We start from the raw sequence: 57671 nt of genomic DNA, 5'->3' as shown, positions 1-57671 counted from the left end.
CTCGGATCAAGGAGGTGCCTATACAAATGCGCCATTAAGTGGAGGTAAAAAAGGAGGGAATACCTTAGGTGAAGGAGGAGCAAGGGTTCCTTTTATTGCTTATTACCCAGGAGTTACTAAAGCCAATGCGGTTTGCGAAATTCCAATACAAACCATAGATGTTTACCCTACTTTAGTAGAGATTGCTTCTGGAGAAAAATGTACTGATAAACAAATAAATGGAGTTAGTTTAATGCCTTTGTTACAAGGAAAAACTATTGCTAAAAGAAATCTTTATTTTTTTAGAAGTTATGAGGATCAGTATGCAGCTGTTATAGCAGGAGATTGGAAACTAATAAAATACCATAGCGGAAAATTTCAACTTTTTAATGTAGCTAAAGATATTAGTGAAAAAGACGATTTAATAGGAAAAGGTTTGGCTATTGAAGAGCAACTAAAAACGGATATAGCAGCTTGGGAGAAAGAAGCTGTTCCAGAATACTAATAGAAGACCTTTAAAGAAGTACATAAAATGATACATAAAATAATTGTAGGATTGCTTATTATTTGCTCTTTTCAGCATATAGTTTCCCAAAAAAAGAAAGAGGAGCAACCCAATATAATTTGGCTAATGGCCGAGGATATAAGTTTAGATTTAGAAGTTTATGGTATGCAAGCTGTAAAAACCCCTAACCTAAATAAAATGGCAAAAGATGGGGTTTTGTTTACTAATTGTTTTGTAACAAACCCTATTTGTTCTCCAAGCCGTTCGGCAATGCTAACAGGAACGCATCAAGTAAAAATTAATGCCCATCATCATAGAAGTAATAGAGAAATTCCTTTAGATGAAAACTTTAAACCATTTACCTATTGGCTTCGTGAGGCTGGTTATACTTGTATTTTAGGTAATCATGGTGTTATGAATAAAGGAAGAAAGATTGATGCTAATTTTAAACATGAACCAATAGGGCCCTGGGACGGAAAAACAAAGTTTGGTGTGTTTGATAAATATGATGAATTTAAAAAAGAAGACCAACCATTTTTTGCGCAAATACAATTGCAAGTAACACATAGAGGAGACTGGTGGAATGAGGTTCGTGAAAAATCCAAGCATCCAGTAGATCCAAATAAAGTAGTGCTTCCTGAGTATATGGCAGATCACTCTACTATTCGTTTAGATTGGGCAAAATACCTTGACCAAATGGAATATATGGATAATGAGGTAGGAATGATTTTTAAAGAATTAGAAGAAAAAGGAATAGCAGATAATACTATTGTTATTTTTATAGGGGATAATGGTCGTTGTAATATTAGAGGAAAAGGGTATTTACATGATCCAGGATTGCATATCCCTTTAATAGTTTATGCACCTAAAGGTTTACAAGGAACTAAAGTTAGGGAAGATGTTGTAAGTGCTACAGATATTACAGCAACTGTATTAGATTTTGCAAACATAGAAGTTCCAAAGTACATGACAGGGAAACCAATGTTTAATAAAAATTTTCAAAGAGAGTATGTATACGGAGCTAGAGATTTATGGGATGAAATAGAAGAAAAATCTAGGGCAATTACTTCTGGAGAATGGAAATACATAAGAAATGATAAGCCAGATGTACCTTATGATGCACACCAGGCATATTTAGAATTTTATAGACCAGCTGTACATGTAATGCGAAAATTGAATAAGGAAGGGAAATTAAATGAAAAACAAAAATTCTTTTTTAATCCAGAAAAACCTGCCGAAGAATTATATCATTTAAGTAAGGATCCAATGGAATTAACAAATTTGGCGAGCAATCCTTTATATGCTGATATTTTAAACAAAATGAGAAAACAAACTTTAGAGTTTGATGTGCAAATGAAACCTGTTAGTAAGCTTTATGAACCAACTATAGTAAAAGGGAATGAAGTTATTAAATGGGTTAAGGCAAATGACCCAGAAGTATATAAGCAAATGTTAGACGGAGTAGAAATAGGGTATAAAAAATATACAAAAGCATATAAAGAAAGTATTAAAGAATAGAATCTAGTTTTTATCGAGTATAATTTACCTAAAGAAAAAAGGATAGTACTTAAATTAGGGTGTGAAAATCATAGAACTTAAAGGAACTAGTTTTTTAATAAGAAATAATGTTTAATGTCTTGTAAGTCTATTGTTTAATGAGTTTTGAAATTAATTTTATTTACCGTTAGACACAAAATATGTACTACTATACACATATATGCATAAGTTAATAAAGATATTTATCCTCTAAAATATACACTAAATATGACCTTATTTAAGAAGAACAAAAAAAGTTCTGTAAAGCTAATTTTGGCATCTACATTATTATTCTTAGCCACTATATTAAGTATTAGTTGGTTATCACAAAATGTAAATAAACAAGTAGTAGTATTTAATACTTCTATTTCTGAAGATGCTACCCCTAAAGTTTTAGAGAGAATTTTAAATGCAGATGCAAAACCTATTTCTGAAATTAAATTTGAAAAAGGAACGTATCATTTTTATCCAGATAAGGGATTAGAAAAATTTGTTCATATTTCTAACCATAATGATGTTATTGTAAGAACAGCAATGCCAATTTTTAATTTTAAAAATTTAATTATTGATGGTCAAGGTTCTACTTTTATTTATCATGGAAGAATGATTCCATTTTTAATAGATAATTCTAATAACATAACCGTAAAAAATGTTACTGTAGATTGGGCAGATTCTTTTCATAGTGAAGGTAAAATTGTTGCAAATGATACTACTAAACATACTTTTGATATGGAAATATCAGAGGAATACCCTTATGAAATTAGAAATGGCCAATTAATATTTGTTAAAGAATATTACGAGCACCATTTAGGGCAATCCATTTTGTTTGATCCTAAGCGAAAAGGAATAACCTTTGATACTGAAAAGTATACTCCTTTAAATCAGTTTGGTAAAATTGAAATTAGTAGGAATGTAGATAAGGTTTCTTATAAATACCCTGTAGATAAATTAGAACCAGAATTTAGAATTATAGGTAGGGAAAATGCACTTACAGTAGAGGAGATAAAACCAGGACTTGTTCGCATACATAATACCAAAGGTGATTTGCCACCGGTAGGCAACATATTAGTATGTAAAGGGGAACAACATGAGAATAGGTTGGCTCCTGCGTTTAGAGTAACACATACTTATGGTTTTAATGCTACTAATGTTAATGTACACCATGCAGGCGGTATGGGCTTAATTGCAGAAAATTCTGCAGACTTAATTCTAGATAGTTTCAATGTGACACCTTCCAATGGAAGAATGGTATCTACTACTGCAGATGCAACCCATTTTGTTGGCTGTAGAGGAAAAGTAGAGTTAAAAAATTGTACGTTTAATAATCAGTTAGACGATGCTACAAATGTGCATGGAACCTACCAAATAGTACAAGATATAAAAGATGAATTTACTATTGGGGTAAGAATGGGGCATTTTCAGCAACAAGGATTTGTAATAGGAAAAGCAAACGACACTATAGGGTTGGTAAGACTTTCTAATTCTTTTTTTCCATATAATAAGCTTACTATAAAAAATATCAAAAAAATTAATAGCAGATATCAATTAATTACGTTTAATGAAAAATTACCTGCAGATTTAGAAGAGGGAGATTTATTAGAGAACTTAGATGCGTACCCAGAATTACTTGTAGAAAATTGTACTATAAGCAATAATAGAGCCAGAGGATTACTACTATCTAGCCCTAGAAAAACGGTAATAAAAAACAATTTTTTCAGTACAGAAATGGAAGCAATATTAATTCCTATAGAAAGCGGACATTGGTATGAGTCTGGTAGTGTAGAAAATTTAGAAATAGTAAATAATACATTTCAAGATTGCCAGCATAGTGGTTTTAATAGAGGTGTAATCCGTTTTGATACGGATGATGATAACCAAAATACTGCCTTTAAAAATGTAGCTATAACTAATAATGTTTTTAATCAGTTTGATAATTTAATACTTCAGGTTACTAATATAGATGGTTTGCTATTTGAAAATAATACGATTACTAATTCAGGTACTTTTCCGCAATTACATCCAAAAAATCCTGCAATTAGAATAAGCCATTCCAATAACATTAAATTCAGAAAGAATACTTATAAAGGAAAAGCAAAGACAATTTTAGAAAAAGATGATTCTTTAAAAAGTTTAAAATTTAAATAGATGATGGTAAAAAGAATATTATTTGCTTTACTAGCCATTCAGTTCTTTTCTTGTAAAGAGGCAAAAAAAGAAATTGCAGTAACAGAAAATGGGGAGGTAAAAAAGACACCCAATATTATTTACATATTGGCAGACGATTTAGGCTATGGAGATTTAAGTAGTTATGGACAAAAGAAATTTAATACGCCTAATATAGATAAAATGGCAGCTAATGGTATAAAATTTACTAACCATTATAGTGGTGCTGCAGTTTGTGCTCCTGCTAGGTCTTCATTAATGACAGGGCAGCATACTGGCCATACTCCAATTAGAGGTAATAAAGAAGCTAAAGGTGGTGGGCAAACGCCACTGCCAGTAAATGCTATAACTATTGCAGAAATGCTTAAATCTGCAGGTTATGTAACAGGTGCTTTTGGTAAATGGGGGTTAGGTTATACGGCTACCGAAGGAGACCCAAATGCCCAAGGGTTTGATGAGTTCTATGGGTATAATGACCAAAAGATGGCGCATAGATATTACCCTCCTTTTTTATGGAGAAATCAAGAAAAAGATTCTTTAAAAGGAAACGATTGGACTAATACGGTTACCTATGCACCAGATGTGATACAGGAAGAGACCATGAGTTTTTTAGAGAACAATAAGGATAAACCTTTCTTTGCATATATACCATTAGTATTACCGCATGCAGAGCTTATTTCTCCTAAAGACTCTATTTTAAAAAAGTATGAGGGCAAATTTATAGAAAAGCCACATTTAGTTACTTCAGACAAGTATACTTCAGATTACGGTCCAGATATGGAGTATTTTAAATATTGCCCCCAAATGACACCCAATGCTGTTTATGCATCTATGGTAGATAGGATGGATGTTTATGTTGGACAAATTATTGATAAAGTAAACGATTTGGGTATTGCCGATAATACTATTATAATGTTTGCTAGTGATAACGGGCCCCATGGAGAAGGAGGTGCAGATGTGGAGTTCTTTGAAAGTAGTGGAGGGTTAAGAGGTAAAAAAAGAGATTTATACGAAGGAGGTATCCGTTCTCCGTTTATTGCTTTATGGCCTGGAAAAATAAAGAAAGGCTCTATTTCGGAACATATTTCTGCTTTTTGGGATGTAATGCCGACAGTAGCAGAAATAGCAGGAATAACTTCTAATCTAGAAACAGATGGTATTTCGTTTTTGCCAACATTATTGGATACTAAAAACCAAAAAAAGCATAAATATTTATACTGGGAATTTGGCATTAGAGGAGGTAGGCAAGCAATACGTATAGGTAATTGGAAAGGGGTAGTATATGATGCTTTAAAAGGTGAGAATGGTACTTTAGAGTTGTATAACCTAGAAGAAGATGGTAAAGAGGAAAAAAATATAGCAAAAATACATCCAGAAATAGTAAAAGAAATGAAAGAGCTTTTAGTATCAGTCAGAACAGAATCTAAAATTTTCCCTTTATAGGCGAAGGGAAAATAAAAATACTAAGCTGTTCCGAGTCAGCACTAGTGAGTTTTTTAAGTTAGTTCATAAATCGGTCTTTAACAAGACCGATTTTTTTTTAATCTTCTAGAAGTAAGTTTACAGGTTTAAATACAGTTTCTGAATCTGCTAATTTCTCTTTATTTACCTTAGTATTCCCTTTTATAAACTTAGTACCTATAACATATGCTTTAGCATTGTTAACAGCATCTACAGCTAATAGAGTATCCTCTTTAAAATACCAAACAGAAAAACTATCTCCGTAGGTTCCTTCTCCAGATTCTTTTCTTAAAATTATTTCATTATAACCTTGCGAAAGTCCTACCATTTGTAATTTTACATGGTATTGATCAGACCAAAACCATGGAATAGTGTTATACTTCGTTTCCTTATCGCAAATTGCAGCAGCAGCCACCTTAGCCTGGTCTATTGCATTTTGTACAGATTCTAATCGTAGGTTGGTGTTGTAATGTGGATTATGATGGTAAGAACAATCTCCAATGGCAAAAATGTCATTGTCATTTGTTTTTGTAGTTTCATCTACACAAATACCATTTTTACATAAAATTCCAGATTCTTCGGCAAGTTCTTTATTTACAAATATACCTACGCCAACAATAACAATATCCGCTGTAAAATTAGAACCGTCAGCACAATTAATGTAATTCTTATTGTCTTTATGTTCAATAGAAGTAACATTTTTAGAAGTAAGAACTTCAACGCCATTATCATGATGAAGTTGCTTAAAAAAAGAAGACATTTCTGGAGCTGTTACTCTTGCTAAAATGCGCTCTTCTCTTTCTAATACAGTTACGCTAGCTCCTAATTTCTTTAAAGAAGCGGCAGTTTCTAATCCAATATATCCTCCACCTATAATAACAACTTTCTTGCTGTTACTTTTAGATAGAGCTATACGAATGCTGCTAATATTTGCAGCTGTTCGTATTGGAAATAAATTCTTTGCAGATTCAATTCCTGGTATAGGAGGGATAATTGGTCTGGCTCCAGATGCTATCACCAATTTGTCATAGGATTGTATAGAGCCATCTCCAAGTACTACATTTTTCTCTTCACGATTTATTGCCTGTACAGTAACACCTAATTGTAAAGCAATATTCTCTTTGGTATAACTATCTGCAGAGCGCAATTGATTTTTTTCAATACTATCTCTACTAGTTAAATATGCTTTAGAGAGTGGTGGGCGATGGTATGGTAATTCAGGGTCAGAATCATATAAATGTATGGAACCTTCCCAACCTTCTTTACGTAAGTTAAAAGCAAGATTAACACCAGCATGACTAGCACCAATTATAACACAAGTTTTAGTATTTGTAGACATTATTTAGCAACTTTCAATACAATGCCATCTATTGCATCACTAATTTCTAATTGGCAACAAAGTCTGCTATATTCATCAGTATTGTCATCTAGCTCTAACATATCGGTTTCTATTTCGCTAGCTTCCCCAGTCTTGGCTATATCTTCAGGAGCTACATGAACGTGGCATGTTGCACAAGAGCATACGCCACCACAGTCGCCGTCTATTCCTTTAATATTGTTTTCAACAGCAAGTGCCATTACAGAACCAGAAGTTCCTTCTAATGTTATTTTTTCATCGTCGCTTGTAATAAAAGTTATTTTTGCCATAATTTTTTAAACAGTTTTAGGATTAAATTTTACTTGAATACTATCGTAACCAACCTTACGCTTAAACTCATCTAAGTCTTCAATATTCTCTTTATATTCTAAAATTTCTATAGATTGTACTTTTTCAGATAAAGTCTTTAGTAGTATTCTCATTATTTGGCGTGCATGTGTTGCACCTAAACAATTATGATGACTAAAACCAAAACCAACATGAGGATTAACCTTACGATCTAAAACAATTTCATTTGGGTTTTCAAAAACTTTCTCATCTCTATTTGCAGAAGCCCAACATAAAGAAACACGTGTATTTGCTTTAGCAGCGTGCTCACATACATGAGTGTCTTCTGTAACTACACGTCCCATTTGTGTTAATGGGGAAAAGTAACGTACTAGTTCTTCAACGGCATTATTAATTATTTCTGGTTCTTTATGTAATTTCTCTAAAGATTCAGGGTGTTCGGCTAAATATGCTATAGAGTTTGTAATAGTATTAATCACCGTATCTCTACCTCCTGCAAAAGTTAAAATCATTATACCTTTAACTTCTTCTTTGTTTAGTTTTCTGCCATCATATTCAGAATCTAATAATTTTGAATATAAATTCTCAGAAGGGTTTTTTATAGCTTCCTCTATTTGTTCTTCAATATAATTATATAGAATATTAGCTTTATCGCCATCTAAAGCTTCTCCTTCACTTCTAAAAACATGTGTACCCCAAGAAATCCAAGTTTCAGATTCAGTAAAAGGAGTATTTAATAATAGGGTTAATGCTCTAGATTGTAATGGTAAAGAAAAAGAATTTACCACTTCTAAAGTACCTGTTTTAAGTGCTTCATTAACAGAGTTTGTAATTATTTCTGTTAATTGTTTCTCATATTCTGGTTGTAAAGGTCTCCTAAACCAAGGTTCTACTATAGCTCTGTAATCCTTATGTTCAGGAGGGTCTACTTCAAAAGGTATTTGCCGAGTATCTCTAATATTTACTTCCGAAGGGACTACTATACGCCCTGGTTCTGCACCAGATTGAAAAGTTTTCCAATTATGGGCAGTTTTTCTAACATCTTTATGCCTTAAAAGCATAGTTACAGGATCATCTTGGTCATTCATTTTACCGCATCCGCTCTCTAAACGGGCCTTTTCAAAAGGATCTGGAAGACTACTTTTTTTCATAAGGATAGTATGTTAAATAAAGCAATGTTTATTATTGCTAGTTACGTTCTTACAAAAATTGGTATTCTTTAGTGTTTATTTATATGCTATTTTGATTAATTAGTAGCTTATTTTGCGTATTATGACAATAATTATCTCTATTTAGGTTAGGATAGATTATGTTTTTGGCTTTTTTATTAAACATTTCTTGTTTTATATGGTGTAAATTTTAAAACCTAAAACAAGCTTTATTGCTACGAGAGGTAATTAATTATTTAAATAAAACTAGATGTTTTCTTAATTTTTAATAAAAAGAATAAAATTATAAATTTAATAGTAAATGGGTAGGTAATATAGTGACCTGGCTGGGGCTCGAACCCAGGACCCTCTCCTTAAAAGGGAGATGCTCTACCAACTGAGCTACCAGGTCAAAATTTTGAAGAACTTATGTGGTTTTTATAAAAATAAACAGAGCACATATTTAAATAAAAAAACCTCTTTAAATAAAGAGGTTTTTAAGTATCTGTGACCTGGCTGGGGCTCGAACCCAGGACCCTCTCCTTAAAAGGGAGATGCTCTACCAACTGAGCTACCAGGTCAAAATATAAAGAACTAAAATCCTTATTGCGGGTGCAAATATAGTACGTTTAATTAATTTAGCAAGGAGATTTTAAAGAAATTTTAAAATTCTTTGAATTGATTATTAATTAGCTGAATTTTGTAAAAAAAAATACTGCATGAAAATTGTTTTAGTAGGCTATATGGGTAGTGGTAAAACTACTGTAGGTAAGTTACTTGCAAAAAAAAGGAACCTCACTTTTATAGATTTAGATAATTATATAGAAGATTCTGAGAAAAAAACAATCTCAGAGATTTTTAAAGAAAAAGGGGAGATTTATTTTAGAAAAAAAGAACTTTATTATTTAGAAGAGGTGTTAAATATTAATAAAAATATAGTTCTTTCTACCGGAGGGGGTACTCCTTGTTATGGTGTAAACATGAATACAATACTTTCTGCAACTAAAAATGTGTTTTATATAAAGGTGGGTATTAATGAGTTGGTAAAACGCCTTTCTTTAGAGAAAGAGCATAGACCATTAATTAAAAATATTAAGGATGAAGAAATGCCAGAATTTATTGGAAAGCATATGTTCGAAAGAAGTTTCTTTTACTCCAAAGCCCACCATACGTTAACTACAGATAATACAACTCCAGAAGAAACAGTAGAAACTATTAAGTCATTATTAGTCTAAAAAAACACTATCATTATTAGCTTCTAGAGTAACATTTACATGTTCTTGTAAAGAGGTAGATAAAGAAATTCCTTTATAATCTGCTTTTACAGGATATTTTTTATGATTTCTATTCACCAAAACGGCTGTTTTTAATTGTTTTAAAGGAGTTTTTAAAAAATGGTGAACACCATAAATTAAAGTTGTTCCTGAATTTAAAACATCATCTACTAATACTACAGATTTGTTTTGGTATTTATTCTCTGGTATAGAGGTGGTTACGCCGCTTTTTAAAGGGTCTGTTTTATCCATCATAACTTTGCATAAAGTAATTTCTGCATCTGTTATTTTTCGTAGTATAGTTTGAATTTTTTTTGCAAACTTTAAACCAACACCATCAATACCAGCAATTATTATTTCTTTTTCATCCACATTTGCTTCAAAAATTTGATAAGAAATACGTTTTATTTTATGCTGTATTTGTTTGTGAGATAATATTGTGTTTTTCATAGTCTGCTATAATTTACTCGATAATCGAGATTTAAATGCTCCGGGGCTTGCCTCGAAATCAAAATTAGTTTCCAAATAAATGCCTCGAAGGCTTGCCCCGAGGTAGTTTACTTCTCAAAGATAAAAAAGAGTTCTTTACCTGCTCTAGGTAAAATAGAATTTGATGCTTTTTCAAGTGTTTTTATAGTAAATAAGTCTTGAAATAACGTAATGTATTCTTCTATGTTGCCACCAAATGGAGGGCCTTTTTCTGTTTTTGGAAAGTTAAATAGGAGCCCTGCAAGTTTTCCTTTATTTGCTAATAAACTATGCATTTTAATTGCATAATTTGGGCGAAATTCAGGAGAAAGTGCACAAAAAAAAGTTTGTTCTAAAATTAAATCAAACCCATTTAATTTTAGATTAAAAAAATCTTCTTGTATTAAATGTTCTACTGGAAAAGTAGGAGCTACCTTTTTTATATGATCTAACGGTTGCTCAGCTATATCCACAACAAAAACATTTTTAAAACCTTGTTCATGTAAATATATAGGTTCATACCCTTTACCTGCTCCAGGAATTAAAATTTTTATATTTTTATTTTCTAATTGGTCTATATAGGTTTTTAATGGAGTAGATATGTAACCTATATCCCAACCAGTATCTTTGTTCTCATATCTATTCTCCCAAAATTCTTTATTCAGATTCATCTAAGTAATCTTCAATTTCTCTTCTATCTTTTTTGGTAGGCCTTCCTGCCCCTTTTTTTCTATAATAGTCTTTTGCATGTTGTAAAAGCTCGTCATGAACAAACGCTTCTTTTGGTGTGGTGTCTTTTCTGTAAATGTCTACTAGTTTAGCTCCTACACGACTTTTAGGAGTATCTAGCACGGTAAGTTCGTAGTTAATTTGATTTTTACGAACAATTAATTTATCCATAGGATATACTTCCCTAGAAGGTTTTACTACTTGCTCATTTACTTTAATATGCCCTTTTTTACATGCAGTGGTTGCAATGTTTCTGGTTTTAAAGTATCGTATACTCCATAAGTATTTATCTACCCGCATTCTTGAATTAAAAATCTTTGTTAACGTACTCCACAAAAATAAGGGAAAATTGTATCTTCGGCGTTTAAATTATTTTTTAATGAGAATGAATAAGTTTTTAACACTAGTAGTAATAACTATTATTGCTTGGTCTTGTAATAATGATGATGATGGGGTAGAAGCCATTCCATTAAGACTTCTTAGTGAGGTTGCAATAGAGGATGATGCCGAAATTATAGAATATTTAAAGACACACTTCTATAATTACGAGGAATTTGAAAGTAAACCAGAAGGCTTTGATTACCAAGTAAAGATTGATACAATAGCAGGTGATAATGCAAATAAAATTTCATTATTTGACTCTCCAGAATTAAAAAGTGAAGTGATTGAGGTAGATTCTGATGATTTTGGTTTAACTGAAAAAGAAACAAATATTAAGCATACGCTATATTACATAGTTGCTAATAAAGGGGATGATAACCAAGGAGTACAGCCAACTGCCATGGACTCTACTTTTGTAACCTATGAAGGAAGACGTTTGAGTAACACTATTTTTGATAGTGCAGATGCTCCAGTTTGGTTTGATATGGTTTCAACTGTAAGGGGTTTTGGTAAAGGTGTAGCAGGTTTAAAAGCAGGTGGCGAGGTAGAAGAGAACGGAGATGGTACTTTTACCATTCTAGATCCAGGTGTAGGAGTTATTTTTATGCCATCTGGCTTAGCCTATTTTTCTGGTACGCAGCCAGGACTTTCTTATTCGCCAATAATTTTTAAGGTTAATTTATTTCGTGTAGAAGAATCGGATCATGATAGAGACGGCGTACCAACTTGGAAAGAAGATAGAGATGGAGATTCTAATCCAAGAAATGATGATACCGATGAGGATGGAGGGCCAGATTATTTAGATACCGATGATGATGGAGATTTTACACCAACCAATGAGGAGATAAGAAATGATTCTGGGGAAATAACAAATCCAGATTCTTATCCAGGAACTGAAAATGGAGGTACAGCAGATTATTTAAACCCTGATGTGAATTAAAAAAAACATATCTATTAGAAACTAAAAAAGCCAGAAAGTAATTTACTTTCTGGCTTTTTTAGTTTCTAGAGTTATTTAATTTTCTGTAGTTGTATTAATGGCAATAACATAAAGATGTTGTTAATTAATGTACTAAGGGATACAAGAAAAACACTTGTTATTTTCTTATAGAGACAATTCATAAACGTACACAGACAAAAAAAATAGATGTATTTCTTTTCTTCGTATGGAAGAAAAGTAAATGCAAAGAAAAATGAAAATCAGCAAAATAGTAGGGTTAGTCTTTCTTGCACTAACAAGTTGTGTTAGTAGTCAGCAAAAAACAGCAGAAAAGCCCAATGTTCTATTAATAATGGTAGATGACATGAATGACTGGGTAGGTGCTTTTGGTGGGCATCCACAGGCTATTACACCCAATATGGATAAGTTGGCAAGCAAGAGTGTTGTTTTTAAAAATGCGTATTGTTCAGCTCCATTATGTAATCCTTCTAGAACAAGTTTATTAACTGGGTACTTACCTTCTAGAACTGGAGTTTACGGAAACATAGAAAGGTTTAGGGAAATTAAAGGTTTTGAAAATACAGTAACTCTCCCTCAGTATTTTGAACAAAATGGATATACTACTACAGCGGCTGGTAAAATTTTTCATAGTCCAAGAGGAACAAAAGTAGAACCAAGACCAGGGAGTGATCCTGGGTCTTTTCAAAAAGAACATAAAGGCGGATTAGGGGTTCAATATCCAGAAGACAGGTTTACCCATGGAATTATTTTTAAAAGAGCAGGTGTAAAAGGAAGTAAAACTAGATCGTTTGATTGGGGTGGAGTTGCTATTCCAGATGAAAAAACACACGATTGGAAATCTGCAGACTATATAGCTTCTTTTTTAAAAGAACAGTATGATAAACCATTTTTTGCCGCTTGTGGTGTTTTTAGACCTCATTTACCATTGTATGCACCACAGAAATATTTTGATTTGTTTAAGGAAGAAGATATAATTCTACCAAAAATTTTAGAAAATGATATAGAAGATGTTGGGAAAATTGGAGGTAACTGGGCTGGTTCTAATTTGCATAATGAAATTTTAAGAAATAATAAATGGAAATCTGTAGTAAAGGCGTATTTGGCGAATTTAGCATATGCAGATGCTTGTGTAGGTCATCTTTTAGACAATTTAGAAAAAAGCAATTATAAGGATAATACCATAATCATTTTAATGGGAGACCATGGATGGCATTTAGGGGAAAAAGAACACTGGTCTAAGCAAACGTTATGGGAAGAGTCTGCAAAAACTCCTATGTTACTTTTTGACCCTAGAAATAAGAAAAAAGGAACAAGTGTAAGAACGGTTTCGTTGTTAGATGTATACCCTACTTTAATTGAGTTGTGCGGGCTTCCAGCAAAAAAAGATTTAGATGGTCATAGTTTTAAAAGACTAATAACCAATCCTAAAGGTGAATGGAAGCATGCTGCTTTGACTACGAAACAGGAGGGGAATCATTCTTTACGTAATGAAACATATAGATATACCCAATATTCTGATGGTTTTGAAGAGTTGTATGACCATAGGATAGACCCAATGGAATGGACTAATATAGCATTAGAACCATTAAATAAAGAGGTTATTCTTAGTTTTAGAAAAGAGTTAAAAGAAGTCTTAAAATAATACATTCCATATGAAAAAAATTATACTACTTATTATTCTTGTTGTAACTGCTTGTAAGCCGTCTGTAAGTACAGAAATATATAAACCAGAATATGGGGAAGGAAAATATATTTTAACGCCTAAAGAAGATGTAAATGTAAAAATAAATGGACCAAAAATATTTGGAGTTCGCCCTAGTTCCCCCTTTTTATATACAATTCCTGCAACAGGAAAACGCCCTATAGAGTTTAGTGCAGAAAATCTTCCAGAGGGCTTGTCTGTTAATAAAAGTACAGGAGTTATTAGCGGAGAAATTAAGGATATAAACGAAAAAGAATATCAAGTTTCGCTCATAGCATCCAATGCATTAGGAAACACTAAAAAATCATTTAAAATTGTGGTGGGGCAAACTATATGTTTAACACCTCCTTTAGGATGGAATAGCTGGAACTGCTGGGGGGCAACAGTTACACAAGAAAATGTAATTGCATCTGCCAAGAGTATGGTAAGTAAAGGACTAAAAAATTACGGTTGGTCTTATGTTAATATAGACGATGCTTGGCAGTCTCATAGAGGGGGAGAATTTAATGCCATTCTATCCGATTCTATAAAATTTCCAGATATGGAATCTTTGTGTAACGAAATCCATGAGATGGGACTAAAAGTAGGTATTTACTCTTCTCCGTGGGTCACTACATATGCTGGTTATATAGGTGGGTCTAGTGATTCTGAAAATGGATACTGGGACCAAACGATGAACGATAAAAAACTTAGAAACAAAAGGACATATACAAGAGTGGCAAAATATACTTTTGATGAAGAAGATGCTAAACAATGGGGAGAATGGGGTGTAGATTATTTAAAGTACGATTGGAACCCTAACGAACCCGCGAGTACCATTAGAATGGCGAATGCCTTAAAAAATAGCGGTAGGGATATTGTGTATTCTTTATCTAATACAGCTCCTATAGAAAATGCAACTCTTTTTGGAGAAGAAGTTAATTGCTTTAGAACTTTTGGAGATTTAAAAGATCGTTGGGACGGAAAGGGTTCTCATAAGAGTATACGGGATGAATGGGTAGCACATAGAGATTGGATGGAAAATGGATTTGCAGGAGGCCCAGGTCATTTTCCCGATCCAGATATGTTGGTGGTTGGTGATGTAAATGGAGCCGGAAAATTACAACCTTCTCGTTTAACCGCAGATGAACAATACTCGCATGTTTCTCTTTGGGCTTTATGGGCAGCACCAATGCTTATAGGGTGTCCTATTGAAACCATGGATGATTTTACTTTGAATTTATTAACAAACTCTGAGGTCTTAGATGTTCACCAAGATGAAGTAGCAATTCCGGGTAAAACTATATTTCATGATGAGCACATGGAGATAGTGGTAAAAGAACTTTCTAATGGAGAGAAGGCGGTTGGTTTATTTAACCTGAAAAAGGAAGACCAAGTAATAACCCTAGATTGGGATAAGGCTGGGTTAGTAGGTTCTAGAAGTTTATACGACGTTTGGCGTAAAAAAGAAATAGGATTATATCAAGATAAATTTTCAGCAAATGTTCCGTCTCATGGCGTCGTGTTTGTAAGAATAAAGTAGAAAGTTTATTATTTAAAATTACTCAAATATCACATTAAAATAAATAATATATGAAAATTAATGTCTTGCAAATATTTGCAATGTTAGGTCTGGTTGTTACTTCTGGCTGTATAGCCCAAAAAGGAATAAGTAACAAAAAGCCCAATCTTATCATTATTCATACAGATGAACATAATTTTAGGACGCTCAGCTGTTATCAAAAAATACTATCAGAAGAACAGGCTTTCGTATGGGGAAAAGGAAATAATTCTACCACCCCGAATATAGATAAGTTAGCGAATGAGGGTGCTATTTGTACTAGTTACTACGCATCATCACCCGTATGTACACCATCAAGAGCATCTCTAGTTACAGGCTTATATCCTCAAGCAACGGGAGCGCCAAAAAATGGACTTCATATTAGTGAAGATATTCCAACTTTTGCAACCATTCTAAGAGACCAAGGTTATGCTACTTCTTACGTCGGTAAATGGCATTTAGCAGGACATGCAAAATATACTTTTAATATTAAATATAAAGCGGGGTTTGAAGATAATAGATATATGATGCGTGGTGGTCATGCACCTTACTTTCATATTACTGCTGACGGTATTAAGGGAATAAATGAAAAAATGGCTGCGAAGTTTCCAAAAGAAGAGGTAGAGCATTTAACAGATTATTTTACCGATAAGACTTTAGAGATTTTAGAAAGAGATAAAACAAAGCCATTTGCCATAATGCTTTCTATTCCAGACCCGCATACACCGGATTATGCAAAACCTCCATATAATACAATGTATAAGGACATGGATGTGCAAGCCCCGAAAACAATGGCTACAGAATATACCGCTATAAAACCTTCTTGGGCAAAAGGAGATAAAAAGGATAAAAATGAAGGGAAAGAATTTAATAAAATAGCATTACGCCAATATTTTGGAATGGTTAGTCATATAGATGATAGTGTAGGGCGCATTCTAGATTTTTTAGAAGAAAATAATTTATCAGAGAATACTATTGTTGTTTTTACTTCGGATCATGGCGATATGTTTTTTGAGCATAACAGGCGTAATAAAGGAGTGCCTTATGAGGCTTCTTCCAGAATTCCTTTTGTAATTCGTTACCCAGATAAAATTAAAGCCAAAAAAGTAATAAATACAGCATACACTAATGTAGATTTTGCACCTACAATTCTTAGTATTATGGATATAAAGAGTAATGCTAATTTTCATGGTTTAGATACTTCTGATGATTTTTTAAATAGTAAAAAGAATATAACTTCTGATAGGATTACATATTTCGCTAAGTCTGGCGGTTGGTGGGTTTCTGCAGTCAATAATAGATATAAGTTGGTTTTAGATAAAAAAGAAAAACCTTATTTGTTTGATTTGGAAGTGGATCCAGATGAGTTAGTAAACTTTTATAATCATAAAGATTATGAAGGAATTGCTAAAAAAATGCATACAGAATTATTTAGCCAGATGAAGAAATATGACGAACCTGGTTTAAAAAATAAGCAAGCTTATATAATTAAATAATATGAAAAATAGAATTCTTAATGTCTTGTGTTTGTTTTTGGCCTTTTTGGTTAAGGCACAAGATTTTGTTACAGAAGGTAACGGATTACGAAATGGAGTTAGTGCAATAGTTAATGGAGAAAGTATTCTATATCTATCAGAACTAGATGGATGCCTTTCTGCTTATACAACAGGAGGGAAGAAACTATGGAGCAATAAAACGGAAATTCCTGCAGTAATGTTCGAGATTATAGCTGCAGATATAAATGGAGATGATAATCAGGATGTAATAGCAGCAAGCGGCGATGGCAATATTTATGCCTATGACGCTTCTGGAGAATTATTGTGGAAGTTTAACCCTGAACATAAGGTAAGGTTTAATGAGGTTGCTGTAGTTAAAAATAGAGGTAAGATTCAAATTTTTGCTGGAGGAAATGACTATAAATTGTATGAACTAAACGCAAACGGTAAATTAGTCTCAGAAACAAAAATAAATGGAGTAGTTAGGAAAATAGAATCTGGTAATTTTATAAAAAAAGGAGAGCAATCATTATTTGTAATGACTTACGCCCATGACAAATTTAGATGGGAGTTTATGGGGATTGTGAATCCAGAATCTAAAGAAGTAATTAGAGAAGTTTCTATAAGAGAAAAAAGTTTAAAAGACTTAACCAAGACAATGGTTACAGATATTAGTATTGCAGATGTTAATAAAGATGGGAAAGACGATATTTTGTTTTTTGGAGATATTTCTTGGAAAGGATTTTTTGTGGGGTTAGATGGTGATTTTAATGTTTTAGTAAACTTTAAGGCGGATAATAAAGGAACACAAAGATATGCCCATGCGCAAGGAACAAGCTTATTACCATATAGAGATGAGATTGTTTTTAGAGTAGGTAGTATTTTATATACATGCGATTTACAAGGTAATTTAATTCATAAAATTGGAAAAAGATATAAATCAGCTACCTATAGTGATTTAGTATTAGACTCTAAGAATGACAAATTGTATGCTATTGGAAGTTTAGGTGGTGGAAATGATGTTTATTCTTTCTCTCTTAAAAATACAAATTGGTACACTAATAACCCTGAGAGAATTGGTAGAATGGATGAAGTAAGTTCTAATATTAAGGAATTGTACCAAGATGCTCTTCACTTTAAAATGCCTTCATATCAAAAACAAACGGATAAACCTTGGATGATGATTACTGGGAATAAAATTCCTAAGGAGGTTAAAGAACTCAATGGTAATGCTATTGTTTTTATTGAAAATAAAGGTACTTGGTCAGAGAATACAAGTAGAGATGATTTGGTGAAAATAATGGGAGACGTAGCTCTAAAAAAAGACAAGCGAAAAAAATATAACCTTTCTAGACAAGAAATTATAGATAGGGCCAAACAAAAAGAAATTAAAAAAGAGCCATTTGTTCTTTGGGCAGGTCATGGAAATGACCCTTTTTATACTAGGATAGAAACTTTAGAAGAGGTGTTAAAAGTAGCTCCTAATACTTGCTATGGATTTATCTATGCAGAAATGGATAATGTGGAGGATCCAAGAGTTATTCATTTTATAAAAGATTATATGCCGCGTTTAGCAAAAGCATTACGTAAAAACGGGAAGGCTAAATTATATTTTAGATACAAAAATATGTTTTGGGCATTAACCTCTCATTTATCACCATGGAAAGAAATGTTCTTCTCTGGAGAGTATAAAGACATTTTAGTACCAGCATCGGAAGATACAAGCTCTAGAACACAAGATGTAAATTTAGCAGGGAGAGTAGGTATGCATTCTGCTGGTTATATAAATGATTTTGCTATGCGATTAATAGATGATAACCCAACTAGTTGGAGGCCTTATAGTCCCGGGGGGCAGCGTTCTGTTTCTCCCTACCTAAGACAAGGGGTGCTTATGGCAGCATATGGGGCTAGAATAGGAATAAATTTTAGTGGATTATTTCTGGAAGAGCCAGGTATGAATGTGTTATATGCTTTAATGAAATCGGGAGTATTACCAGTAGTAGAGAAGGATGATATTTTATCTATAGGTTCATGGCATTTAATAAAAGATGTAGATGAAAAATTGGTGCATTCTGTAGATAATCACCATAGTTTAAAACAATATAAAAAGGACGATGATAATGCCGTGTTTTCGGTAGCACAAATGCATTGGGCAGGGACAAATGTTCCCAACCATGATTTTTCTAAAGTGGCATTAGGTGTAGATTATAGATGGACAAATTATTTACCTGTAATGCCAAATGGTATGGTGCCAATTAGCTCTGTAGACTATCAGGCGCAATTAGAAAAAAAGGAAATTCCATTTACAATTAGCGACGGCAAGTATGAATATGTCAATAATAAACAGCATGCTGCTAAAGAGTTTAAGCCATTTTTAGAAGAAGCTGTAAAAGAAGGAGGGAGTACATTACCTGTTTTAGTTTCTGGAGCTTCTTGGAGTGCTATTAAATTAGATGCCACCCATACTAGGGTAATTCTAATAGATCCGGGTTATTTAGATCCCCAGGAAAGAAACGTAACCGTTACTTTTAAGAATAAAGTGCCTACATCTGTTGTAGATATTTTAAGTAAAGAAAATTTAGAAGTAATTAATAATTCGGTTTTACTAAAAGTGCCGGCTGGATCTTTGCGTTTTATTGATCTAGCATATTAGAAAAAAATACAGAAGACAAAAGTGTAAAGTATAAAAAAATGAAAATAAAATTAGCTTTAGTTTTTACTCTAAGTATTTTGTTAAACCACGTATATGGTTTTCAAAAACAAGATTTTAATTCCATAGAACAATTTGAAACAGGTTTAACTATTTCTAAAGTCCGTACAGCACAAAATAAAAAACAAACTTTTATTTTAGGTAGTAGCTATGAAGGAACCATCATTGCTGTTTCTTACGAGGGAAAAAGGTTATGGGAAAATAAGCTGTCGGGTTTTATGAATCATGATGTATGGTGTGCCGATGTTACTAATGATGGTAGAGATGAAATTTTTGCAGCAAATGCCGATGGGAATTTATATTGTTTAAATTATAAAGGGGAGTTACTTTGGAAATTCCGTGAAAACAATGCACCGATGTATGCGGTAACTGTTATAACGAAAGATAAAACACCCTATATAGTTTGTGGTGGTTATGATAAGAATATCTATTATCTATCCTCTTCTGGGGACTTACTAAAAACAATAGCCTCTAAAGATTATTCTGTAGAGAAAGCGAAAGGTGCAAATTCTAAAGAAGTTCCAACGGGTAATGCGCATATATCTAACTTTATAAGAACTATTAAAAAGGCAGATGGTTCAGAGGTTTTGGCAGTTCAAGGAGTAAATCATACCATGTCTATACAGGCAAGAGGTTCCTTGTATTTATTCCATCCTCTAGATGAGAAACCTTTTAAAACCATTGACCTAGAAGGAAAAAGATTGTTGGGAGAGCTTAAAGTTGTAGATGTTGGTTTGGATGGTGACCAGGAAATAATAGCGGGTTCTAGCACAATGATTCATGAATCTAGTTTGTTAAAGGTGGATTTAGAAACGTATGAACAAGAATTATTTGAAATAAGTAAGATTAAAAAAAAGATTGACCGTTTTGGTTACCGCGTTACACAGCCAGAAATAATTACCCAGAATGGAAAACAAAGTTACTTTGTGTTATTTGGTTCTAGAATTTTACTAGTGCCGTTGGATTTTAATTTAGAAAAAACAGAAGTTTTAGTATCTAAATATTCCTTTAATGATATGTGGAAGGATGGTAAAGGGAATATCATTCTGGCAAGTATACAGAGTGGTGGTAGTGAAATTTATGTCCTTAATCCTAACAAACCTAATTGGAAACAGGCATATGAAAACCTTATACCTAAAGGAAAAATAGCAAGTATTATAGCAAATACTAAAGAGGTAAAAGAACAATTAAATGTGTTTACGGCACCAATTGAAGAACGCAAACCATTGCCAGTATATTTAATGTCTGAAGGTGTGCCTCCCTCTATTAAAACGTTAGTAGATGATATTAAGGAGAATTATAAAAGCCCAGTATTTTTAAATAGATCAGGTAGTGATAAAGAAAAATGGGATCGTTCTTCTATCGAAAATGAAAAATATAGAGATCGCAGAGATAGAAGGATGAAATATATTCTTTCTCAGGATCAGGTAATAAAAAAGATAACTTCAAAATACAAGGGGGGTCCTGGTATTGCATATTGGGGAGGGCATGGTAATGATCCTTATATGTATCAATTAAGTACAACTAAAAAAGTTTTAAATGCTGCAAAAGGAAAAAAAACAGTTCTTATTTTCCCAGAGTTAGAAGACCATTCAGATAATTTTAATTATGTAATGGAAGATTATTTCTATCCATTAGCAAAACACGCAAGAGAAACAAATGCCAATATTTATGTGCGTACAAAGCATGCTTTTTGGCAAGCAAATGTATACTTGCCTACTTGGTCTAGATTAGTTTCAGGTGAATTTTCAGATGTTTTTGTTCCAGCGATGGAAGAGACTACAGATAAATCTATGGATTTAAGTATTGCAGGAAGATTGGGAATATGGACAAGTGGCGCAACCGATAGTTGGGGCTCTAGGTGTGCAAGGGATAATCCTAGTTTAGATAGATTAAGACAGCATTCGCATCAAATGTTACCAAATCATTTTTTACGAAATATGATATACCACGTTTCTAGCGGAGCGCAATACTTAGATAATTTTAATGTAGACCAAGAGTACATGAGTTTGTTGTGGGAGTTAATAGCAAAAGGAGCTTTGTATGTGCCTAAGCGCTCTGAAATTCTTAGTTTTTCCCCAGTAAATTTAGGTATGCTATCACCAGATAAGCATTATTTAGAAGAAAGTAGTAATGCCAAATGGACTACATTTTATGATGAAGAAAAAGAAAAAAACAACCCTTTAGTTTTTAGCCACTTAAATGGTTCTTGGCCAGGAGCTCCAGTAACGGAATGGGATTTCTCTAAATATGCTGGGGGTGTACAAGACCGTAGGTTAAACTTTTTACCAACCTATACCAATGGACTAGTATTATTAACACCTCCTCAAAATGGTATATATGCAGATAAAAAAGCTAAAAGAGGAACCTTAACATCGCATTTGCATCCTATGTATAAAAATATAATGAAAGAGTATTATACAGATGGTAGAAATTACTATTCTGCAGATGGTACACAAACATATAAGGCCAATGAATATTACAAGGTAATTGCAAAGGATATTAAAGACAATGCTAAAAAACTTCCTTTAACTGTTTCTGGAGATGTTGCTTGGGTTGTGGCGCAATCATCACCCAAACATTTAAGATTAACGCTTATAGATGGAGGATATTTAAATCCTGACGATAGAGAGGTAACCATTCAATTTAATACTGTAGTTCCTATAAAAGTTACGGACTTACTGAGCGGAGAAGAGTTTACTCCTAATGCTAACGGAGAGTTACAAATAAAGGTTTCTTGTGGGCTTTTCCGCTTTATAGATATTGAGTTTACAGGATTTAAATAGCCAATAACTGAAAAATGTAAAACGAAAATTTAGTTAAAAAGTTATTCGTTTTAGTTTTTAAGAGATTTGTGATATAAAGTATCAAGATACTCTATAAACTTTGTAAAGTATATCTCCTAAAAAAAATAATTACTGTTATGTATAAAATAAAACATTTTATAATATTATTAGTTTTTACAACTTTTGTATATGCACAATCTAAGGTAATTACCCCTTTAGATTGTAAAAAAGGAGAACTTCTTTTTTCAGATGATTTTGAAAGAGAAAATATAGATGACAAATGGCAGATTAAAGAAAAGTTTACAAATGCTTTCTATATAGATAAGGGTACACTTGTAGCTAAAGAATTAAAAAACGCAGGGCACGGCTCTGTTGCTAGAGCTTTATTTAGTTTTTCGGATGTTATTATTGAATTCGATTTAATGTTTAATGGAGCAAACCGTTTAAATATTGTAATGGATGATAGTCTATGTAAATCTGTTTGGGCAGGACATATTTCTAGAATTTCATTTAATAAAAAAGGTTTTAAAGTTCAGGATGATAAAACAGGAACTATGAATTTAGAAATTAGAGATAAAATAAAAGACAACCCTAAAAAGAAATTAGAACTTAAAGAGTTTTTAAACTCTAAGCTTTCGGAAGCTAAAATGGTTTTTGAAGAAGGGAAATTTTATCATGTTGTAATAACTAAAAAGGAAGATATTTTAGAGTGTAAAATAGGAGATGTAATTGCACAAATAAAATCTGAAGGAATTATGCACCCTACCTTAAATAAATTTGGACCTACAGTAATAGGCGATACTATAGCTTTTGATAATTTTAAAATTTGGGAAATAAAAGAATAGTTAACTGTTCTTAGTAGTTTAGACTAAGCGGTGTTTTCATGTGAGTCTAGAAAATAACATAATAAAACTTAAAATGCAAAACAGAATAATTTTATCCTCTATTTTAATGTTAGGATTTACAATTCTATTAAATGGACAAATAAGTAAAAAGAAAAATATTTTACTTATTTGTGTGGATGATTTAAGACCAGAGTTGGGTTCTTTTGGAGCTTCCTATATAAAATCTCCGAATATAGATAAATTAGTTAATGAAGGAAGAGCTTTTCAAAATCACTATGTTAACGCTCCAAGTTGTGGCCCATCTAGATACACTTTATTAACAGGTATTTATGGACCTCCAAAAAATGATGCTTTATTTCTTCGATCAAAAAAGATTAAAAAAGAACCTAATGTAATGCATCCAAGTATGCCCGAATGGTTTAGACAAAATGGATATACCACAGTTTCCGTAGGGAAGGTATCACACCACCCGGGAGGTAGAGGAGGAAAAGATTGGAATGATAACAATGTAATTGAAATGCCAAATGCTTGGGATAAGCACATAATGCCAGTAACGGAATGGCAACATCCTAGAGGAACAATGCATGGTTTAGCAAATGGAGAAATTAGAATTAAAGCTGGGGATATGGATGTATTTCAAACCGTTGAAGGTCCTGATACTATATATCCTGATGGACATATTACAAATGAAGCCATTAAGCAGTTAGAAAGTTTAACTTCTAATAATGAAAAACCATTCTTTCTTGCAGTTGGTATTATAAAGCCGCACTTGCCATTTGGAGCGCCAAAAAAATATTTTAATTTATATGCAGATGTTAAATTGCCAGATATTTCTAGCCAAGAAAAGCCTAAAGGAATTTCTACATGGCATGAATCTGGTGAATTTATGAAATATAATCGTTGGGGTAAAAACCCTAATGAAGATAAAGAGTTTGCTATAGAAGTAAGAAAACATTATGCTGCATGTGTAAGTTATGCAGATGCACAAGTAGGACGAATTTTATCTAAATTAAAAGAAACAGGAGCAGATAAGAATACTATAATTGTTTTATGGGGAGATCATGGTTGGAATTTAGGAGAGCATGCCATTTGGGGGAAACATAATTTGTTTGAAGAAGGATTACATTCTCCATTAATAATTTCATATCCAGGTATAAAAAATAAAGGAAAAAGTAATTTTGGAATTGTAGAAACTGTAGATGTGTTTCCTACTTTATGCGATTTAACAACTATAGAAACTCCATCTTTTGTAAAAGGGAAATCTTTAAAGCCCCAACTTAAAAAATATAATAAAAAAGGACATATAGCTGTTAGTTATAATACGAAGGCAAATACTATAAGAACAGGTAAATATAGACTTATAGCACATAAAAATCGAAATTTTGAATTGTATAATCACTACAAGGACCCTTATGAAATAAATAATCTTGCTAAAACACAACCAAAGACAGTAATGAAGCTTAAAAAAATATTAGACAATAGACTTTAAGTTTTGTGAAAAAATGGGCCAATAGTTAATCATATATGCTAAATGTATTTTTCATTTAGTAGAACTAAAACCTAACAAAAAAATAATTCGTCTTTTATGAAAATTAGCTGGACAATAGATTAAATTAAAATTCTTATTATAGAATACATTTAATATACTGTTAGAAACATTTTTGTTTTGAAAGTATTTTACCTTTAAAGGATAAGAAATTTATATGAAAAGTAAAATAGCAGTAGCCGTATTTATTATAATATTTTCCTTTTCATGTAAAGAAAGAGCCAAAAGTATAGAAGTTAAAAAGCAAAAACCAAATGTAGTTTTCTTTTTAGTAGATGATTTGGGATATTCAGATCTTTCTTGCTATGGTAGTGACTTTTACCAAACACCCAATATAGATAAGCTAGCAGCATCAGGAATAAAATTTATAAATGGTTATGCTGCTTGTACTGTATGTTCTCCTACTAGAGCAAGTATAATGACTGGGAAATATCCTGCAACAATAAAATGTACAGATTGGATAGAAGGGCATAAAGTTCCAAATGCTAAATTAAAAATTCCAGAATGGACCATGTATATGGATACTACAGAGTATACAATGGCCGAATCTTTTAAAGATGCTGGTTATATTACGGGACATTTCGGAAAATGGCACTTGGGAGAAAAAAATGCGTATTGGCCAGAGAATAATGGATTTACTGTAAACAAAGGTGGGTGGGCAAAAGGAGCACCCAATAAGAACAAAAAAATGCTCTCTAATGGTTATTTTTCTCCTTATGGAAACCCAAGATTAAAAGACGGTATAGAAGGAGAGTATTTAACCGAAAGATTAACGAAAGAGGCTTGCTCGTTTATTGAAAAAAATAAAAAAACTCCGTTTTTTCTTAATTTTTGGTTTTATAATGTGCATAAACCTATACAAGCGAAAAAGGAAAAGATTGAAAAGTATAAAGTTTTAGTCGATGATAATAAGCATCAAAAGAATCCTGTTTATGCAGCTATGGTAGAACATATGGATGATGCTGTTGGTAAAGTAATGCAACAATTAAAAGAAAATGGTTTATTAGATAATACAATTATAATTTTTACTTCGGATAATGGAGGTTTAGTTGGCCAAGGCGAAAATAAGATAACAAATAACTATCCTTTAAAAGGAGGAAAAGGACAGATTTATGAAGGCGGTGTTCGCGTACCAAATATTATAATATCGCCTGGGGTTACAAAAGCAAATACAGTTAATGAAACACCAATAATCTCTTTAGATTACTACCCTACTTTGCTAGAGTTGGCAGAGGTTGATGTTCCTGTTAAGGTTAAAAAGAAGCTAGAGGGAGAAAGTCTTGTAGATCTTATGACAACTAATAAGGAATTAGAAAGAAAGGCTATATATTGGCATTACCCGCATTATCATAAGCAAGGGGCTACTCCTTATAGTGCTATTCGTAAAGGGGATTGGAAACTTATACACACTTATGAAAATGATATTTTTGAGTTATATAACCTAAAAAAAGATATTGGCGAAAAAAATAATTTAGTAATATCATTTCTAGATAAAAAAGAAGAACTACAGCTAGATCTAGATAATTGGTTGGTTAAAGTAAATGCACAAATGCCAATTTTAAACCCTAATCATCAAAAATAGGAACTAGACTATTACCATAATTATTAAAACAAATATCAGAGAACTGTTTGTTATTAAATTCCTCTATTAAATGTTAATTTTTGTTAATTTTTTTCCTATAAGTACTTTCGAGTGCTCTTTTTCACTCTTTTTTAAATATTACAATATTTTTTTTAAAGTACTGTTAATCAGTATTATGTGTTAGGTTTAAAGCTTTTATTTACTACTAAATACATTTTATTTACTAGTGTATACAATTTTATTTTATAAAAATTCAAATTTTATAAAGTGAAATTTATGTTAAAAAATTGTCGGTAGATAAATACATTTTGTTTCAAAAAAGAGGCAAAATATGATGGCATATTTTCTTTAAAAAAATAAACTAAACTTAAACTAATGAAAAACATTGTAATGAAAGAAAGGAGCAATAATAAATTACATTAATAAATAGTACTACTTCCTTATAAATGATAATAAAAGAAGTAAAGTAGCCTACTGTTATATTTAAAAAAAAACAATAAAAACTAACTAAATGAAAATAAAAAAGAATATGAATAGCTTGGTAACAAGGCCTAAAGGAGCATTGTTACTTATGTTACTTCTTTTATTAGGAGTAAATAATTTGAAAGCTCAAGAAACTACTATTAATGGTACTGTTTTAAGTGCCGAAGATGGGTTGCCACTTCCGGGGGCTAATGTTGTTGAAAAAGGAACCAATAATGGAGTGGTAACAGATTTTGATGGGAATTATAGTATAAAAGTGTCTAATACTTCAGGTAGCCTAAACTTTTCTTATATAGGATATAAGAGAAAAACGGTTGCAATAAACGGTAAGACAACTATAAATGTAAACATAGAGGTTGATGCTTCAGAATTAGAAGAGGTAGTTGTAATTGGATATGGTACTGTAAAGAAAAAAGAATTAACAGGAGCTGTTGCTCAAGTAAAAGCAGAAGCTATTGAGAATTTTGTGAGTTCAGATTTAGCATCTACATTACAAGGACAAATTGCTGGTGTAAGTGTTGTTTCTGGTAGTGGTGCTCCTGGAGAATCTTCAAGTATACAAATTAGGGGTGTTACTTCTTTAAGTGGAACAAATACACCATTATTTGTTGTAGATGGTATTCCACAAAATGGAGATCCTAGATTAAGCCCAAATGAAATTGAAACAATAGATGTTTTAAAAGATGCTGCTTCTACAGCTGTATACGGTACTCGTGGTGCGGCAGGTGTAATATTAATTACAACTAAAAAAGGAAAAGAAGGTAAAGTCTCTGTTACTTTTGATACCTCTTATGGAATACAAAGATTAGGAGAAGGAGTTCCTTTAATGAATACTCAGGATCAATTATCTTTTAATTTAAATGTATTTGACTATACAGTTAATAATTTTGATCCAGGACCTGTGAACAATCCAGAGTGGTTAAATAATGATAATAAATTTGATGATTATGTATTAGTAGATAATGCTGCTACTACGCAACATAATTTAAACATAACAGGAGGCTCAAAAGATTTTTCTTATAATGCTGTTGTTGGTTATTTTAACCAAGAAGGTACTTTAATTAATTCTGGATTTAAGAGGTATAATGCTCGTGCTAGTACAAGTTATTCGTCTGATCATTGGAGAATTAATGGGAGTATAGCATTCTCTTTAGAAGATCGTAGCGTAACAAGCGAAGGTTTAATTGTAAACGCGCAAAGGTATGCTCCGTATTTTCCAGAAGTAGATCCAGATTCAGATGTAGTTTTTACTGACGGTAGTGGAGGAGTTACAACGCCTCTAAATATATTAGCATCAGCACTTAAGAAAAAAGATAATAGAAATAGTGATCGTATTAATGGTAGCTTGAGTGTTAGTAGAGATTTAACAAAATCCTTAAGTTTTACGTCAAGAGTTGGTACAGCTATTGTTCATAATATTAGAAATGAGTTTGTTCCTAGGTATGAAGTAATAGATATTACAGATAATTCTAGTGAAGTAGACCCTACAAAAAGTTGGGTGCTAAATAATACAACAAGAACTACTAAGTTTTCATGGGATGGTAGTCTTAACTACAGTAAAAAGTTTGGTAATCATAATGTAAATGCACTTACAACTTTGTCTTTAGATGAAGATAGTTTTGAAAATTTTACAGCATATAAACAAGGAGTTGCTAATAACAATATAGAAATCTTAAATGGCACCACTGTAAATCCAGATGCATATAACCAATTAGATAATTATAAAAGATCGTTAATTGGTATGCTTGGAAGGGTAAGGTATGATTATAAGGGAAAGTATCTTTTACAAGGTGTAATACGTAGAGATGGTTCATCAAAATTTGCACCGGGTAATAGATGGGGAGTTTTTCCATCAGTTTCTGCAGGTTGGAATATTTCTGATGAAAATTTTTGGGAATCTTTAGACCCTATTTTTAATGCTTTTAAAATTAGAGCTAGTTATGGAGAAATTGGAAATGATAGTTTTCCAGACTATGAGTACGCAAGTACTATAGAACAAAGTAGGGATTATATTTTTGATGAAAACGATGGAGATGTAAATTTTGGAACAGCGGTTTTATCTTATGCAAACTCAAACGTAAAATGGGAAACATCTGTATCCAAAAATGTTGGAGTTGATTTAGGTTTCTTTAATAACAAATTAACCCTAACAGCAGATTATTATGATACTCAGAAAGAGGATATGTTATTCCCAGTTACTTTACCTGGTTCTGCAGGAGCATATTATGATAATAGCTTAACTCTTAATGTTGGAGATATGCAAAACACAGGATTTGAGCTTGCAGCAACGTATAGAACAGATATTGGGAAAAGTAAATTAAGTGTAAACGCTACATTTTCTAAAAATGAAAATGAAATAACCAAAATGGCTGGAGCAGATTTAATATATAACTCTAATTCTACCCTAATTTCTGGAGATGGAGCATCTGCAGTGAGTGTTTTGGCAGAAGGATATGAAGTAGGTTCTTTCTTTTTATATGAAACAAATGGGGTTATACAGGATCAAGAAACCTTGGATGAATATAGACAGTTTAATTCAAGATCTAATGCCCAATTAGGAGATCTAATATATGTAGATACTAGTGGAGACGGGGATATTTCTGTGGCAGATAGAACTTATAAAGGAAGTGCTTTACCGGATTTTGAAATTGGTTTTAATTTAAACTGGATGTATAAAAACTTTGATATGTCTATGAATTGGTTTGGTACTGTTGGTTCAGAAATTTTAAATGGAACAAGAGCTGCAACATATAGTAACGGTAGACATCAAGATTTAGTTAATATGTGGACACCAAATAACCCAACTTCAAATATACCATTATATCAAGGTAATTCTAAAAGTGGTTCTGCTAATTATGTAGGTACTACAGATTACTGGTTAGAAAAAGGCGATTATTTACGCCTTAAATTAATCACTTTAGGGTATACACTTCCGCAAGATGTTTCTGATAAAATTGGTATTTCTAAGTTGCGTGTATATGTAACAGGACAAAACCCAATTACTATTACTAATTATAAAGGATATGACCCAGAAGTTGGAGGGAGCAATGTGGCAAGAAGAGGCCTAGATGTGTCTAGATATCCAGTATCTGCACTTTACACTTTTGGAGTTAAACTTACATTTTAATAAAAAACGTAAACATGAAAAAAAATATATTACAAATTATTAGTATGATTGTTTTGCTTGTTTCTATTCAATCATGTTCTGATTCTTTAGAGGAAACTAACCCTAATAGCGTTTCTACAGATGTTTATTGGTCTACCCTAACAGAATCTAATGATAACCTTACTTCTGTGTACGGGGCAATGTTAAATCATTTTATTTGGTTTTTTGATGTAGATGCTTTTACTAGCGATATGGCATTCCCATCAGATAGAAGAAACCCAAGAGGAAGTTATACCCCTTTTTACCAACAAAGGTTTTCTAATACCAATAAAGAACTTACACAAAGATGGGATGCTTTATATCAAGTAGTATTTAGAGCAAACCAAGTTATAGATGGTTTAAATGGTATGAATGCCGATTTAAAAAGTCAACCAGAATGGACAGAACAAATGGCGCAAGCACGTTACTTTAGAGGACTAGCACATTTTTATCTTCATTCTACATATAACGAGGGAAAAATAATTATTAGAGATTTTATTCCAGCAAGTTCAGAAGAATTTTCTATAGCAACTTCTAGTTCAGAAGATGTTATGGTATTCTTTAGAGAAGATTTAAAATATGCTTATGATAATTTACCAGCTTCTTGGGAACAAAAAACAAGAGTTTCTGCTGGTAATGCAGCGTTTAATCTTGGAAAAAGCTATTTGTACTCTAGTGAATATGATAAGGCTATTCCATATTTAAAAGATGTTATAGAAAATTCTGAGTATGGTTATAGATTATTAGATGGGGAAGATGTTAATCTCTTATTTACGCAAGCAGGAGATTATAATGACGAATCTATTTTTGAGCTAAACTATTCTGACAAGCAACAAACAGAAGAAAGCCAGTGGGATGAAGAAAGTTTTAATAATAGATGGGGAAGATATTTTGGTCCACAATCTGGAAAAATTGGAGGAGGAAACTCTTGGGTAATACCTTCTGCATGGCTTACGAACGAATATTTAAATGAAACTTTAGATGCTACGGATGCCAGAAATTTTGTAAACGATGGTTCTGGAGGGTTAAAATTACGTAGTGTATCCTTAAGATGTTCTCAGTTAATAGCTGTGGTAAATGATGAAGATAAAGAATATTATTTACAGCCTAAAGCAAATTCTTTTTATGGTTTTGGAAATACTAAATTTTCGAACTTCAAAAAATATTCTAACCATGACATTAGTACTTCAGAGGCATTAGTATTAGGTATTAACTGGAAATCTGGTAAAAATGTGATTGTAGATAGAATTGCGGATGCGTATTTAATGCTAGCAGAGTGTATTCTTCAAGATAGCGGAGATGTTAGTGCTGCTTTAAATTATATAAACCCAATACGTAAGAGATGGGGAATAGTACAATTAGAAGCAACAGATTATAATGCAACTACTCTAATGGAACATATTATGCATAAGGAAAGACCATTAGAATTGGCGGTAGAGGGTTACAGTACACGTAATATAGATTTAAGAAGATGGGGGATAACTAAATCTCGTTTAGAAGAGTTAGCTGCTCAAGATTGGAACTTAATAGAGTATGTGTCTCTTGATGGCAAAAAATTTCCTAAAAGTTTAATTCAGCCAGGAATAAGCCCTGATACTTCGGATAATACAATTACAATTAAGGAATACGTAGATGCTGCGAATAATTATCAAGATAATTTGCATGCTTATTGGGAATTACCGTTAAGTGAGGTTCTTAATAACCAACAATCGTCTAATTAATATAAAAATGATAAAATGAAAAAAATAATAACCATTTCAATAGTCTTGTTGAGTTTAGTATTCGCAACAAGTTGTGAGGAAGAAGATTACGAAGCTCCTTATGGAGATTTCTCTAGCTTTTCATGGTACTCTAGTAATGAATTTGATGAAAGCGAAAAAGTGCTAAATATTAATGATTACATTTCTTATGTAGATTTATCTAGAAATGCCGTAAGTCATAAATGGACAATACCGGCCTCTGCAAAATTTTTAAATAAAGAATTTACACCTAACGATTCTATTTATGAATCATTTATTCTTAACAACGCAAATACTTCAGAGGAAAATGGAATAAATGTTCTTTTTCAAAAGTCAGGGCTACAAGAGGTTAAATTGTATAATACCTATAAAGATTCTGTTGCAGAATCTGTGAAAAGTGGAGATGTATGGGTTGTAGATAAAACTTTTGTGGTAGATGTTTATGCCGATTTAAATCCAGAATGTAAAATTCTTCATAATGGTGTAGAAGTATTACGTTTAAATGCATCAGATATGCCAACTAAAGATAATCAATCTTCTTGGCCGGTATACGCTATAGAAGCGGGAGATGAATTGCAGTATATAGATTTATCTACTATTGGAAGACCAACTGGTGTTCAGTTTTATGTAAAAGGTGGTGCTCCAGAAAAAGGAGGTGCAGATACTCTTGCTGTAAAGTATAATAAATTAGGAGATTTTACAGCTTGGATGGAGTCTTTACGTTCTGGTGATACTGTTCCTAAAAAAACAATTTCTAAATTAATTCCTTTAAACATAAAAGTAATTCCTTCTACTAAACCTTTTGTATTTAATGGAGACTTTATTAATCGTGTTAGTGAAACAGTGTTATCTTTTCCTGTAACTGGAGAAGTAGCATCTGTTTTAGGGCAAGCAGATAATTTTACGGTTCATGTAACTAATGCAGATGCCGGATATGATCAAGATATTGCTGTGCAATCTGTAGTAATAAATGCTGATGATGCCACAATAATAGAGCTTACTTTAGCGGAACGAGTATATAATTCAGATGAAGTTGAGGTTTCTTTTACAGGAGGAAACATAACGTCTGTAGATGAGAGAATTTTAGAAAATTTTGGGCCAGTAGAATTAAAATCTGATTTTGTTGGAGTTATGGATGCAGAGTTTTCAGGATATGAAAAACCTTATGTGTCTGGAAACTTATATAAACTAGCAAATACTTCTGGTCATTTTGCACAACATAATGGAAATTCAGTAGCAGGACCATTATATTATTGGAGAGATGAAACTTTTATGAAAGATGGAAATAGTTCTATGAAATTTGAAACTCCAGCAACAGGTATTCCAAATTTAGCTAGATTACAAGGAGCAGGTTTTGGAGCGTTACCAGCTATTCCAGTAGGATCTTATAAACCATCTGTTTGGGTGTATTTAGAGCCTGGAAATACGATGACTTCAATAGAATATAATTTTACAACTATTCCAGAAACCTTTATTTTTGATTTATCAGGAATAACAAGAGGTACCTGGGTTAAAATAACTCTTCCTACTGTTGTAGTTGCTGATGAAATAAGTGGTGGTAGATTAGATGTTAATGTTAAAAATACAGGCCAAGAAGATGCTATAGTGCAAAAACTTTGGTTAGATAATTTTGATATGTTAGAAGTAGAAGTAAGGCAACCATAATCTTATTATAGAACTCTTACTAACTAATAAAACGCCTGTTATAATATTATAACAGGCGTTTTATTTATATTTTAATAAGGTATAATTATAATTTAATAGATAGATTTAAAATAATTTGATCTGGCCTAACATCTATTCTGCTAGCTTCTAAACTAGTAATATTTGTATTAATAAAACTAGCTTCGTTATTACTTAAGCCTCTTTCATAGCGTACATCTATGCCTAGTTTTCCTAAATTTACTCCAGCTCCAATATGTAAACCTACAGAAAAATCATTTTCTACATCATTTATGGTAACACCATCAAAATCAGTATCTAATATATATTGAAAAGCTGGCCCTGCAAAAACATGTAATGGGCCAATTATTTTAGCACCAACAAGAACAGGAGCATCTAACTTACTCATGTTAAACTTATCCCCATCATAATCAGACTTTGTCCTAGTATATAATAATTCTGGTCTTAGATAAAAGCGTTCACCAACTTTACCATAAATACCAATATGGTATCCTATATTTCTATCCGGATTTTCTGCAGCATTAGAGGCAGATTCAAAATAATCGCCATTAGCACTATAATTAAGTCCGCCAGTTATACCAAAACCGGCTTCTTTTTGAGAAAATGCAGAAATGCTAAACAAAACACATACTGCTACTAAAAGAATTCTTTTCATAATTTCATTTTTTATAATTCAACAGCAGCAATAATGATACCATTGTTATTTTTCGTCTCTACTAGCAGAACGTAGGGCATTGTTCTTTATTGTCAAAATAAAAAGGAGCTAAACTATTTAACATTTTAAAATAACAGATTAACTGCCCTAGATTTAATCTTTATCCTTTTCTTAAGTTTTTTATGCGTTTTAGTTGATTATATTTGTGTTCTTAAATAAAGATTTGAAATTTACATTACATCATACCGATCCTCTAAGTAAAGCTAGAGCAGGAACAATGGTTACCGATCACGGTACTATAGAAACTCCAATATTTATGCCTGTAGGTACAGTAGCATCTGTAAAAGGAGTGCATCAGAAAGAATTAAGAGAAGAAATTAAACCAGACATAATTCTAGGGAATACCTATCATTTATTCCTAAGACCTAAAACGCCAATTTTGCATAAGGCAGGAGGCTTACACAAGTTTATGGGCTGGGATGGTAATATCTTAACCGATAGTGGTGGTTACCAAGTATACTCTCTTTCATCTAACAGAAAAATAAAAGAAGAAGGGGTTAAATTTAAATCGCATATAGACGGTTCTTACCATATGTTTACTCCAGAAAATGTAATGGAAATACAAAGGACCATTGGTGCAGATATTATTATGGCTTTTGATGAGTGCACACCGTATCCATGTGATTATAAATATGCTAAGAGATCTATGCATATGACACATAGATGGCTAGATCGCTGTATAACACATTTAGATAAAACACCTTTTGTGTATGATTATTCACAAACTTTTTTCCCAATTGTTCAAGGGTCTACTTATAAAGATTTACGTAGACAATCAGCAGAATATATAGCTAATGCCGGAGCAGAAGGTAATGCCATTGGAGGTCTTTCTGTAGGAGAACCGGCAGAAGAAATGTATGGTATGACCGAGGTAGTTTGTGAAGTACTTCCAGAAGACAAACCAAGATATTTAATGGGTGTAGGAACCCCTATAAATATTTTAGAAAATATTGCATTAGGTATAGATATGTTCGATTGTGTTATGCCAACACGTAATGCAAGAAACGGAATGTTATTTACTTCTCATGGTACCATTAACATTAAAAATAAAAAATGGGAAGACGATTTTTCTATGCTAGATCCAGAAGGAACTACGTTTGTAGATAAAGAGTACACCAAAGCATATTTAAGACATTTATTTGCTGCTAATGAGTATTTAGGAAAACAAATAGCAACCATACACAATTTAGGTTTTTATATGTGGCTTGTTAGAGAAGCTAGAAAACATATTTTAGCGGGAGATTTTAGAGTCTGGAAAGACGCTATGGTGAAACAAATGGATAAAAGATTATAAATGCTTACCATACTAGATAGATATATTTTAAAAAGATATTTAGCAACTTTCTCTGTAATGTTGCTACTTTTTATTCCTATTGGTATCATGGTTAATTTTGCAGAGCAGAATGGCAAAATGTCTGCTAATAATGCTCCTGTAAATGAAATACTTATATATTATATGCATTTTACAGTATATATAGGTAGTTTATTGTTTCCTATATTTTTATTTCTATCTGTTATTTATTTTACCTCTAAACTTGCTAATGATACAGAAATTGTAGCAATTCTTAGTTCTGGTGTTTCCTATAATAGGTTCTTAAGACCTTATATTATTGGAGCAACTTTAGTTGCTATTCTTATGTTTGTTATGGGAATGTTTTTAGTGCCTAAAGCAAGTGTGGGTTTTAATGAATTTAAGTATAAATACTTAAAAAAAGGAAAGCAAGATCGTGTAACAAATAATATATATAATCAGCTTAATGAAACCGACTTTATTTATATAAGTAGCTTTGAACCCGCAAGGCAAAATGGAAAGAATTTTACTTTTGAGCGTTTTGATGAAGAGAATAATTTAAAATTTAAAATAGCAGCAAGTAATATTAGGTGGGTAGAAAAAGATAGCTTGTATAGACTTACATCTTATAGGAAAAGAACTATTGTAGGAGATTCTGCAATCTTAGAAAGTAAAAGAAGGTTAGATACTTTGTTTACTTTTAAAATAGATGATTTAACCCCAGTTTCCTATGTAGCAGAAACAAAAAATTTATTCCAGCTTAATAAATTTATAGACGAGCAAAAAAGAAAAGGTGCTTCTAATATTAACACCTATATTTTAGTAAAATATAAACGTTGGGCACTGCCTTTAACAGCATTTATATTAACCATAATTGCAGTTGCAGTATCTTCTGTGAAGAGAAGAGGTGGTATGGGAGTAAATCTTGCTTTTGGTATTCTCGTAGCTTTTGTATTTGTGTTTTTTGATAAAGTATTTGGTACCCTAGCAGAACAATCTGGTTTTTCGCCATTGCTAGCAGTAATTATACCTAACGTACTCTTTAGTGCGCTTGCATTTTATTTATTGCAAAATGCAAAACGATAAATTAAAAAATTTAGTCCATCTACACTTTATAGTTTTTGTATGGGGTTTTACCGCAATTTTAGGGAAACTAATAACTATAGATGCATTACCACTTGTTTGGTATAGAATGGGAATAGCATTTGTCTTAATTATCTTATATGTATTAGTAAAGAAAATTAAGATTAAAATATCTAAAAAGACTCTCATAACAATGGTTCTAGGGGGAATAGTAGTAGCGCTTCATTGGGTAACTTTCTTTATGGCTATAAAAGTTTCTAATGTTTCCATTGCATTAGCTACACTGTCTATTGGTGCTTTTTTTACAGCTATATTAGAACCAATATGTTTTAAAAGAAAAATAGTAGTGTATGAACTACTTTTTGGGCTCCTAGTAATTTTTGGTCTTTATTTTATTTTTAGAGTAGATACCTCTTATTTATATGGAATGATTTTGGCAGCCATTTCCGCTTTTTTAGCAGCAACTTTTTCCATAATTAATGGAAAACTCGTTCAAAAAGAAAAGCCATCTATAATAGCAATGGTAGAACTTGGTACTGGTGTTGTATTTTTATCTATATATTTTCTTTGTACAAATACGTTTACGGCAGATTTTTTTAAAATAACAGTAAAAGACTGGTTTTTCTTATTTATATTATCCTCTATATGTACTGCCTATGCATTTATTGCAGCAGTAAAAGTGATGCGTTTTTTAACACCATATACTGTTATGCTTACCACAAATTTAGAACCAGTGTATGGTATATTAATGGCATTGTTATTATTAGGAGAAAGTAAAGAGATAAATTCTATGTTTTATGTAGGCGCGCTGATTATACTTACTACTGTAGTTGCTAACGGAATTCTTAAAAATAGAAGTAAATTAAAGAAGTAGTAAAGCAATCGTTACCATTAAAGCTTTATATTTGTTCTCTAAACTAACAAAAATTACTTTTTTATGGAGTATTTGGATTTTGAACTTCCAATTAAAGAACTAGAAGAGCAGTTAACCAAGTGTGTTATTATTGGAGAAGAGAGTGATGTTGATGTAACACAAACTTGTAAAAAAATTGAAAAAAAGCTTTTAGAGACTCGTAAAGAAATTTACAAAAACCTAACTTCTTGGCAACGAGTACAGTTATCAAGACACCCTAATAGACCGTATACACTAGATTATATTAACGCTTTATGCGGAGATACTTTCTTAGAACTACATGGAGATAGAAATGTTGCAGACGATAAAGCCATGATTGGTGGTTTAGGAAAAATAAATGACCAAAGTTTTATGTTCATTGGCCAACAAAAAGGATACAATACCAAGACAAGACAGTATCGTAACTTTGGGATGGCAAACCCTGAGGGGTATCGTAAAGCATTACGTTTAATGAAATCTGCAGAGAAATTTAATGTACCAGTTGTATGTTTTATAGATACTCCAGGAGCTTATGCAGGAATAGAAGCAGAAGAACGTGGACAAGGAGAAGCAATAGCACGTAATATCTTAGAAATGACAAGACTTAAAGTCCCAATCATTGTAGTTATTATTGGAGAAGGAGCTTCAGGTGGTGCATTAGGAATAGGAGTAGGAGACTCTGTTTTAATGTTAGAGAATACTTGGTATTCTGTAATTTCACCAGAATCTTGTTCTTCTATTTTATGGAGAAGCTGGGAGTTTAAAGAACAAGCTGCTGATGCTTTAAAGCTTACCGCTCCAGATATGAAGAAAATGAAGATTGTAGACGAAATAGTTAAAGAACCTATTGGTGGAGCACATTCCGATAGAGAAAATACTTTTGAAGCTGTAAAGTCTAAAATATTTGAACATTTTCAAGAATTAGAAAAGTTATCACCAAAAGATTTAGTAAATAAACGTATGGACAAATATGCAAATATGGGTGTTTTTAATGGCTAGCCGCATATTTTAAATACTTTCTTATAATCCGGAAAAATAAAATTCCGGATTTTTTTTGTTATCAACATAAATTTGTAACTTATTAACAGTTAATTGTTAGTGAAATGTGAATATCGTAAGCGTAGAAATTCATGTTAACTAAAGGTTAATTGCATACTTTCGTACTCATGGAAAAACCGAACCCAGTTATTGGTCGTAAGATAGATAAATCTACCCTTATTAGTTTAGAAAAAGGGAAGATACCGCCTCAAGCAGTTGATTTAGAGGAGGTTGTGATTGGTGCGATGATGATTGATAAAAAAGGGGTGGATGAGGTTATAGATATTTTACATCCAGATGTTTTTTATAAAGATGCGCATAAGTACATTTTTGAAGCAATTTTTAAATTGTTTGAAACATCAGAACCAATAGATTTATTAACGGTTTCTACACAATTAAAAAAAGATGGTAAGTTAGAGAGTGTTGGAGGCGATTTTTACCTTATAAAACTTACGCAAAAAATAGCTTCTTCTGCGCATATAGAGTTTCATGCACGTATAATTCTACAAAAATTTATACAACGTAGTTTAATAAAAATATCAGGAGAAATTATAGAATCTGCTTATGACGAATCTACCGATGTGTTTGATTTATTAGACACGGCAGAATCTAAATTATACGATGTTACACAAGGAAACCTTAAGCGTTCTGCAGAAACCGCACAGAATTTAGTTATTCAAGCTAAAAAGCGTATTGAAGAAATTGCAGGAAAAGAGGGGATGAGTGGTGTTGCATCTGGTTTTGATAAGCTAGATAAGTTAACTTCTGGTTGGCAACCAAGTGATTTAATTATTGTTGCGGCTCGTCCTGGTATGGGAAAAACGGCACTAACATTATCTATGGCAAGGAATATTGCTGTAGAATCCAAAACTGCAGTAGCATTCTTTTCCTTGGAGATGTCTTCGGTACAACTTATTACCAGATTAATTTCTTCGGAAACAGGATTATCTTCAGAAAAATTAAGAACCGGTAAATTAGAAAAACACGAGTGGGAACAGTTAAATGTAAAGGTTAAGTCTTTAGAAGCCGCCCCTTTGTTTATTGATGATACACCTTCATTATCTATTTTTGACCTTAGAGCAAAATGTCGTAGACTTGCTTCCCAACATGATATTAAAATGATTATGATAGATTATCTGCAGTTAATGACAGCTGGTGGTAGTCAAAAAGGAGGAAACAGGGAACAAGAAATATCTACAATTTCTAGAAACTTAAAAGCATTAGCAAAGGAACTTAATGTTCCTGTTATAGCATTATCACAGTTATCTCGAGCTGTAGAAACCCGTGGTGGTAGTAAACGTCCAGTACTTTCAGATTTAAGGGAATCTGGTGCCATTGAACAAGATGCCGATATTGTATCTTTTATTTATAGACCAGAATATTATAAGATTGATGAGTGGGATGATGAAGAACAAAGCCCTACCGCTGGCCAAGCTGAGTTTATTGTTGCCAAACACAGAAACGGTGGTTTAGAAAATATACGACTTAAATTTATTGGTAACCAAGGTAAGTTTGATAATTTAGATGATTTTGATTCTCCGTTTGAGTTTCAATCCAAAATGAATGAAGATGATGATAATCCTTTTATTACCAAAAACCTTCCTAATGCCAATGAAGCATTTGGTAGTTCTATGAATGATGGGACTCCAGAAGATAATGATGTTCCTTTTTAAAATCTCTAAATTTTAATATAAGGTTAGTTTCTATCCTTGTTTATACATTCCTTTTTAAGTTATCTTTGGGTATAGACTATATAAAGTGTATATGAAAAAGGTAGTATTGTTTTTGCTATTTGCAGCTTTTGTTTCCAAAGTAACAGCTTCTGTTATTTTAATTCCTATGGATGCAGAATTTCAAAAAAATCATCTTAAGGCATACGGAATTACGTATTGGGTTTTATCCAAACAGCAAAAAGTACAATGGTTGTTAAACTACAGAGGAGGCTCTTTTTTATTGCCAGATGGAGAAACAATACGTAAAGAATGTCAAATAAGAGGCGTGTCTTTTGAGATTTTATCTGATAGTGAAGCAAACGGAATTTTAGATGATATAAGTAGCCCTTCTAAAAATCAAGAATCTGTAATTCTAGAAAAAGCTCCCAAAATAGCAGTATACTCTCCTAAAGGAAAACAACCTTGGGATGATGCCGTAACCATGGTATTAACCTATGCAGAAATACCGTATGTTACTATTTATGATGAAGAGGTGCTAGAAGATAAATTGGCTCTTTACGATTGGTTACACTTACATCATGAAGATTTTACGGGGCAATATGGTAAATTTTATGGGTCTTACCGAGCAGCACCTTGGTATATACAACAAAAAAAAGATGCAGAAACCTTAGCCACTAAACTTGGTTATAGTAAAGTGTCTGAAGCAAAAAGAGCGGTAGCTTTAAAAATAAGAAACTATGTAATTGGAGGAGGATTTATGTTTGCAATGTGCTCTGCAACGGATAGTTTTGATATTGCATTAGCAGCACACGGATTAGATATTTGTGAGCCAATGTTTGATGGAGACCCTTCGGAAGCTAATTACCAGAGTAAATTAGATTATACTAAATCTTTTGCTTTTACAGATTATGTTTTAGAAAGAAACCCATTACAGTATGAGTTTTCTTCGATAGATATGACTAGTAAAAGAAGAAAAATTCAAAAAGAAACCGATTATTTTTCTTTAATGGATTTTTCGGCTAAATGGGATCCAATACCAACCATGCTTTGTCAAAATCATACTTCTTTGGTTAAAGGTTTTATGGGGCAAACAACTGCATTTAATAGAGAGCAAATTAAACCAACAGTACTAGTTTTGGGAGAAAATAAAATTAATAACGAAGCTCGTTATATTCATGGTATAAAAGGAAAAGGCTTTTTTACTTTTTATGGAGGTCATGACCCGGAGGATTATCAACATAGGGTAGGAGACCCTAAAACAGAATTAGAATTACACCCAACTTCTCCTGGATATAGACTAATTCTAAATAATATATTATTTCCTGCCGCAAGAAAAAAAAAGCAAAAAACTTAATAGCAGTCCATTTTAATTTGCTTTCTATTTTGGTAGTAACTAAGGTCTTTTTCAAGATGATCTATACAAAGTTGTTGTAGCTCTTTTATAACTTCTTTTTGCATGGCAATAGAACCACAAATCATAATACAACCTTTATCATTTAAGGTTTCTAAAAATAACTTTTCATCCTTTTTAATTAAGTGTTGTACATAATTTTTTTTGGTTTGATTACGAGAATAAGCTGTTTTAAAGTTAGTTAGTTTTCCAAATTCTAAAGCTCTGTTAATATGTTCTTTATAGAGATTAAAAGAATTTGTTGTTCTTGCTCCCCAATATAGATGTATTTCTTTCTTTTTAGTGTTCTCATCTATCATACCCAGGAAAGGCCCAATACCAGTTCCTGTAGCTATTAGAATGGTTTTTTTTGCATTTTTTGGGAAGTGAAAGTTTCTATTTTGTACTACAGTAGCGGTTAGTTCTTCTTTCTCTTTAAGTTGATGCAAATAGTTAGAGCAAAGCCCGTATTCATGTCTTCGGATGCTAATAACCAAGGTGTCTGAATTTAATTTTCCAATTGAATATAAACGTTCATGAGCACCTTTTGCAGGAATAATAGATAGTAAATCTCCGGAAACAGGTTTGGCTCCGTTTAAGTCTTTTAAGCTTAAAAGAAAAGTGTCATCCTCAGAAATTTCTACTTTTTTTAAAATTTTAAAAGTAGAGGCAGGCTGTGATTTTGTAGGTAGTGTTGGCTTTTCTAGATGTAATGTTAATCCAGCCTGTTTTGACCAAGCGTTGGTCCAATTGGCAAAAGATTCAAAAGATTGGTCATTTACCGTAAATACTTTTTGGTATTCGGTACTTTTTTCTAAGGTGTTTAGTGCCTTTTGCGTTTCATATGCAAACTGACAAAAATTAGGGTAAGCGGTAGAGCCAAAACCTATAACACTAAATTTAAAAGCTTTTTGTTGTGGGTGTTTTTTAAGCAAATGCATAAATTTTTCTGCCGAAGCAGGAGCTTCTCCTTGTCCGTAAGTAGCCGTAATAACTATCAAATGTTCCATTTTTTGAAAATAAGAATATTGATTCATCAATCCCAAATAGCTTTTCTTACCAACAGCTATTAATTGTTTATGTAACTCCTGGGCAAATTGTAGTGTAGTGCCGCCTTCTGTACCAACTAAAATTAGATGGTCGCTATCTTTCTTTTTGTATTTGTTTTTTATTTTTGTTTTTGGTCTTTTAAAATAAATGATAAATCCAGTTACGGTTAAAAAAGGAATAGCTAAACTTCCAAGGCCAAGTATTATAGACCAAATAATGCTTCCATCACCAGTGTGGAGAACGGTTGCCCAAGAAGACATCACTTGTATAATAGGATAGTTTTCTTCCGCAAGAATTTCACCAGTTACTTGATTTAAATAAATTTCTTTGTCTTTTAGTCGGATGATATAATAATCTTCTACAAACTCAGAAAAAGGATATTCTAAGGTGCGAAGTTCAGATAAGGCTGTCTTTTTAAAAATAGGAAATGCTGTAAATTCTTGTTGTGGTTCATCATGAATAGTATTAAAATCTACTTGTAAAGAAACCTGAGTATCAGGAATAATATTAAAACGAAGTAAAGAAAGATACACGCCAGTAAGAGCTATAATCAACAATGGAATTAGAGATAGTCTAGCATAAATAACATGATGGTATTGCGAAAAGTTCTCCCGAACCACAGAGGCAAAAAAATGTTTATAGCCACCTTGTCTTTTTGCAATTAGTATAATTCCTGAAATACTAATTAGAATAAGTAAAAAGGACGCCATCCCAATAAGAAAGCGTCCTGTAGATTTCAAAAATAGAGACCGATGCAGGTTTGTAGCAAACTGAAAAAGAGGTTTTTTCTGAATTAAATTCCCCAGTTTTTCACCAGTAAAAGGGTCAACATAAAATGTTTCATTCTTCCCACCTACAATAGCCGTTATACTTACAAAACCATTACGGTCTCGAGATATAGCTAATACCTCTTCATATGTTTTGTTTAATGTTTTAATAGTCTCTGCCAGTGAAAGCTCATCTGCTCCAGAAACACTGTAAGGTGCAACCTTTTTTGTTATAGGCTCTACAGATAAAATTATACCTGTTATGGAGGCAATTAAAAGAAAAATAGATGAGATAATTGCAAATAGTAAATGACTATACCTCCAAACCGAAATGACCATAAAACTATCTATTTGGTACCATTCTTATGTAACGAATGTATCCTGTACCACCTACTTTATTTTTAATGGTAGCAGTGTTTAATTCAATTTCTGCATCTTGGGGGTAATATTCTTGGTTCTCAACAGCAGACTCAAAACGGATTTTATACCCCGCATTAATCTGTTCTGAATTAAAACCTAAAGAAATGATATTTCGTTCTCCGTTACCAATAGTTGCTCCAGAAATGGCATCTAGATTCTCTTTAGCATTATCACTAAATATCCACCATTTTTTTAAATCTGGAAACCACTCTTTGTCATCTCCTTGCACGTACAATGTTTTTTCATACATTCCTTCTGGATTTATTAAGGATACCACTACATATGCTTTTTCCCCTGTATAATTCATCATTTGAATCATACATTTATAACTTACCTCTGCTTTTTCTTCGAATGCCGAAAAAACAAAAAGGGCTGCAATTAAAATAATTGCGCTTGCTGTTTTTAGTACTATATTTTTCATGCTAGTAATTTAAAAATTGAAGATTTACTTTGTTTTTAACCAATAATTCGTTCTCATTAGCTAAATCTAAAGCCGTTTCACCAAATTCTGTAGTAGACTTTATATCGGCACCGTTGGCGATGAGAAACTTTAAAATATCTGTATTTTCGGTTTTCATAGCAGCGTAATGCAAAGGCGAATTTCCATTTTTGTCCTTAGCGTTAATGTCTGCCCCAAAAGCACTTATCTTTTTTAGTAAACCAATATTGTTTTTAGAAACCGCTAAATGCCAGATAGAACGATCATCACCTTGTAATTTTTTAAAGTCGAAGCCTTTTTTAGTTAATGCTGCTACTTTAGCATCAAAATCACGTGGTTTTCCGCGTCCGTTAAAAAGGTAAGCAGCTACATTATTTCCTTTAGCGTCCAGGGCTTCAATATTAGCTCCTTTTGCTATTAAATAAGAAACAACTCCTGCACTATTACTTTGTATTGCTGCTGTTAATGCTGTTTTACCATTTTTGTCTGCAAGGTTAATGTTTTGAGTCTTCTCCGTGAAATACGTTACAATAGGTAGTTTATTTCTTGCTGCAGCCTTTAATAAAGCTGTTTCTCCTTCCTTATTTGTAGCATTCGGGTTTACTCCTTTTGCAACGAAATAATCTAAAATTTCTTGGTCTTTTGTAGAGCCAGCCAAGTTATGTAATGGAGTAACCCCTTCCGTTGTTGTTATGTTTGCACTAAGGCCTAACCCTTCTAAATACTCAAATAAGGCTAAGGTGCTTGCTTTACCTTTACTTGCAAAGAAAATAGCATTCTCTTTAGTTATTTTGTTCTTTTTTATAGATACTCCTCTATCTACCAATTGTTTAAGAATATCAATATTACCACCTTGAGCTGCATAATTAAAAATGCCATTACCATGGTCGTCGGTACTATTAATGTCTAGCCCTTTGCTAATAAAATAATCTACTAATTTTAAATCTTTTGCTCTAGAGGCAGCAACCAATAATGAATTATTACCATGATGGTCTTTTTCTTTTTTTACGTCCCCACCACTAGCAATTAAATAATCGTAAACCTCCGTATTGGTTTGTCCAGCTGCAGCTGTAAAAGAGATTATCCCATAACCGTGAGAATCAACCAAGTCTAACTTAGAACCTTTGTTTACTAAAAATTTAACCACATCTAGATAACCACGAGAGGCTGTCCAAAAAATGTACGTACGAGAATCATGAGTTCTTTTGTTTACGTCATTTCCTTGTGATAGTAAATAATCAATAGTTTTTACGGAGTTACCACCAAAAATAGCAAATGTTGTTGCATCAAAACCACCTGCGTTTGCTTCTGTAAGAGAGTGTCCTTCTTTTTGTGAAGCCTTAATTTTGGTAATACTTGGTTGTTTTTTCCAGTAGTCTGCATTTAAAAAAATATTGCTAGATTTAGGCTTAGTTCTTTGTGCTGAGACGTTAAAAGATAGTAGCCCAATAACTAGTGCTAAAAGGAATGTTTTAAAATTTGTTTTCATTTTATATAATTTTCTGTTTTTGAACCTTTAAAACCATTATCGAAACTATATCTCCGATAATGGCTTGTGGAATTAATAGTATTAATTTTGGTTTTACCATGCACCAATAAAATGGCTACCTGTTGCATTTACCAATTCTGCACCTTTAGTAACTATACCAGTTTCAGTATCTATAATATATATATTACCGTTTTTACCTACTGGTGCTTGTGTTAAGAAAATTTCGGTTCCATTAACTGCATAACTTTGGTATTGGAATAATTCAAAATCTACATCATAGGGAATATCGTTTATTAATGTTGCTGTTTTTGCATTTAAATCTACTAATGCAAAATAGCTTTCTCCTCTACCAGAAATTCCTTCTACAGAACCATCGTGACGGTAAGCTAATACTGCTTTGCCATTTGTTGCTGGTCTCCAAGCTAGGACATAGGCCCCAGTTACACCTAAAGCATTATCTAGGTTAAAATCATAAATGTCATCATATTCATTATCTGCACCAATTTTTAAGATATGAGAACCCTCTGGGTCACTTTGATTGGCTTGGTAAACACTGCCATCATATTCAAAAGAATTGATACTACGGTAACCGTTTGTATTTCCATGTCCTACAGCAGAAGTAATAATAGTAGGGTTTAATAAAGAAGGATAGTCTAATACAATAGTTTTAGAACCTAAAATTTCATAATTGCTGTCGCTTTCAAGTGTTGTTGGGTCTATTTTACTTACACGTGCACCAATATATAATTTATCTCCTGCTTTATTTAATGTTGGCATATCTATTCTTGAAATATAATAACCAGCAGCAGCATTTTCCTCATTTAATGTAATTACATGTTCTTGAAAGTTGTTAATCTTTGAATCTACCAAATCTAGTGTTACAATACCAATACTAGAATTGGTGTATAAATAAGTATCGTCAGTTACATTGTCAGGAGTACCATTATCATCTACTTGATGTTCTGTAGATACATAAACAGCAGCACCTGTGTTGTCTCCGTCAAACAATTTAATCCACCTTGGAGCTGTACCAACATAAGGGGCAATACTAATTTCTGAACCTGTCTGCTCAAAATTGTTAGCACCGTTAGCAAGATATTTTGTGTAGTTACCACCAGTATCACCTGCATAACTAATGTTGAAAATAGTATTCCCATCTTCTGAGGCTTGTAACCTTGCTGTTCTATTAGACGGAGCTACAAAACCATTGTTAAAAGGTTCTATTTGTACTGTTGGGTCTTTAGCATCTTCACTTGATACGGAATATATTAAGGTTCCACCGTTTCCGTCTCCAGGATTATCACCCATTTTAGCACCGGCAATAGTTATCCATCTTGATTCTGTCTCTTCCTCTTTCTCTTTTTCAGGGTTTGGTGTATTGTCATCGCTACTACAAGATGCCATGAAACTTGCTACAAGTATTATTAGGGAAAATGATTTTAAAGTTAATAATGGTCGTTTCATATTAGTTTCTATTTATATAATTAAAAATTGTTTATTATGTAATTCATTTTTAGATAAAAAGCTCTTCCTGGTTTTTGTACCGATAGATTGTCATATACGTCTTGATCAAATATATTTTTAACATCAAAACTGAAAACAAAATTTCTTTTTGGAAACGTATAGCTTACCCCAAAATCATGAGAGATTTGTTTTGGAATTAGAAATTCATCTTCCCCTGTAGTATTTGTTCCTGCTGCGAATTTGAAAGAAAATTCATCGGTATAATAGGCGTTATAGAATAAGTTTAGTATTGATTCTGATTGTATAAAGTCCTTAACTGTGTACCTTAAACCCGCATTCATGGTGGTTAAGGGGACGTTGGGAACATTGCTTTCTACACCAGAATTTACTGTGGTTAAACTCATATGTGTTGCGTTAAAGTTAAACCCGAGGTTATTGTTGTATGTGTAATAAAATTCGGCTTCAACTCCTTTAGACTCGGCTGTATTTTTTAAATTGGTGTATTGTACAAATTCATCACTTTCTCTTAACCCATCTGCATTGGCAGGTAATCCTATTCTGTTTTCAATATTTCTTGCAAAGAAGTTGGCAGCTATAGTAAAACCGTTCTTCTTTATATCGAACTCTCCAAGTCTAAAACCAATATTTAGATTGTTACTAGTCTCTGGCTTAATAGTTAAGTTAGCGAGTAAATTGTCTCCGGCATCTCCAAAAACTTCATTTTCACTGGGTAAACGAATTGCTTTTTCTGCAGATGTTAATAAGGTAATTGTTGGAGTTAAGATATATGAAGTAGCAAAACCAAACCCAGTATAATCTACTTTACTTTCGTAAACTTCATCTATTACTTGGGTATTATCGTTATTAAATACAGGTTGTGTATTTTTAACTGTTTGCAGGTAGTATTTTCCAAAAGCATTTAATTTAAACTTTTCTTCAAAAGCTTTAAGTTCATAGCTTAGAGAATATATATGTTTATACAAATCACTTGTTTGTAGAAAAGTGTTTTCTAATAAAGAAATTAATTCGTCACTATCTTCTCTATCTACACCACTATATACATGGTTAAATAATATTTTATGATTGTTACTTAATGCATATGATAAACCGGAACGTATAGAGGACACCTTTCTTTCAATTTTTGCTAAAGTTGGCCCATTTTCATTTTGAGAACCCCATATATAATCAATGTATTCTCCATCAAAACCTACTAATCTTTTACCTGTCCAACTATAAGCTTGGGCAACGGTATCATTAATAATTCGGTTTCGTTTCCCATATACAGCGTTACTATTAATATCTAGTCCTTTTATGAAAAGATTTTTTTTCTGATATTTTAGATTACCAAGTAGTGCATCAGATTCTAAAAAACGGGCTTTATATGGTAATTTGGTAACAAAAGTTCCGTGTTGTACCTCATTATATTCATCGGAAGCAGTAATGCCAATTAAAAATTGTTCTGCCCATTTAACATTAGTAAAGCCAATTTGTGCCATAGCTCCATTAGAACGATACGCGTCATTAAACCTTCTTGCAACAATAGGAGTTTCTACACCGTTTGGAGCAATGTCTACAATAGTTCTTCCAGATATTTTATAATCGTTATCTGAATAATTGTAAAATGCAGATGCTTTAACAGTAAAACCAGAACTATCAAGTCTATAAGCGCCATTTAGATTGGCTTGGAAAGTATTGAAAGAGCCGTAGGAAACGGAAGCATTTAAGTTGTTTTGAGACCCTTTTTGTAAAATAATATTAATAGCTCCACCTACTGCATCACTAGATAAATGCCCTGGAACTACCCCTTTATATACTTCTATATTCTTAATCATGGATGGAGGAATACTGTTTAAGCTAAAAGAAGAACCATATACAGAAATTGGAATACCATCTATAAAAATGCTAACAGATCTCCCAGATAGACCATTTAAACTATATTGAACATTAGAACCCAACCCTCCGTTTTGACGTATTTTAACTCCAACCGTTGTATTTAATAATTCATTGGTTTGGATACTTCTAAGACTTGTTTCTTTTGTGTTAATAGCACTTACAGCAAAACCTTTGGTTTCTAGCGTTGTCTTTTTACTTTTAGCTTTAACAATAACTTCATTTAATTTTTTTGCATCTTCTTGTAGTGTAAAATCAATTTTATAATTAACCCTATTTTTATTTATAGATATGGTTTTAGAAATAGATTGGTATCCTAAGTATGAAACAACCACTATATAATTGCCTTTAGGTATTTTCTTTATGGAGTAGGTACCATTTAAGTTGGATTGTGTGCCAAGATGAGTATTCTTAAGTACTATAGATGCGCCAAATAATGGTTCCCCTGAGGTAGTAATAGTTCCTGAAATTGAATTTTCTTGAGCTATCATAGCCATTGAAGGTATAATCAGAAGTAGAGTAAAAAATAAAAAAGTACGAATCAATTTTAATTATATTTATTTAGATTAATTATAAATAGTTATTTTTGACAAATATATAGTAAGGCAAAATCATACTGCTAACGCAAAAGGAATTTTAAATGCCGTAAAAGGATCTTATGGAAATTAGATTGAAAAGTGAAATATTTGGTGAAAAAGAAGTAGTTAAAAAGTACTCTAAGAATCTGATGAGTAATACTATAGTGGAAGTTCCATGGGTATTAAATAATGAGTTTGTTAATGCTAATACTAAAGATATTCAGTTAAATGGAATTTTACTTTCTATTAGACATATTAATGTAAAGAAGAAGTATAGTATAAATGTTTGTCATGATTCCCCTTTATTTAAATTACATTTTGAGTTAGAAGGGGGTATTAAATATATTCCAAAAACGACAAAAGAAACCCTTATTTCTATCCCTAACGGGCATTATAATTTATTTTATTTACCAACGGTAGATGGTGTACTGGGGTTTAATAAAAAATCTAGACGTACATTAGAAATACAGTTTACTGAAGCTTATATTAAAAAAAATATAGGCGCCACTTTTAAAGATGTTTTTGTAAACCTTGGAGAAGCAATTAATAAAAAAGAATTATTTCTCCTTTCAAATAAAAGTAGACCTATTGAGCAGAATTTAAAAGAAAAAGTAGCTGAGATAATTGAATGTAAGTATAAGGGTATTACTAAGAAGGCATATTTAGAAGCTAAAATTTTGGAGCTTTTGGTTGTTGTTTTAGCTCAATCTCAAGAAGACTATTACTCTTTAGTAAGTAATGAAATTTCTCAAGGAAATTACAAAGACATTTTAAAAATTGACCAATATATACAGCAAAACCTTCATACAACACTTACTATAGAAGAATTGTCAAAAGTAATAGGATTTAATACTTCAAAATTAAAAAAATATTTTAAAATTGTTTTTAAAACTACCATTTTTAAGCGTGTAACTATGCATAGAATGCAAAGGGCAAAAGAATTAATTGAAAAAAAAGAGTGTACAATTTCTGAAATATCTTATGAGGTGGGTTATAAAAATCCGCAACACTTTACGGTAGCATTTAAAAAGTTTTATGGATTTTTGCCTAGTTCTGTTATTTAGTTTAGAAGTTTTTCTAATATTCTTTCTACACCATAATCATCATTACTAGTAGTGCTAAAATTAGCTACTTCTTTTACGTTTTTATGTGCATTTTCCATAGCAAAGCTATACTTAGACATGGCTAACATTTCTAAATCATTGTTGTAGTCGCCAAATACCATTGTTTCTTCTGGTAGCACATTAATTAATTCTTGAACTTTTTGTAGAGCATACCCTTTGTGTGCATTAAAGTCCGAAAGGTCTAACCAATTTTGTCCTGATACTTTTACTTTTAATTTTTTTTCTAAATGCTTTACAGCTGGATAAATAAATTCCTCTGAACTTTCAAAATGATAAATAGCAATTTTTAAAACTTCTCCAGAATAATCTTCTAGATTGTTCAACATTTCATATTGAGAATAAAATTCTTTTAATTTATTTGCAAATTTGGTAGAAGAATTTAATAAGTAAGCTTTTTCTTTTGTGCAAAGAACTGGGTGTACATCTTTTATTTTGGTAATAATTTTTAGAATTTCATCTTTTATTCCAGGATTTAACGGGGTAGATAATAGCTCTTTATTTTGTTGTTTTATAAAACCACCATTTTCTGCAATTACAATGATATCATCTTTAATAGGGGAGAGTTTATCAATAATACTATGGTATTGTCTTCCGCTTGCTGCAACAAATTGAATGTTTTTACCTTTTAGTTGTTGGTGTAATTTAAAAAAACGGTCACTAACTTGATGGTTAGAGTTTAGTAACGTACCATCCATATCGGTAACCACCATTTTAATTCTAGATAAATCCATTGCAATATTTTTTGCAAAGGTATTTCATTATATCTTAGTTCTTGTAAATTCATTTTTTAAAATATGAAATCTTATCAAAGAGAAATACTGTTGCCTAAATTTAAAAGAGGTTTTCATTTAATTACGGATAGTATTCTTGACTCTATTCCAGAAATTAAAAACATCTCTATAGGAAACCTTCAAGTTTTTATTAAGCATACATCTGCAAGTTTAACCATCAATGAAAATGCAGACAGCACAGTTAGAGATGATTTTGAAAGTCATATCAATGTAATGGTTCCTGAAAATACATCCTATTATAAACATACATATGAAGGTCCTGATGATATGCCAGCACACATAAAGGCTTCTTTAATGGGAAGCTCTGTACAAATACCAATAACTAAAGGAAATTTAAACCTAGGAATTTGGCAAGGTATTTACCTTTGTGAACATAGAAATTATGCTTCTGGAAGAAGTATTGTAATTACTGTACTTGGGAATTAAACAAAAGAATATAGTATTAATACGGTTATAAAGCCTGTAAGAGCAAGGATAGTTGTCATTACAGTCCAAGATTTAAATGTTTGTTTTTCTGTTAAATGTAAATATTGACTTACTAGCCAAAACCCACTATCATTAACATGAGATAAAATAGAAGCTCCAGAAGCAATAGCAATAACTAAACACGCTAATTGAGGACTAGAAAAAGTATGCATAGATAGTAAAGGAGATACTAAGCCTGCAGCAGTTATCATTGCAACTGTAGACGATCCCTGTATAATTCTAACAATTGCTGCAGCAAAGAAAGAAAAAATTATAACAGGTAACCCTAAATTGGTCATTAGCTCTGCTATTACTTTACCAGCTCCAGTATCTATTAAAATTTGTTTAAATACTCCTCCAGCACCTGTTAATAAAATAATTATCCCAGCTGGAGCTAATGATTTTGAAGAAATGTCTAACATTTTTTTTTTGGTATATCCCATTTTAATACCTAAAAAGTACCAGGCTAATAGGTTTGCAATTATTAGAGCAATAAATGGGTGTCCAATAAAATTAAATACAGATGCAACAGTTCCATAAACAGTAATTATAGTATCATTAGCCTGTATAGTTGTATTCGCTAATATTAAAATTATAGGAATTAGAATAATAGAAAATACGATTCCTATATTGGGTAGGTTGTTTTCTTCTATATTTTCTTCTTGTAATTCTGGAGCATCTATATGTATTTTCTTTGCAATATATTTTCCAAAAACTAAACCGCAAACAAGAACAGTTGGTATTCCTGTAATTGCACCTATAAGAATTACCCATCCTAATTGAGCTCCTATAATATCTGCAACAGCAACTGGGCCAGGAGTAGGAGGTATAAAAGCGTGCGTTGCTGCTAATCCTGCTAATAGAGGAATGGCGTATAATAAAAGAGATTTTTTTGTTTTCCTTTGTAGTGCGTAAATTACAGGTATTAAAATAATAAAAGCAACATCAAAGAAAACAGGGATAGCTATAATAAAGCCAGAAATAGCAAGTGCTGTAGGGGCTCTTTTTATACCAAATTTAGTGATCATAAAAGAAACGATGACTTTTGTTCCACCAGAATGTTCTAATATGGCACCGAGTATAGAACCTAAACCAACAACAGTAGCAACAAAACCTAGTGTACTAGCCATTCCATTTTGTATTACTTGTATAATTTGCATACCATCTAACCCAGCTATGAGTCCAACGCTTATACTAGCAATAAGAAGCGAAATAAATGCTTGAATTTTAAAATATAAAACTAAAACTAATAAAATTGCAATACCTATAAATACGGAGAATAGTAAAGTTGTAGTCATTAATTTATGCTAAGTATTAATTTAATCTTATGTGTAAAAGTGTAATGCTAATTATTAGACAGTGTTAAATAGACAGGTATTAAATTTGTAATTTCTTTTTTATATTATTTATAATAATATCAGGAGAAGTGCTAATAGAATAATGTAGTCCATATTCGGGAACTTCTAAAGTGTTAAATTGTGATTTTAGTAGGGTAGAAGGCATAAAATGACCTTCTCTTGCTTGCATGCGTTTTGTAATTAATTCTATAGATCCTTCTAAGAATACCCAAGTAGTTTTGTCTGAAATGTTTTTACTTAATAGTAAGCGGTAAGATTCTTTTAAAGCAGAGCAGGCAATAATAGCTCCTTTTTCATTTGTTTTTTTTGATGCTAATTTATTTAAAGTCTGTAGCCATCCTAAACGGTCATTATCATTTAAAGGAGTGCCAGATTTCATTTTAATAACGTTTGCTTCAGGATGAAAATCATCTGCATCAAAATATGGAATATTTGTAGTTTCGGATAACAATTTGGCAATAGTAGACTTACCAGAGCCAGAAACGCCAATTACGTATATTATAGGATTGATATAGCTATATTTTAAAGTTAGGACCTAAATATACTAATATTAAATAAAAAAAATCCGATTCGTTAGAATCGGATTTTCCTTATAGTGAGATAATATTCTTAATTTATTTAACTTGCTCTACAATTGCTTTAAAAGCATCTGGGTTGTTCATTGCTAAGTCTGCTAAAACTTTTCTATTAAGTTCTATATTGTTAGCTTTTACTTTTCCCATGAACTGAGAGTAAGACATTCCATGTAATCTAGCACCAGCGTTAATTCTGGTAATCCACAAGGCGCGGAATGTTCTCTTTTTATTTCGACGGTCTCTATAAGCATATAACATTGCTTTTTCAACCGCATTTTTAGCTACTGTCCAAACGTTTTTACGTCTTCCAAAGTAACCTTTAGCTTGCTTCATTACCTTTTTTCTTCGGGCTCTAGAAGCTACTGCATTTACTGATCTTGGCATAATTTAAATTGTTTTTGTAGAAGGCGATCAATTTTAATTTTTGATTCTTTTAATGGCCTAACTCCAGGGTTAATAATTGTTTACCGAAAAGAATATTACTTTAAACGTAATTGTTCTTTTATACTGTTAACATCAGCTTGGTGTACCAACGCTGAGTGTGTTAACGCAAGCTTACGCTTTTTAGATTTTTTAGTCAAAATGTGACTCTTAAAAGCGTGTTTTCTCTTGATTTTACCAGAGCCTGTAAGCTTAAAACGCTTTTTAGCACTGGATTTTGTTTTCTGTTTAGGCATTTTCTCCTATGTATTAAATTATCTCACTTTTTTATGCTGAAACTGCCTATAAAACTATAGGCAGATATTCAGTATTCTATATAAATATTTTAAACTCTAATGAATTTAAAATTTATTTTTTTGTTTTAGGAGCAATAAACATTGTCATCCTTTTTCCTTCTAGTTTAGGCATTTGTTCTACCTTTCCTAATTCTTCTAACTCAGAAGCTAATCTAAGTAAAAGAATTTCTCCTTGATCTTTATAAACAATAGATCTTCCTTTAAAAAACACATAGGCTTTTAATTTAGCTCCTTCTTTTAGAAACTTTTCAGCATGCTTCTTTTTAAATTCATAATCATGATCATCTGTATTAGGACCAAAACGTATTTCCTTAACCACAACTTTGGAGGCTTTCGCCTTCATAACCTTTTCTCGCTTTTTTTGCTCGTAAAGGAATTTTTTATAGTCAATAATTTTACAAACCGGTGGGTCAGCTTTGGGAGAAATTTCTACCAAATCTAAACCAAGTTCTTCTGATTTTGCCATTGCTTGTTGCAATGTATAAACACCAACCTCCACATTATCACCAACTAACCTAACGTTAGGGGAAATAACGTTCTCGTTAATTTTGTGTGGGTTTTTATTTTCCCTTCTAGGTTGCGGCCTAAATCTCTTTCTAATTGCTATGACTAATATATTTTAATTAAACTTAATATTTTTTCTCTAAAACGACTTTAAGGTACTATTTATTTCATTATTTACCAAGTCTGTAAACTTTTCAATACTTATTGCTCCTAAATCCTCTCCACCATGTCTACGAACCGAAATTGTATTTCCTTCAATGTCATTATCTCCAACAATCAGCATAAATGGTGTTTTACTCATTTCTGCTTCTCGTATTTTCTTTCCAATAGTTTCATTTCTATTGTCTACAAGGGCGCGAATTTCGTTATTTTCTAATGAATTTAAAACTTTTTTAGCATAAATTTCATGTTTTTCGCTAACTGGTAAAATTATGGCTTGTTCAGGAATAAGCCAAAGTGGGAAATTACCGCCGGTATGTTCTAGTAATAAGGCTATAAAACGTTCCATACTTCCAAAAGGAGCGCGGTGTATCATTATAGGTCTGTGTAGCTCATTATCACTTCCTTTATAGGTGAGTTCAAACCTTTCTGGAAGGTTGTAATCTACCTGAATTGTACCTAATTGCCAACTTCTGCCCAAAGCATCTTTAATCATAAAGTCTAACTTTGGACCATAAAAAGCAGCTTCTCCACTTTCTATAATAAAATCTAATCCTTTTTCTTTAGCTGCATTTATAATCGCATTTTCAGCTTTTTCCCAATTTTCTACTTCACCAATGTATTTTTCAGGTTTAGTTAAATCACGGACAGATACTTGTGCAGTAAAATTATCAAAACCTAAAGAATTTAATACATATAAGGATAGATCGATAACATTTTTAAATTCTTGGTCCAATTGTTCTGGAGTACAAAATATATGTGCATCATCTTGAGTAAAACCTCTAACTCTCGTTAATCCATGTAGTTCCCCACTTTGTTCGTATCTATACACAGTTCCAAATTCAGCAAACCTTTTTGGAAGTTCTTTGTAGCTATAAGGTTTATGATTATATATTTCACAGTGATGAGGGCAATTCATCGGTTTTAGCAAAAACTCTTCATCTTCTTTTGGAGTATTTATTGGTTGAAAGCTGTCTTCGCCATATTTTGCGTAATGACCAGAAGTAACATAAAGTTCTTTTTGTCCAATATGAGGTGTAATCACCATTTCGTAGCCGGCCTTTTTTTGAGCTTTCTTAAGAAAATCTTCTAGGCGCTCTCTAAGTGCAGCACCTTTAGGTAGCCATAATGGAAGTCCTTGACCAACTTTTTGTGAGAAAGTAAAAAGTTCTAATTCTTTCCCTAGTTTTCTGTGATCTCTCTTTTTTGCCTCTTCTAGTAAATGAAGGTATTCTGTAAGTTCTTTCTGTTTAGGAAAAGAAATACCATAAATTCTAGTTAATTGTGTGTTGTTTTCATCACCTCTCCAATAAGCCCCTGCAACACTTAAAATTTTAATAGCTTTTACAATGCCGGTATTAGGTATGTGTCCACCTCTACATAAATCTGTAAAAGTATCGTGGTCACAAAAAGTAATAGTGCCATCGTCTAGATTTTCTATTAACTCTACTTTATATTCATTGCCTTGTTCCTTATATAAGGTAAGCGCTTCGTTTTTAGAAACAGAACGCATTTTAAATGCATGTTTTCCTCTAGCAATTTCAATAGCTCTTTTTTCAATAGTGCTAAAATCTTTTTCAGAAAGAGTTTTTTTGCCAAAATCTACATCATAATAAAAACCATTATCTATAGCAGGACCAATAGTTAATTTTGCTCCAGGGTAAAGTTCTTCAATTGCTTGGGCAACTATATGCGAACTAGAATGCCAGAAAGCTTTTTTTCCTTCCGCATCATTCCAGGTATAAAGTATTAATGTTCCATCTTCGTTTAAAGGAGAAACAGTTTCTAATATAGTATCATTAAATTTTGCAGAAATTATATTTCTTGCAAGACCCTCGCTTATGCTTTTTGCAACATCGTAAGGAGTTGTTCCTTCAGAGAACTCCTTAATTGAACCGTCTGGTAAAGTAATTTTAATCATTCCTAGTTTTTAGCTAATAAGGCAACAAATATAATATGTAGTATTCAGGCAGACAATTTAGTTTGATTCTTTTTGGTAACTATCTATAATATTATTGTATGTGTGTATGTATGTATGTATGTATGTATGTATGTATGTATGTATGTATGTATGTATGTATGTATGTATGTATGTATGTATGTATGTATGTATGTATGTATGTATGTATGTATGTATAGGAATTAATAAATTTTAGTTTTCTCAATTTTTTTGATGTTGTAAGTGATTGGTTTTAAGGGGTGTTGGTTTTGGTTTAAAAAAAATTTAAAATAAAGTTTAAAAAAGAGTTGT

At 32.1% G+C, this 57671-nt stretch carries 44 protein-coding genes and 2 tRNA genes (1 of these 46 running past the window's edge); 25 read left to right on the top strand and 21 right to left on the bottom strand.

Features of this window, described 5'->3' with window-relative positions; genetic code table 11:
• The 4 genes from CLV91_RS11215 to CLV91_RS11200 form a co-directional block, all read left to right on the top strand.
• Positions 1 to 484, top strand: the final stretch of a protein-coding gene (locus tag CLV91_RS11215) for a sulfatase (RefSeq protein ID WP_121067975.1). It extends 887 nt beyond the left edge of the window; 484 of the gene's 1371 nt are visible here — the last part of the coding sequence; its start codon lies off the left edge, out of view; its stop codon occupies positions 482 to 484.
• A gap of 27 nt (positions 485 to 511) precedes the next feature.
• The gene (locus CLV91_RS11210; RefSeq protein ID WP_121067973.1) at positions 512 to 2002 is read left to right on the top strand and encodes a sulfatase family protein; all 1491 of its coding nucleotides are present in this window, start codon (positions 512 to 514) and stop codon (positions 2000 to 2002) included.
• Between the two features lie 246 nt (positions 2003 to 2248).
• Positions 2249 to 4165, top strand: coding sequence for an alpha-1,3-galactosidase-related protein (locus CLV91_RS11205; RefSeq protein ID WP_121067971.1), 1917 nt, complete (start codon positions 2249 to 2251; stop codon positions 4163 to 4165).
• Positions 4166 to 5626: an arylsulfatase gene (locus tag CLV91_RS11200; protein WP_317124775.1), complete on the top strand. Its 1461-nt coding sequence runs from the start codon at positions 4166 to 4168 to the stop codon at positions 5624 to 5626.
• Between the two features lie 97 nt (positions 5627 to 5723).
• Here CLV91_RS11200 and CLV91_RS11195 read toward each other — a convergent pair whose 3' ends face one another.
• The 5 genes from CLV91_RS11195 to CLV91_RS11175 form a co-directional block, all read right to left on the bottom strand.
• Positions 5724 to 6983 carry an NAD(P)/FAD-dependent oxidoreductase gene (locus CLV91_RS11195; protein ID WP_121067969.1) on the bottom strand — a complete coding sequence of 420 codons (1260 nt, stop codon included), beginning with the start codon at positions 6981 to 6983 and terminating at the stop codon, positions 5724 to 5726.
• Entirely contained in the window at positions 6983 to 7291 is a 309-nt protein-coding gene (locus CLV91_RS11190) for a 2Fe-2S iron-sulfur cluster-binding protein (RefSeq protein ID WP_121067968.1), read from the bottom strand. The genes CLV91_RS11195 and CLV91_RS11190 overlap by 1 nt, the downstream gene beginning before the upstream one ends.
• Positions 7292 to 7297: 6 nt before the next feature.
• Complete coding sequence (locus tag CLV91_RS11185) at positions 7298 to 8461, bottom strand: cytochrome P450 (protein ID WP_121067966.1); 1164 nt, start codon at positions 8459 to 8461, stop codon at positions 7298 to 7300.
• A gap of 336 nt (positions 8462 to 8797) precedes the next feature.
• A tRNA-Lys gene (locus tag CLV91_RS11180) sits at positions 8798 to 8870 on the bottom strand.
• Positions 8871 to 8966: 96 nt separating this feature from the next.
• Positions 8967 to 9039, bottom strand: a tRNA-Lys gene (locus tag CLV91_RS11175).
• Positions 9040 to 9177: 138 nt separating this feature from the next.
• On the opposite strand from CLV91_RS11175, the gene CLV91_RS11170 reads away from it, so the two are divergent.
• A complete protein-coding gene (locus CLV91_RS11170; RefSeq protein WP_121067964.1) occupies positions 9178 to 9693 on the top strand; it encodes a shikimate kinase in 516 nt (171 codons plus the stop codon).
• On the opposite strand, the gene CLV91_RS11165 is transcribed toward CLV91_RS11170, so the two are convergent.
• From CLV91_RS11165 to CLV91_RS11155, 3 genes are all read right to left on the bottom strand, one after another.
• A complete protein-coding gene (locus tag CLV91_RS11165; RefSeq protein ID WP_121067962.1) occupies positions 9685 to 10182 on the bottom strand; it encodes a phosphoribosyltransferase family protein in 498 nt (165 codons plus the stop codon). The two genes, CLV91_RS11170 and CLV91_RS11165, sit on opposite strands and share 9 nt — an antisense overlap.
• Before the next feature lie 107 nt (positions 10183 to 10289).
• Complete coding sequence (locus tag CLV91_RS11160) at positions 10290 to 10871, bottom strand: methyltransferase domain-containing protein (RefSeq protein ID WP_121067960.1); 582 nt, start codon at positions 10869 to 10871, stop codon at positions 10290 to 10292.
• Positions 10858 to 11229: an RNA-binding S4 domain-containing protein gene (locus CLV91_RS11155; RefSeq protein ID WP_121067958.1), complete on the bottom strand. Its 372-nt coding sequence runs from the start codon at positions 11227 to 11229 to the stop codon at positions 10858 to 10860. The genes CLV91_RS11160 and CLV91_RS11155 overlap by 14 nt, the downstream gene beginning before the upstream one ends.
• Positions 11230 to 11308: 79 nt before the next feature.
• Between CLV91_RS11155 and CLV91_RS11150 the strand changes: the two genes are divergently transcribed.
• The 12 genes from CLV91_RS11150 (at position 11309) to CLV91_RS11095 (ending at position 33510) form a co-directional block, all read left to right on the top strand.
• Entirely contained in the window at positions 11309 to 12250 is a 942-nt protein-coding gene (locus CLV91_RS11150) for an FKBP-type peptidyl-prolyl cis-trans isomerase (protein ID WP_147406417.1), read from the top strand.
• Between the two features lie 253 nt (positions 12251 to 12503).
• Positions 12504 to 13913, top strand: coding sequence for a sulfatase (locus CLV91_RS11145; RefSeq protein ID WP_170146743.1), 1410 nt, complete (start codon positions 12504 to 12506; stop codon positions 13911 to 13913).
• Positions 13914 to 13923: 10 nt separating this feature from the next.
• The gene (locus CLV91_RS11140; protein ID WP_121067953.1) at positions 13924 to 15495 is read left to right on the top strand and encodes a putative Ig domain-containing protein; all 1572 of its coding nucleotides are present in this window, start codon (positions 13924 to 13926) and stop codon (positions 15493 to 15495) included.
• Between the two features lie 50 nt (positions 15496 to 15545).
• Complete coding sequence (locus tag CLV91_RS11135; RefSeq protein WP_121067951.1) at positions 15546 to 17009, top strand: sulfatase family protein; 1464 nt, start codon at positions 15546 to 15548, stop codon at positions 17007 to 17009.
• A 1-nt stretch (position 17010) separates the two neighbouring features.
• On the top strand, positions 17011 to 19662 hold the full coding sequence (locus CLV91_RS11130) for a PQQ-binding-like beta-propeller repeat protein (protein ID WP_121067949.1): 2652 nt from the start codon (positions 17011 to 17013) through the stop codon (positions 19660 to 19662).
• A 38-nt stretch (positions 19663 to 19700) separates the two neighbouring features.
• Positions 19701 to 22505, top strand: coding sequence for a PQQ-binding-like beta-propeller repeat protein (locus CLV91_RS11125; RefSeq protein ID WP_121067947.1), 2805 nt, complete (start codon positions 19701 to 19703; stop codon positions 22503 to 22505).
• A gap of 137 nt (positions 22506 to 22642) precedes the next feature.
• Positions 22643 to 23350, top strand: coding sequence for a hypothetical protein (locus CLV91_RS11120; protein WP_121067945.1), 708 nt, complete (start codon positions 22643 to 22645; stop codon positions 23348 to 23350).
• 73 nt (positions 23351 to 23423) lie between these two features.
• Complete coding sequence (locus CLV91_RS11115) at positions 23424 to 24839, top strand: sulfatase (RefSeq protein WP_121067943.1); 1416 nt, start codon at positions 23424 to 23426, stop codon at positions 24837 to 24839.
• Positions 24840 to 25053: 214 nt separating this feature from the next.
• A complete protein-coding gene (locus tag CLV91_RS11110) occupies positions 25054 to 26478 on the top strand; it encodes a sulfatase (protein WP_121067941.1) in 1425 nt (474 codons plus the stop codon).
• A 511-nt stretch (positions 26479 to 26989) separates the two neighbouring features.
• The gene (locus tag CLV91_RS11105) at positions 26990 to 30088 is read left to right on the top strand and encodes a SusC/RagA family TonB-linked outer membrane protein (RefSeq protein WP_245987182.1); all 3099 of its coding nucleotides are present in this window, start codon (positions 26990 to 26992) and stop codon (positions 30086 to 30088) included.
• Between the two features lie 14 nt (positions 30089 to 30102).
• Positions 30103 to 31827: a RagB/SusD family nutrient uptake outer membrane protein gene (locus CLV91_RS11100; RefSeq protein WP_121067939.1), complete on the top strand. Its 1725-nt coding sequence runs from the start codon at positions 30103 to 30105 to the stop codon at positions 31825 to 31827.
• A 15-nt stretch (positions 31828 to 31842) separates the two neighbouring features.
• A complete protein-coding gene (locus tag CLV91_RS11095; protein ID WP_147406416.1) occupies positions 31843 to 33510 on the top strand; it encodes a SwmB domain-containing protein in 1668 nt (555 codons plus the stop codon).
• Positions 33511 to 33595: 85 nt separating this feature from the next.
• Here the strand turns inward: CLV91_RS11095 and CLV91_RS11090 are convergent, their stop codons facing one another.
• Positions 33596 to 34183, bottom strand: a complete 588-nt coding sequence (locus CLV91_RS11090; RefSeq protein WP_121067935.1) for a porin family protein — start codon at positions 34181 to 34183, stop codon at positions 33596 to 33598.
• A gap of 223 nt (positions 34184 to 34406) precedes the next feature.
• Between CLV91_RS11090 and tgt the strand changes: the two genes are divergently transcribed.
• From tgt to CLV91_RS11060, 6 genes are all read left to right on the top strand, one after another.
• The gene (gene tgt / locus CLV91_RS11085; protein ID WP_121068605.1) at positions 34407 to 35537 is read left to right on the top strand and encodes a tRNA guanosine(34) transglycosylase Tgt; all 1131 of its coding nucleotides are present in this window, start codon (positions 34407 to 34409) and stop codon (positions 35535 to 35537) included.
• A complete protein-coding gene (locus CLV91_RS11080; protein ID WP_121067933.1) occupies positions 35538 to 36620 on the top strand; it encodes an LptF/LptG family permease in 1083 nt (360 codons plus the stop codon).
• The gene (locus CLV91_RS11075; protein WP_121067931.1) at positions 36607 to 37491 is read left to right on the top strand and encodes a DMT family transporter; all 885 of its coding nucleotides are present in this window, start codon (positions 36607 to 36609) and stop codon (positions 37489 to 37491) included. The genes CLV91_RS11080 and CLV91_RS11075 overlap by 14 nt, the downstream gene beginning before the upstream one ends.
• Positions 37492 to 37554: 63 nt before the next feature.
• Entirely contained in the window at positions 37555 to 38508 is a 954-nt protein-coding gene (locus CLV91_RS11070) for an acetyl-CoA carboxylase carboxyltransferase subunit alpha (RefSeq protein WP_121067929.1), read from the top strand.
• A gap of 167 nt (positions 38509 to 38675) precedes the next feature.
• The gene (gene dnaB / locus CLV91_RS11065) at positions 38676 to 40220 is read left to right on the top strand and encodes a replicative DNA helicase (RefSeq protein WP_121067927.1); all 1545 of its coding nucleotides are present in this window, start codon (positions 38676 to 38678) and stop codon (positions 40218 to 40220) included.
• Between the two features lie 91 nt (positions 40221 to 40311).
• Complete coding sequence (locus CLV91_RS11060; protein WP_121067925.1) at positions 40312 to 41574, top strand: asparagine synthetase B; 1263 nt, start codon at positions 40312 to 40314, stop codon at positions 41572 to 41574.
• On the opposite strand, the gene CLV91_RS11055 is transcribed toward CLV91_RS11060, so the two are convergent.
• From CLV91_RS11055 to CLV91_RS11035, 5 genes are all read right to left on the bottom strand, one after another.
• Positions 41571 to 43766, bottom strand: coding sequence for a PepSY domain-containing protein (locus tag CLV91_RS11055; RefSeq protein WP_121067923.1), 2196 nt, complete (start codon positions 43764 to 43766; stop codon positions 41571 to 41573). The genes CLV91_RS11060 and CLV91_RS11055 overlap by 4 nt on opposite strands.
• 4 nt (positions 43767 to 43770) lie before the next feature.
• Positions 43771 to 44268, bottom strand: a complete 498-nt coding sequence (locus tag CLV91_RS11050) for a DUF2271 domain-containing protein (RefSeq protein WP_121067921.1) — start codon at positions 44266 to 44268, stop codon at positions 43771 to 43773.
• A 1-nt stretch (position 44269) separates the two neighbouring features.
• On the bottom strand, positions 44270 to 45775 hold the full coding sequence (locus CLV91_RS11045) for an ankyrin repeat domain-containing protein (protein WP_121067919.1): 1506 nt from the start codon (positions 45773 to 45775) through the stop codon (positions 44270 to 44272).
• A 93-nt stretch (positions 45776 to 45868) separates the two neighbouring features.
• The gene (locus tag CLV91_RS11040) at positions 45869 to 47239 is read right to left on the bottom strand and encodes a hypothetical protein (protein WP_121067917.1); all 1371 of its coding nucleotides are present in this window, start codon (positions 47237 to 47239) and stop codon (positions 45869 to 45871) included.
• Positions 47240 to 47259: 20 nt separating this feature from the next.
• Positions 47260 to 49620, bottom strand: coding sequence for a TonB-dependent receptor (locus CLV91_RS11035; RefSeq protein ID WP_121068603.1), 2361 nt, complete (start codon positions 49618 to 49620; stop codon positions 47260 to 47262).
• A gap of 167 nt (positions 49621 to 49787) precedes the next feature.
• Between CLV91_RS11035 and CLV91_RS11030 the strand changes: the two genes are divergently transcribed.
• Positions 49788 to 50771 (top strand): helix-turn-helix domain-containing protein, encoded by a 984-nt coding sequence (locus CLV91_RS11030; RefSeq protein ID WP_121067915.1) that lies wholly within the window; start codon positions 49788 to 49790, stop codon positions 50769 to 50771.
• Here the strand turns inward: CLV91_RS11030 and CLV91_RS11025 are convergent.
• Positions 50768 to 51562, bottom strand: coding sequence for an HAD family hydrolase (locus tag CLV91_RS11025; protein WP_121067913.1), 795 nt, complete (start codon positions 51560 to 51562; stop codon positions 50768 to 50770). The genes CLV91_RS11030 and CLV91_RS11025 overlap by 4 nt on opposite strands.
• A 63-nt stretch (positions 51563 to 51625) precedes the next feature.
• Between CLV91_RS11025 and CLV91_RS11020 the strand changes: the two genes are divergently transcribed.
• The gene (locus CLV91_RS11020) at positions 51626 to 52048 is read left to right on the top strand and encodes a secondary thiamine-phosphate synthase enzyme YjbQ (RefSeq protein WP_121067911.1); all 423 of its coding nucleotides are present in this window, start codon (positions 51626 to 51628) and stop codon (positions 52046 to 52048) included.
• Here CLV91_RS11020 and CLV91_RS11015 read toward each other — a convergent pair.
• The 6 genes from CLV91_RS11015 to thrS all read right to left on the bottom strand — a co-directional run bounded on the left by CLV91_RS11015 (position 52045) and on the right by thrS (position 57341).
• Positions 52045 to 53385 (bottom strand): GntP family permease, encoded by a 1341-nt coding sequence (locus CLV91_RS11015; protein WP_121067909.1) that lies wholly within the window; start codon positions 53383 to 53385, stop codon positions 52045 to 52047. The two genes, CLV91_RS11020 and CLV91_RS11015, sit on opposite strands and share 4 nt — an antisense overlap.
• A gap of 79 nt (positions 53386 to 53464) precedes the next feature.
• Complete coding sequence (locus CLV91_RS11010) at positions 53465 to 53935, bottom strand: gluconokinase (protein WP_121067907.1); 471 nt, start codon at positions 53933 to 53935, stop codon at positions 53465 to 53467.
• A gap of 124 nt (positions 53936 to 54059) precedes the next feature.
• The gene (gene rplT, locus CLV91_RS11005) at positions 54060 to 54404 is read right to left on the bottom strand and encodes a 50S ribosomal protein L20 (protein ID WP_121067905.1); all 345 of its coding nucleotides are present in this window, start codon (positions 54402 to 54404) and stop codon (positions 54060 to 54062) included.
• Positions 54405 to 54499: 95 nt separating this feature from the next.
• Positions 54500 to 54697 (bottom strand): 50S ribosomal protein L35, encoded by a 198-nt coding sequence (gene rpmI / locus CLV91_RS11000; protein WP_121067903.1) that lies wholly within the window; start codon positions 54695 to 54697, stop codon positions 54500 to 54502.
• Positions 54698 to 54809: 112 nt separating this feature from the next.
• Entirely contained in the window at positions 54810 to 55364 is a 555-nt protein-coding gene (infC, locus tag CLV91_RS10995; protein WP_121067900.1) for a translation initiation factor IF-3, read from the bottom strand.
• Between the two features lie 36 nt (positions 55365 to 55400).
• Positions 55401 to 57341 carry a threonine--tRNA ligase gene (gene thrS, locus CLV91_RS10990; RefSeq protein ID WP_121067898.1) on the bottom strand — a complete coding sequence of 647 codons (1941 nt, stop codon included), beginning with the start codon at positions 57339 to 57341 and terminating at the stop codon, positions 55401 to 55403.
• Positions 57342 to 57671: the final 330 nt, after the last annotated feature.

The sequence above is a fragment of the Maribacter vaceletii genome (assembly GCF_003634105.1).
In the GTDB taxonomy this organism is placed as follows: Bacteria; Bacteroidota; Bacteroidia; order Flavobacteriales; family Flavobacteriaceae; genus Maribacter_B; species Maribacter_B vaceletii.
This window is presented reverse-complemented; position numbering and strand designations above follow the sequence as displayed.

Coding starts and splice junctions, on each gene's coding strand:
- CLV91_RS11125 (WP_121067947.1), top strand. CDS start 19,701: ATGAAAATAAAATTAGCTTTAGTTTTTACTCTAAGTATTTTGTTAAAC.
- CLV91_RS11080 (WP_121067933.1), top strand. CDS start 35,538: ATGCTTACCATACTAGATAGATATATTTTAAAAAGATATTTAGCAACT.
- CLV91_RS11070 (WP_121067929.1), top strand. CDS start 37,555: ATGGAGTATTTGGATTTTGAACTTCCAATTAAAGAACTAGAAGAGCAG.
- CLV91_RS11155 (WP_121067958.1), bottom strand. CDS start 11,229: ATGCGGGTAGATAAATACTTATGGAGTATACGATACTTTAAAACCAGA.
- CLV91_RS11020 (WP_121067911.1), top strand. CDS start 51,626: ATGAAATCTTATCAAAGAGAAATACTGTTGCCTAAATTTAAAAGAGGT.
- CLV91_RS11095 (WP_147406416.1), top strand. CDS start 31,843: ATGAAAAAAATAATAACCATTTCAATAGTCTTGTTGAGTTTAGTATTC.
- CLV91_RS11210 (WP_121067973.1), top strand. CDS start 512: ATGATACATAAAATAATTGTAGGATTGCTTATTATTTGCTCTTTTCAG.
- CLV91_RS11015 (WP_121067909.1), bottom strand. CDS start 53,385: ATGACTACAACTTTACTATTCTCCGTATTTATAGGTATTGCAATTTTA.
- CLV91_RS11200 (WP_317124775.1), top strand. CDS start 4,166: ATGATGGTAAAAAGAATATTATTTGCTTTACTAGCCATTCAGTTCTTT.
- CLV91_RS11130 (WP_121067949.1), top strand. CDS start 17,011: ATGAAAAATAGAATTCTTAATGTCTTGTGTTTGTTTTTGGCCTTTTTG.
- CLV91_RS11160 (WP_121067960.1), bottom strand. CDS start 10,871: ATGAATCTGAATAAAGAATTTTGGGAGAATAGATATGAGAACAAAGAT.
- CLV91_RS11075 (WP_121067931.1), top strand. CDS start 36,607: ATGCAAAACGATAAATTAAAAAATTTAGTCCATCTACACTTTATAGTT.
- CLV91_RS11135 (WP_121067951.1), top strand. CDS start 15,546: ATGAAAATTAATGTCTTGCAAATATTTGCAATGTTAGGTCTGGTTGTT.
- thrS (WP_121067898.1), bottom strand. CDS start 57,341: ATGATTAAAATTACTTTACCAGACGGTTCAATTAAGGAGTTCTCTGAA.
- CLV91_RS11105 (WP_245987182.1), top strand. CDS start 26,990: ATGAAAATAAAAAAGAATATGAATAGCTTGGTAACAAGGCCTAAAGGA.
- CLV91_RS11170 (WP_121067964.1), top strand. CDS start 9,178: ATGAAAATTGTTTTAGTAGGCTATATGGGTAGTGGTAAAACTACTGTA.
- CLV91_RS11030 (WP_121067915.1), top strand. CDS start 49,788: ATGGAAATTAGATTGAAAAGTGAAATATTTGGTGAAAAAGAAGTAGTT.
- CLV91_RS11185 (WP_121067966.1), bottom strand. CDS start 8,461: ATGAAAAAAAGTAGTCTTCCAGATCCTTTTGAAAAGGCCCGTTTAGAG.
- CLV91_RS11035 (WP_121068603.1), bottom strand. CDS start 49,620: ATGATAGCTCAAGAAAATTCAATTTCAGGAACTATTACTACCTCAGGG.
- CLV91_RS11120 (WP_121067945.1), top strand. CDS start 22,643: ATGTATAAAATAAAACATTTTATAATATTATTAGTTTTTACAACTTTT.
- CLV91_RS11090 (WP_121067935.1), bottom strand. CDS start 34,183: ATGAAAAGAATTCTTTTAGTAGCAGTATGTGTTTTGTTTAGCATTTCT.
- rplT (WP_121067905.1), bottom strand. CDS start 54,404: ATGCCAAGATCAGTAAATGCAGTAGCTTCTAGAGCCCGAAGAAAAAAG.
- CLV91_RS11195 (WP_121067969.1), bottom strand. CDS start 6,983: ATGTCTACAAATACTAAAACTTGTGTTATAATTGGTGCTAGTCATGCT.
- CLV91_RS11150 (WP_147406417.1), top strand. CDS start 11,309: ATGAGAATGAATAAGTTTTTAACACTAGTAGTAATAACTATTATTGCT.
- CLV91_RS11115 (WP_121067943.1), top strand. CDS start 23,424: ATGCAAAACAGAATAATTTTATCCTCTATTTTAATGTTAGGATTTACA.
- CLV91_RS11140 (WP_121067953.1), top strand. CDS start 13,924: ATGAAAAAAATTATACTACTTATTATTCTTGTTGTAACTGCTTGTAAG.
- CLV91_RS11110 (WP_121067941.1), top strand. CDS start 25,054: ATGAAAAGTAAAATAGCAGTAGCCGTATTTATTATAATATTTTCCTTT.
- CLV91_RS11165 (WP_121067962.1), bottom strand. CDS start 10,182: ATGAAAAACACAATATTATCTCACAAACAAATACAGCATAAAATAAAA.
- dnaB (WP_121067927.1), top strand. CDS start 38,676: ATGGAAAAACCGAACCCAGTTATTGGTCGTAAGATAGATAAATCTACC.
- CLV91_RS11100 (WP_121067939.1), top strand. CDS start 30,103: ATGAAAAAAAATATATTACAAATTATTAGTATGATTGTTTTGCTTGTT.
- rpmI (WP_121067903.1), bottom strand. CDS start 54,697: ATGCCTAAACAGAAAACAAAATCCAGTGCTAAAAAGCGTTTTAAGCTT.
- CLV91_RS11205 (WP_121067971.1), top strand. CDS start 2,249: ATGACCTTATTTAAGAAGAACAAAAAAAGTTCTGTAAAGCTAATTTTG.
- CLV91_RS11145 (WP_170146743.1), top strand. CDS start 12,504: ATGAAAATCAGCAAAATAGTAGGGTTAGTCTTTCTTGCACTAACAAGT.
- CLV91_RS11060 (WP_121067925.1), top strand. CDS start 40,312: ATGAAAAAGGTAGTATTGTTTTTGCTATTTGCAGCTTTTGTTTCCAAA.
- CLV91_RS11045 (WP_121067919.1), bottom strand. CDS start 45,775: ATGAAAACAAATTTTAAAACATTCCTTTTAGCACTAGTTATTGGGCTA.
- CLV91_RS11025 (WP_121067913.1), bottom strand. CDS start 51,562: ATGGATTTATCTAGAATTAAAATGGTGGTTACCGATATGGATGGTACG.
- CLV91_RS11040 (WP_121067917.1), bottom strand. CDS start 47,239: ATGAAACGACCATTATTAACTTTAAAATCATTTTCCCTAATAATACTT.
- CLV91_RS11050 (WP_121067921.1), bottom strand. CDS start 44,268: ATGAAAAATATAGTACTAAAAACAGCAAGCGCAATTATTTTAATTGCA.
- CLV91_RS11055 (WP_121067923.1), bottom strand. CDS start 43,766: ATGGTCATTTCGGTTTGGAGGTATAGTCATTTACTATTTGCAATTATC.
- CLV91_RS11190 (WP_121067968.1), bottom strand. CDS start 7,291: ATGGCAAAAATAACTTTTATTACAAGCGACGATGAAAAAATAACATTA.